The 45,333-nt window shown below is 74.8% G+C and carries 41 protein-coding genes, 1 tRNA gene and 1 pseudogene; 14 read left to right on the top strand and 29 right to left on the bottom strand.

Translation table 11 applies throughout. From position 1 onward, the window contains the following. The 3 genes and pseudogenes from AC1WTP_RS30065 to AC1WTP_RS30055 form a co-directional block, all read left to right on the top strand. Positions 1-90 (top strand): annotated as a pseudogene (locus tag AC1WTP_RS30065) (C39 family peptidase); the annotation flags it as partial. Between the two features lie 273 nt (positions 91-363). Then, entirely contained in the window at positions 364-1,257 is an 894-nt protein-coding gene (locus tag AC1WTP_RS30060) for a DUF1996 domain-containing protein (RefSeq protein ID WP_481652616.1), read from the top strand. A gap of 71 nt (positions 1,258-1,328) precedes the next feature. Further along, positions 1,329-1,952 carry a DUF305 domain-containing protein gene (locus AC1WTP_RS30055; protein ID WP_481652615.1) on the top strand — a complete coding sequence of 208 codons (624 nt, stop codon included), beginning with the start codon at positions 1,329-1,331 and terminating at the stop codon, positions 1,950-1,952. 231 nt (positions 1,953-2,183) lie between these two features. On the opposite strand, the gene AC1WTP_RS30050 is transcribed toward AC1WTP_RS30055, so the two are convergent. The 15 genes from AC1WTP_RS30050 to AC1WTP_RS29980 all read right to left on the bottom strand — a co-directional run bounded on the left by AC1WTP_RS30050 (position 2,184) and on the right by AC1WTP_RS29980 (position 20,191). Continuing rightward, positions 2,184-3,005, bottom strand: a complete 822-nt coding sequence (locus AC1WTP_RS30050) for an HpcH/HpaI aldolase/citrate lyase family protein (protein WP_481652614.1) — start codon at positions 3,003-3,005, stop codon at positions 2,184-2,186. Continuing rightward, positions 3,005-4,216 (bottom strand): CaiB/BaiF CoA transferase family protein, encoded by a 1,212-nt coding sequence (locus AC1WTP_RS30045; protein WP_481652613.1) that lies wholly within the window; start codon positions 4,214-4,216, stop codon positions 3,005-3,007. The genes AC1WTP_RS30050 and AC1WTP_RS30045 overlap by 1 nt, the downstream gene beginning before the upstream one ends. Beyond that, complete coding sequence (locus AC1WTP_RS30040) at positions 4,213-6,366, bottom strand: alpha/beta hydrolase-fold protein (protein ID WP_481652612.1); 2,154 nt, start codon at positions 6,364-6,366, stop codon at positions 4,213-4,215. Before AC1WTP_RS30040 ends, AC1WTP_RS30045 begins: the two co-directional genes overlap by 4 nt. Continuing rightward, positions 6,366-8,321, bottom strand: a complete 1,956-nt coding sequence (locus AC1WTP_RS30035) for an SUMF1/EgtB/PvdO family nonheme iron enzyme (protein WP_481652611.1) — start codon at positions 8,319-8,321, stop codon at positions 6,366-6,368. Before AC1WTP_RS30035 ends, AC1WTP_RS30040 begins: the two co-directional genes overlap by 1 nt. A 114-nt stretch (positions 8,322-8,435) precedes the next feature. Then, positions 8,436-9,374, bottom strand: a complete 939-nt coding sequence (locus AC1WTP_RS30030; protein ID WP_481652610.1) for a ribokinase — start codon at positions 9,372-9,374, stop codon at positions 8,436-8,438. Further along, on the bottom strand, positions 9,371-10,738 hold the full coding sequence (locus AC1WTP_RS30025; RefSeq protein WP_481652609.1) for an ADP-ribosylglycohydrolase family protein: 1,368 nt from the start codon (positions 10,736-10,738) through the stop codon (positions 9,371-9,373). Before AC1WTP_RS30025 ends, AC1WTP_RS30030 begins: the two co-directional genes overlap by 4 nt. Then, positions 10,735-11,913, bottom strand: coding sequence for an ADP-ribosylglycohydrolase family protein (locus AC1WTP_RS30020; RefSeq protein WP_481652608.1), 1,179 nt, complete (start codon positions 11,911-11,913; stop codon positions 10,735-10,737). Before AC1WTP_RS30020 ends, AC1WTP_RS30025 begins: the two co-directional genes overlap by 4 nt. A 2-nt stretch (positions 11,914-11,915) precedes the next feature. Then, positions 11,916-13,208: an ABC transporter substrate-binding protein gene (locus AC1WTP_RS30015; RefSeq protein WP_481652607.1), complete on the bottom strand. Its 1,293-nt coding sequence runs from the start codon at positions 13,206-13,208 to the stop codon at positions 11,916-11,918. A gap of 30 nt (positions 13,209-13,238) precedes the next feature. Beyond that, positions 13,239-14,078 carry a carbohydrate ABC transporter permease gene (locus AC1WTP_RS30010; protein ID WP_447139731.1) on the bottom strand — a complete coding sequence of 280 codons (840 nt, stop codon included), beginning with the start codon at positions 14,076-14,078 and terminating at the stop codon, positions 13,239-13,241. Between the two features lies 1 nt (position 14,079). Further along, the gene (locus AC1WTP_RS30005) at positions 14,080-15,015 is read right to left on the bottom strand and encodes a carbohydrate ABC transporter permease (protein ID WP_481652606.1); all 936 of its coding nucleotides are present in this window, start codon (positions 15,013-15,015) and stop codon (positions 14,080-14,082) included. Next, entirely contained in the window at positions 15,012-16,136 is a 1,125-nt protein-coding gene (locus tag AC1WTP_RS30000) for a LacI family DNA-binding transcriptional regulator (RefSeq protein WP_481652605.1), read from the bottom strand. Before AC1WTP_RS30000 ends, AC1WTP_RS30005 begins: the two co-directional genes overlap by 4 nt. Before the next feature lie 513 nt (positions 16,137-16,649). After that, positions 16,650-16,976, bottom strand: coding sequence for a hypothetical protein (locus AC1WTP_RS29995; RefSeq protein ID WP_481652604.1), 327 nt, complete (start codon positions 16,974-16,976; stop codon positions 16,650-16,652). A 472-nt stretch (positions 16,977-17,448) separates the two neighbouring features. Next, complete coding sequence (locus tag AC1WTP_RS29990; protein WP_481652618.1) at positions 17,449-18,576, bottom strand: snapalysin family zinc-dependent metalloprotease; 1,128 nt, start codon at positions 18,574-18,576, stop codon at positions 17,449-17,451. A 203-nt stretch (positions 18,577-18,779) separates the two neighbouring features. Next, a complete protein-coding gene (locus AC1WTP_RS29985; protein WP_481652603.1) occupies positions 18,780-19,199 on the bottom strand; it encodes an NUDIX domain-containing protein in 420 nt (139 codons plus the stop codon). A gap of 20 nt (positions 19,200-19,219) precedes the next feature. Beyond that, on the bottom strand, positions 19,220-20,191 hold the full coding sequence (locus AC1WTP_RS29980) for an ArsR/SmtB family transcription factor (protein ID WP_481652602.1): 972 nt from the start codon (positions 20,189-20,191) through the stop codon (positions 19,220-19,222). Positions 20,192-20,264: 73 nt separating this feature from the next. Here AC1WTP_RS29980 and AC1WTP_RS29975 point away from each other — a divergent pair, with 73 nt between their 5' ends. The 5 genes from AC1WTP_RS29975 (at position 20,265) to AC1WTP_RS29955 (ending at position 25,454) form a co-directional block, all read left to right on the top strand. Further along, complete coding sequence (locus tag AC1WTP_RS29975) at positions 20,265-21,536, top strand: MFS transporter (RefSeq protein WP_481652601.1); 1,272 nt, start codon at positions 20,265-20,267, stop codon at positions 21,534-21,536. 133 nt (positions 21,537-21,669) lie between these two features. Further along, entirely contained in the window at positions 21,670-22,251 is a 582-nt protein-coding gene (locus AC1WTP_RS29970) for an AMIN-like domain-containing (lipo)protein (protein ID WP_481652600.1), read from the top strand. A 97-nt stretch (positions 22,252-22,348) separates the two neighbouring features. Beyond that, on the top strand, positions 22,349-23,029 hold the full coding sequence (locus AC1WTP_RS29965; RefSeq protein WP_481652599.1) for a response regulator: 681 nt from the start codon (positions 22,349-22,351) through the stop codon (positions 23,027-23,029). A 14-nt stretch (positions 23,030-23,043) separates the two neighbouring features. Then, entirely contained in the window at positions 23,044-24,492 is a 1,449-nt protein-coding gene (locus tag AC1WTP_RS29960) for an ATP-binding protein (protein ID WP_481652598.1), read from the top strand. A 77-nt stretch (positions 24,493-24,569) separates the two neighbouring features. Next, complete coding sequence (locus tag AC1WTP_RS29955; protein ID WP_481652597.1) at positions 24,570-25,454, top strand: Gmad2 immunoglobulin-like domain-containing protein; 885 nt, start codon at positions 24,570-24,572, stop codon at positions 25,452-25,454. Positions 25,455-25,487: 33 nt separating this feature from the next. Here the strand turns inward: AC1WTP_RS29955 and AC1WTP_RS29950 are convergent, their stop codons facing one another. From AC1WTP_RS29950 to AC1WTP_RS29935, 4 genes are all read right to left on the bottom strand, one after another. Beyond that, positions 25,488-25,865: a nuclear transport factor 2 family protein gene (locus tag AC1WTP_RS29950; protein ID WP_481652596.1), complete on the bottom strand. Its 378-nt coding sequence runs from the start codon at positions 25,863-25,865 to the stop codon at positions 25,488-25,490. Positions 25,866-25,966: 101 nt separating this feature from the next. Beyond that, positions 25,967-27,166, bottom strand: coding sequence for an RtcB family protein (locus AC1WTP_RS29945; RefSeq protein WP_481652595.1), 1,200 nt, complete (start codon positions 27,164-27,166; stop codon positions 25,967-25,969). A gap of 152 nt (positions 27,167-27,318) precedes the next feature. After that, positions 27,319-27,392 (bottom strand) — tRNA-Gly (locus AC1WTP_RS29940). A gap of 363 nt (positions 27,393-27,755) precedes the next feature. Next, positions 27,756-29,741, bottom strand: a complete 1,986-nt coding sequence (locus tag AC1WTP_RS29935; protein WP_481652594.1) for a GTP-binding protein — start codon at positions 29,739-29,741, stop codon at positions 27,756-27,758. Between the two features lie 159 nt (positions 29,742-29,900). Between AC1WTP_RS29935 and AC1WTP_RS29930 the strand changes: the two genes are divergently transcribed. Together AC1WTP_RS29930 and AC1WTP_RS29925 are read left to right on the top strand one after the other, a co-directional pair. Then, a complete protein-coding gene (locus AC1WTP_RS29930) occupies positions 29,901-31,124 on the top strand; it encodes a spore photoproduct lyase family protein (protein WP_481652593.1) in 1,224 nt (407 codons plus the stop codon). A 26-nt stretch (positions 31,125-31,150) separates the two neighbouring features. Continuing rightward, positions 31,151-31,945, top strand: coding sequence for an alpha/beta hydrolase (locus AC1WTP_RS29925; protein ID WP_481652592.1), 795 nt, complete (start codon positions 31,151-31,153; stop codon positions 31,943-31,945). A 10-nt stretch (positions 31,946-31,955) separates the two neighbouring features. On the opposite strand, the gene AC1WTP_RS29920 is transcribed toward AC1WTP_RS29925, so the two are convergent. The 4 genes from AC1WTP_RS29920 to AC1WTP_RS29905 all read right to left on the bottom strand — a co-directional run bounded on the left by AC1WTP_RS29920 (position 31,956) and on the right by AC1WTP_RS29905 (position 34,725). Beyond that, the gene (locus AC1WTP_RS29920; RefSeq protein WP_481652591.1) at positions 31,956-32,462 is read right to left on the bottom strand and encodes a DinB family protein; all 507 of its coding nucleotides are present in this window, start codon (positions 32,460-32,462) and stop codon (positions 31,956-31,958) included. Positions 32,463-32,542: 80 nt separating this feature from the next. Further along, positions 32,543-33,370: a M15 family metallopeptidase gene (locus tag AC1WTP_RS29915; protein ID WP_481652590.1), complete on the bottom strand. Its 828-nt coding sequence runs from the start codon at positions 33,368-33,370 to the stop codon at positions 32,543-32,545. 71 nt (positions 33,371-33,441) lie between these two features. Then, positions 33,442-34,452 (bottom strand): acetylxylan esterase, encoded by a 1,011-nt coding sequence (locus tag AC1WTP_RS29910; RefSeq protein WP_481652589.1) that lies wholly within the window; start codon positions 34,450-34,452, stop codon positions 33,442-33,444. A gap of 3 nt (positions 34,453-34,455) precedes the next feature. Then, entirely contained in the window at positions 34,456-34,725 is a 270-nt protein-coding gene (locus AC1WTP_RS29905) for a fibronectin type III-like domain-contianing protein (RefSeq protein WP_481652588.1), read from the bottom strand. Positions 34,726-34,947: 222 nt separating this feature from the next. On the opposite strand from AC1WTP_RS29905, the gene AC1WTP_RS29900 reads away from it, so the two are divergent. Further along, positions 34,948-35,985: a LacI family DNA-binding transcriptional regulator gene (locus AC1WTP_RS29900; protein ID WP_481652587.1), complete on the top strand. Its 1,038-nt coding sequence runs from the start codon at positions 34,948-34,950 to the stop codon at positions 35,983-35,985. A gap of 109 nt (positions 35,986-36,094) precedes the next feature. On the opposite strand, the gene AC1WTP_RS29895 is transcribed toward AC1WTP_RS29900, so the two are convergent. Beyond that, complete coding sequence (locus tag AC1WTP_RS29895) at positions 36,095-36,838, bottom strand: peptidylprolyl isomerase (RefSeq protein ID WP_481652617.1); 744 nt, start codon at positions 36,836-36,838, stop codon at positions 36,095-36,097. 201 nt (positions 36,839-37,039) lie between these two features. Further along, on the bottom strand, positions 37,040-38,278 hold the full coding sequence (locus AC1WTP_RS29890) for a D-alanyl-D-alanine carboxypeptidase family protein (protein WP_481652586.1): 1,239 nt from the start codon (positions 38,276-38,278) through the stop codon (positions 37,040-37,042). Between the two features lie 211 nt (positions 38,279-38,489). Between AC1WTP_RS29890 and AC1WTP_RS29885 the strand changes: the two genes are divergently transcribed. Further along, positions 38,490-39,218 (top strand): class I SAM-dependent methyltransferase, encoded by a 729-nt coding sequence (locus tag AC1WTP_RS29885; protein WP_481652585.1) that lies wholly within the window; start codon positions 38,490-38,492, stop codon positions 39,216-39,218. Positions 39,219-39,279: 61 nt separating this feature from the next. On the opposite strand, the gene AC1WTP_RS29880 is transcribed toward AC1WTP_RS29885, so the two are convergent. Then, positions 39,280-40,005, bottom strand: a complete 726-nt coding sequence (locus AC1WTP_RS29880; RefSeq protein ID WP_481652584.1) for a MerR family transcriptional regulator — start codon at positions 40,003-40,005, stop codon at positions 39,280-39,282. Between the two features lie 175 nt (positions 40,006-40,180). Between AC1WTP_RS29880 and AC1WTP_RS29875 the strand changes: the two genes are divergently transcribed. Continuing rightward, a complete protein-coding gene (locus AC1WTP_RS29875; RefSeq protein ID WP_481652583.1) occupies positions 40,181-42,454 on the top strand; it encodes an ATP-binding cassette domain-containing protein in 2,274 nt (757 codons plus the stop codon). 124 nt (positions 42,455-42,578) lie between these two features. On the opposite strand, the gene AC1WTP_RS29870 is transcribed toward AC1WTP_RS29875, so the two are convergent. The 3 genes from AC1WTP_RS29870 to AC1WTP_RS29860 form a co-directional block, all read right to left on the bottom strand. Then, a complete protein-coding gene (locus AC1WTP_RS29870) occupies positions 42,579-42,818 on the bottom strand; it encodes a hypothetical protein (protein WP_481652582.1) in 240 nt (79 codons plus the stop codon). A gap of 108 nt (positions 42,819-42,926) precedes the next feature. Beyond that, positions 42,927-43,349 carry a protein-tyrosine phosphatase family protein gene (locus AC1WTP_RS29865; protein WP_481652581.1) on the bottom strand — a complete coding sequence of 141 codons (423 nt, stop codon included), beginning with the start codon at positions 43,347-43,349 and terminating at the stop codon, positions 42,927-42,929. Between the two features lie 241 nt (positions 43,350-43,590). Next, positions 43,591-44,142 carry a DUF6194 family protein gene (locus tag AC1WTP_RS29860; RefSeq protein ID WP_481652580.1) on the bottom strand — a complete coding sequence of 184 codons (552 nt, stop codon included), beginning with the start codon at positions 44,140-44,142 and terminating at the stop codon, positions 43,591-43,593. Between the two features lie 112 nt (positions 44,143-44,254). Here AC1WTP_RS29860 and AC1WTP_RS29855 point away from each other — a divergent pair, with 112 nt between their 5' ends. Further along, positions 44,255-45,007, top strand: a complete 753-nt coding sequence (locus AC1WTP_RS29855; RefSeq protein WP_481652579.1) for a TioE family transcriptional regulator — start codon at positions 44,255-44,257, stop codon at positions 45,005-45,007. The last annotated feature ends 326 nt before the right edge of the window (positions 45,008-45,333 follow it).

The raw sequence follows: 45,333 nt of genomic DNA, 5'->3' as shown, positions 1-45,333 counted from the left end.
GCCGACTCGGCCAACCCGGACACCGCCTCCTACCGGATGAGCGTGGACAACCTGGCCGACTGGATCGCCACCCGCGGCTACACCGCCTGACCCACCACCAGAACACACCGTGAAGGGCCGACCCCCACCCCGGGGGGCCGGCCCTTCACCGTCTCCGGGCGGAGTGAGGGGCGGAGCCGTTCTTCCACCCAGCGAAGCACGTATTGACAATTGTCGACCCCCGGGTGACGCTGACGAGAGAGCGCTCTCTCACCCGCCCGGGCACAGCACACCACCACCAGTCCCGCCAGGGATCTCCGATGCCTTTTTCGGCGGCGGCACCGGCAAGGGTCCCTGACCCGTACCCCCGACAGGAGTCACGAGATGGACAGGGCCGCACCCCTCTCCGGTACCCGCCGCCGGTTGCGCCTCGCGACAGCGGTCGGCGCCCTGCTGGCGCTCCTCGGCACGTACGCCGTGCTCACCGCCGCGCGGGCCGACGCCGCACCCGCTCCGTACGTCATCCGGGTGGCGGAGTTCCCCGCCGACTGCCCGTACAGCCACCGGCTGCCCGACGACCCGATCATCTTCCCCGGGCTGCCCGGCGCCTCGCACATGCACAGCTTCTTCGGCAGCACGGTGACCAACGCCCACACCGACCTGGCCGACCTGCTGAACTCGACCACCACCTGCAACCCGCGGGTGGACGTCTCGTCGTACTGGGTCCCGACGCTGTACCGCGACAACGTGCCGGTCGAGCCGACCATCGTCACGTTCTACTACCTCGGCGAAGGCGTCCGGAGCGACATCGTCGCCCGCACCGAGCCGATCCCGCAGGGGCTGCGGATCGTCGCCGGCAACGCCCGGGCCACCGGCCCGAACGACAGCATCGCCCGCTGGTCCTGCCTGCACGCCGGGCACGTACCACCGTCGAAGGACTTCGTCACCTGCCCGGCCGGCACGATGCTGGAGTCGTACCTGGACTTCCCGCAGTGCTGGAACGGTCGCGACCTGGACTCCCCCGACCACAAGAGCCACATGGCGTACCCGGTGAACCAGGCCTGCCCGGCGAGCCACCCGGTGCCGGTGCCGAAGCTGCGCCAGGTGCTGCGGTACCCGGTCAGCGGTGACCCGTCGCGGTTCCGGCTCGCCTCCGGACCGGGCTACACCATGCACGGCGACTTCTTCAACGCGTGGCCGGTGGAGGAGATGGCCCGCCGGGTCCGGGACTGCATCCGTCCGGTGATCAAGTGCGGGGCCGACGGCCGGCCGCTCTGACCGCACGCGATTCGCCCCTGGTGGCAGCGGGCCCGGCGGCACGGGTCCGCTGCCCGGGGAAGGGAGGCCGGATGCGCACCCGGGTGGCCGTGCCGTTCGTCCTGCTCGCCGCGGCGCTGCTCGGCGCGGGCTGCGCCGGCGGCGCCGGACCCGCCCCCGACACCGCGCCGCCGGGCGGCGCCGTACCCGCCGGTGGGGCCCCGTCCCCGATCGGCGAAGCGGGCGCCTTCAACCCGACCGACGTCGCCTGGCTCCAGCTGCACGTGGCGATGACCGAACGGCTGCTACCGGTGCTCGACCTGGTGCCGGCCCGGACCACCGACCCGACCTGGCGACGGCTCGCCGCCCGGGTCGCGGCCGCCCACCGCACCGACCTCGCCCGGTCCCGCCGGCTGCTGGCCGGCTCCGGCGCGCCCGCGACGAACCCGCACGAGGGCCACGACATGCCGGGCATGGTCACCGCCGACGAACTCGCGGCGCTCCGGGCGGCCACCGGCGTGCCCCTGCACCGGCTGCTCGCCCGGCACCTGCGCGCGCACCTGGCACAGGCGGTCCGGCTCGCCGCCGCGGAGCAACATGCCGGCACCCACCCGGCGACCACCGCACACGCCGCCGCGATCACCCGGGAGAGCCGTGCGGAGCTCGCTCGCCTCGACCGGCTCGCCCAGGCGTCCCGAGCCGGCACGGCGCGGTAGCGGCGGCCCGGACGACGACCCCGCACGTCCTTTGCTCTGCTTCAACCGACGCAACGAACCGGGTGGCCAACCGCTGCGTTGGTTGAAGCAGAGCAAAGGGGCCGGGACAGGTTCCTCCGGTCCGGGGCCTGGGCCGGGCCGGCGAGCCGGGCGGGCGCCGGGCTTGACCAGCCGGAGCCTGGCGGGCCCCGGAGGCAGGTCGAGATCGCCGCCGGGGCCGACGGGCCGGGCTCAGGCGGCGTACCGGGCGGCCAGGTCGACCGTGCGGCGGGCCGCCGCCACCATCGCCCGGTCGGCGAACCGACCGTCCGGCAGCACCACGGTCCCGGACTCCCGGGCCTGCGCCTCGGCCACCGCGGCGAGCAGTTCCTCCGCCCGGGCCACCTCCCGCTCCCCCGGCCGGAACGCCTCGGCGATCACCGGGAGCTGGCGCGGGTGGATGGCCGCCCGGCCGAGGAAGCCCAGCCGCCGGCCGGCGGCGCAGGAGGCGGCCAGACCGTCGGGGTCGGCCACGTGCGGGTACACCGACATCGCCGGTGGCGGCAGACCGGCCGCACGGGCCGCCACCACGATCCGGCCACGGGGCCAGGTCAACCCGTCCTCGTCGGTGACGCCCAGGTCGGAGCGGAGATCGGCCTCGCCGAGCCCGATCGAGGCCACCGCGGGATGGGCCTGGGCGATGGCGTACGCGGACTCGACGCCGAGCGCCGACTCGACCAGCGGGTGCAGCGGCACCTCGACCCGGGCCGCGAGCGCGGTCACCGTCGCGGGTGACTCCACCTTGGGCAGCCGCAACCCGGCCAGCCCCGGCCGCCCCGCGACGGCGGCCAGGTCGGCGGCGAGGTCCGGACCGGTCAGCTCGTTGACCCGGACCTGCACCGGCACCGGGTGCGGCTGCGCCAGGAACTCCGCCACCGCCGCCCGGGCGTACGCCTTGCGGCCGGCGGCCACGGCGTCCTCCAGGTCGAGGATCACCGCGTCGGCGCCCGAGGCGACCGCCTTGGCGAACCGGTCCGGCCGGTCGCCCGGTACGTAGAGCCAGGTGAGCAGCATCAGATCACCCCCTGCGCGCGCAGCCGGGCGAGCTCTGCGTCGTCCACACCGAGGGCCCGCAGCACCGCGTCGGTGTCCTGCCCGTGCCGGCGCCCGGCGTGCCGGATCTCCCCCGGCGTGCCGGAGAGCCGGAACGGCACGTTCTGCATCCGCACCTCGCCCAGCTCCTCGTCGGGCACGGTGCGCACGGTGCCCAGCGCCGCGTACTGCGGGTCGGCGAGGATGTCCCGCACGTCGTAGACCGGGGCCACCGCCGCTTCGGCCGCCTCGAACGCGGCCACCACCTCGTCCCGGTCGCGCTCGGCCACCCAGGCGCTCACCGCCGCGTCCAGCTCGTCGGCGTGCGCGGCCCGGCCGCTGCCGGTGGCGAACCACGGCTCGTCGACCAGCTCGGGACGGCCGACCAGGCGCAGCACCCGCTCGGCGATGCTCTGCGCGCTGGTGGAGACCGCGACCCAGCGCCCGTCGGCGCAGCGGTACGTGTTGCGCGGGGCGTTGTTGTTGGACCGGTTGCCCAGCCGGGGCTGGACGTAGCCGAGCTGGTCGTACCAGGTGATCTGCGGGCCGAGCATCGCCATGATCGGCTCGATGATGGCCAGGTCGACCACCTGCCCGGCGCCGGTGAGCTCCCGGCCGCGCAACGCCAGCATGACCGCGTACGCGGCGGCCAGCGCGGTCACCGAGTCGGCCAGCCCGAACGGCGGCAGGGTCGGCGGGCCGTCCGGTTCGCCGGTGGCGGCGGCGAACCCGCTCATCGCCTCGGCCAGGGTGCCGAACCCGGGCCGCCGGGCGTAAGGCCCGACCTGGCCGAAGCCGCTGATCCGGGCGATCACCAGCCGGGGGTTGACCGCGTGCAGCTCGGCCGGGCCGAGGCCCCACCGCTCCAGGGTGCCGGGGCGGAAGTTCTCCACCAGCACGTCGGCGTCGGCGACCAGCCGGCCCAGCAGTTCGGCGCCGCGCGGGTCGCCGAGGTTGAGGGTGACCGTGCGCTTGTTGCGCCCGAGCACCTTCCACCACAGCCCGACGCCGTCCTTCGCCGGGCCGTGCCCGCGCGACGGGTCGGGCTTCGCCGGGTGCTCCACCTTGACCACGTCGGCGCCGAAGTCGCCGAGGAACGCCGCGGCGAGCGGCCCGGCAAAGAGGGTGGCCAGGTCCACCACCTTCACCCCGTCGAGCGGGCCGGGCCGGCCCGGTTCGGCTGCGGCGGTCACGGCGTTCCCTTCGTCGGATCGATGGTGGCGAGGAAGACGTCCCCGTTGCCGAGCGCCCCGCCCGGCAGCGTCCCGGCGGTGCGCCCGCTGACCAGCAGCCGCCCGTCGGCGCCGAGGGCGGCGTAGACGTTCTCCTCACCGAAGGCGTCCGCGGCGTCGTCGCGGGCGGTGCCGTACTGGGCCGCGCCGAGTTGGCGGCCGCGGGAGTCCAGCCGCAGGGTCAGCACGTCCGCGCCGCCGACCGGCACCCCCAGGCTGCTGCCGGTGAAGCCGACCACGGCCACCGCCCCGCCGGGCAGGGCCACCACCTCGGCGCCACCGTCGGCGCCCCGGCCGCCGGTCACCGTCCGCCAGCGCTGTTGGCCGGCCGCGGTGTAGGCCACGGTCAGCACGTCGGAACCACCGGCGGTGGCCTCGCCACCGACCGAACCGGTGGCCACCACCGTGCCGGTGGAGCTGACCGCGAGCCCGCCGAGCAGGTCGTCACCCGCCTCGCCGACCGAGGTCGTCCAGCCGCGGTTGCCGGCCGGGTCGAAGCGCGCCAGCCACCCGTCGGTGCCGCCGAGCGGGGTGGCGCCGGGCAGGCCGGCCGAGGTGCCGCCGGCGACGTACACGCCGTCGGCGTCGACGGCCACCGCGTACGCCTTGTCCTCGCCGGCGCCGCCGAACTGCCGGCTCCAGGCGACCGACCCGTCCGGGGCGATCCGAGCCAGCACCGCGTCCTTGTCCCCGGCCGGAGCCGTCCCGTCGAACGAGCCGCTGGTGTAGCCGGCGACGTAGGCGCCGCCGTCCGGGGCGGCCGCGACGGCGTAGAACCGGTCCGCCTTGGCCGGGTCACCCGCCTGGGTCAGCCAGGACCGCTGCCCGGCCGCGGTCAGCCGGGTCACGAACCCGTCGTCGGCGGGGCTGCCGGGGTGGCGGCCGTCGAGGTCGCCCCGGGTGTAGCCGGCGGCGACCACGCCGCCGTCGGCGAGCGGCACCACCCCGTGGAGCCGGTCGTTGGCCGGGCTGCCGAACTGGGTCGTCCACCGCGCGCCGGCCGTGTCGAGGCGGCTGACGACGGCGTCCAGCCCGCCCGCGTACGGCTGGCCGGCCACCGGCCCGGAGGCCGCGTACCCGATGGTGGTGGCGCCGTCCGGGTGCCCGGCGACGCCGCCGGCCCAGTCGGTGCCCGCGCTGCCGTACGCCGGCCCGGGCAGCCCGGCCGGCGGGGTGACGCTCAGCGTGGGAGCCAGCCGCCGCAGACCGTCCACGAAGGCCGGTCGCCAGTCGGCCCAGTCGTGCCCCCCGTCGAGCACGCGGAACTCGGCGGCCACCCCGTCGGTACGACGCACGGTGTTGTAGAGGGTCGCCGCCTCGTAGTCCAGGTCGTGCACCGCGTCCGCCGGGTCCGGGTTGGCCCACTCGTCGTCGCCGACCGCGATGTACATCCGCACCGGCGACTCGGCCGCCAGGCCGGGCAGCAGCGCCGGGTAGTTCGACCGCTGGTAGACCTCGTCGGAGAAGCGCTGCTCGCCGGAGCCGAAGGCGCCGAACTCGCGCGCCGAGGAGTCGGCCGGCGGCAGCGGACGGTACACCGCCGGGCTGAGCACCAGCGCGTTGGCGAAGAGGTCCTGGTGGGCCAGCGCGTAGCGCAGCGCGCCGGCGCCGCCCATCGAGTAGCCGCCGACCAGCCGGGCGCCCCGGTGGGCCGCGGTGCGGTAGGTGGCGTCGACGTGCGCGACCAGGTCCCGGGTGAGCGCGGTCTCCACCGGCCGGCCCGGGTCGTCCGCGCCGGTGTACCCGGAGTCGACGTACCAGCTGCCGCGGCTGCTCCACGGCGCGTCGGGCAGCACGGCGACCACCGGCGGCACCTCGCCGTCGGCGATCAGCCGGTCCAGGTCGGCCTTGACCCGGGTCCACGCCGCCATGGTGTCGCCCCGGCCGTGCAGCAGGTACAGCACCGGGTAGCGGGTGGCGCCGGACGCGTCGTAGCCGTACGGCAGGTAGACGGTGTAGTCGATGTCGCCGCCCAGCGCCGGCGAGGGCGCCGAGGCGGTGGTCAGCGTGCCCGCGCGGAGCCGCTCCGCGGCGGCCGGCGCCGCGCCGGCCAGCCCGAGCGCGAGGAGTACGGCGGCGACGCCGCCGCCGATCCGCCAGCGTCTGCTCATCAGCTCTGCTCCTGTCCGGTCGGGAGGTCGGCGGCGCAGCGGAAGCCGACCTGGTCGGAGCGGGTCAGCCCGGCGCCGGTCAGCAGCAGCTTCACCGACACGTCCGGCGGCTGCGGGCCGCCGTCGACGTACCAGTCCGAGCCCTCCGCCCGGTATGCGGCCCCGCCCTTGACGATGACGAACCGGGTCCGCCCGTCGGAGTGCTCGCTCTCGGTCAGGTTCCACACCAGCGGCTCCCGGCGGGCCAGCAGCCCCGCCTCGGCGGCCACCTGCCACTCGTCCTCGGTGGGCAGCCGCAGCCCGGCCCACGCCGCGTACGCCCGGGCGTCGGCCAGCTCGACCCCGGTGACCGGGGCGTCGGCCGGCCCCTGCCCGGCGGTGAACCGCTCCGGCCGCACCGGCCGGTAGCCGGTGGCGCGCAGGAAATCGGCGTACTGGCCGTGGGTGACCTCGTGGGTGGCGATGGCGAACCGGCCCAGTGCCACGCTGCGGCGCAGGGTGCCGGTGTGGTGCAGCCGCGGCGGCAGCGGCTTCCACTCGTCGACGTACGGCGTCTCCCCGTACAGCCCGGTCTCCCGCACCCGGTGCCGCACCAGCAGCTCGCGCCGGCCGCCGTCGACGGCGACCATGCCGGCGGGCACCTCGGCGCGCGGCGCCCACGGAACGCGGGCCCGCACCGCGGCGCGGGCCGGGAAGGACGGGTCGCCGGTCGGGGCGGGGTGCGCCGGCACGACGGCGTCGGTGGCGACCACCGCGGCGATCGCGCCGGCGGGCAGCCGGCCGCCCACGGCCACCCGGCCGTCCGGGGCCGGCGTGGCGGTCAGCTCGGCGCCGGTGACCAGGTCGACGAAGCGCCGGCCGGCGCGCGCCTCGGTGACCAGCCAGGGTCCGTCGTGGTCGTCGCCGCGGTTCACCACCGTCCACAGTGGTTCGCCATCGTGCGTCCAGCGGGACGCGTACACCTGGCCGGTGCCGGGGTGGTCGGCGAGCGGGACCCAGTCCTCGGCGCGCAACCACGCGGCGTGGCTGGCCTGCACCCGGCGCATCGCCCGCAGCACCGCCCGGTCGCGGGCGTTCCAGCCGACCCAGACCCCGAAGACGCTCTCCCAGACCAGCACCCCGACCCCGTTGAGCCAGGCGGAGTGCAGCTCGTCGAGGTGGTCGCGGTGCCACCGGCGGGTGTGGTGCAGCACGTGCCGCCGCTCGAACCACTTGGCCCGCAGCACGCCGGGCACCTCGGAGTCGGCGAACCACTGCGCCCAGGACATCGCGTGGTCGGCGATCCGGGCCAGCGGCACCCGGCTCTCCCCCTCCAGCACCATGCCGGGCCGGACGGCGTCCAGCTCGCGGCGCAGCTCGTCCGCGCCCTCCTTGAGGGTGTCCAGGAAGACGCCGTCGACGCCGAGCTTGCCGGCCAGCGCCGCGACCTCCTCGGCGTCGGTGCCGGTCTCCCGCCGGGTGCCGGTGTCCCACGGGTTGTAGTCGACGAACACCCGGACCCCGCGGGCCTGGAAGGCGCGCACCACCTCGGGCAGCTCGGGCACGTCCCGGTACCAGTCGAACTGGTTGCGGTCGTCCAGCCCGATCACCGGGTACGCGTGCCAGAGCACCACGCCGTCGAAGCCGCCGAAGTCCCGGCCGGCCGCGTCGAGGAACGCGTCGACGGTGAAGACCCCGCGCTCGTGGTCGTAGAGCGTCTCGTCCCAGAGCCAGGCCAGGCAGACGCTGAAGCAGTCGAGCGGGATCTCGTCGTAGTGCGCCCCGGTGTAGCCCAGCCGTGCCCGCGCGTCGGCGCGCCAGCGGGTGAGCTGGTCGCGCCAGGCCGGCCAGCGCGCCGGGTCGTCCGGTGCCGCGAAGATCTTCGCCTCGTCCAGCGCGGCCAGGTCGGCGTGCCCACCGAGCGGCACCTCGGTGGGCCGGTCGATCGGGCGCGGCACGTACGGGTTGAAACTCACGGCGTCACCTCGGTTCGCGATTGCGGGGCTCGCAACACCGGCTCACTCCTCACGCTCACGGCGTCACCTCGGTTCGCGATTGCGGGGCTCGCAACACCGGCTCACTCCTCACGCTCACGGCGTCCCCCGGTATGTCGCGGTGTACAGGGCCTCGATGGCGGCCCGCTCGGGCAGCGCGGTCGACGCGCCGGGACGCTGGGCGCAGGCCGCGCCCGCGGCGCACGCCCAGCGCAGGATCGCGGTGACCGTGTCGGCGTCGAGCGCGCCGCCGCGCTCGGCCCACCCGACCGCCAGCGCCGCGGTGAACGCGTCACCGGCCGCGGTGGTGTCCACCGCCTCGATCCGCGGCGGCGGGATCTCCAGGCGCAGGCCGCGCCGGTCGGCGTACGCGGCGCCCCGCGCGCCGAGCGTCAGTACCACCCGCGGCACCAGCTCCAGCAGGGCGTCCAGCAGCACGGGCGGGTCCTCGGCGAAGACGCCGGCGACCACCGCCGCCTCGTGCTCGTTGACCACCAGCACGTCGACCAGGTCGAGCAGCTCCGCCGGCAGCGGCGCGGCGGGCGCGGCGTTGAGCACCACCGTGGTGCCCCCGGCGCGGGCCAGGCCGGCGGCGGTGACCACGGTCGGCAGCGGCACCTCCAGCTGGAGCAGCAGCACGTCCGCCGCGCCGATGGCGGCCCGGTCGGCGGCGTCCAGCTCGGTCAGCGCGGCGTTGGCGCCGGGGGCGACGACGATGAAGTTCTCCGCCGACCAGTCGACGGCGATCAACGCCACCCCGGACGCGCCCGGCACCGCGCGCAAGCCGGTCACCGCCACGCCGGCGTCCACCAGGTTCGCCCGCAGCTGCCGACCGAACTCGTCGTCGCCCACCGCGCCGACGAACGCGCACGCGGCGCCGGCCCGGGCGGCGGCGACCGCCTGGTTGGCCCCCTTGCCGCCGGGCACGGTGCGGAAGTCGTCGCCGAGCACCGTCTCGCCGGGACGCGGCAGCTGGGGCGCGGTGACCACCAGGTCCAGGTTGGCGCTGCCCACCACGACCACCTGGGCGGTCATCGGGCGCCTCCCGGGGTCACGGCCGGGTCGGCCAGCGCGGCGGTACGGGTGGCCAGCTCCGCGAAGCCGATCCCGTCGAAGCCGGCGATGCTGCTGGCCAGCCGCCCGCGCAGCGGGTCGACCCAGCGGCCGGGCAGGCCGGACGCGCCGGTCAGCGCCCCGGTCACCGCGCCGACGGTGGCGCCGGTGGAATCGGTGTCCCAGCCCCCGCTGACCACCGCGCAGATCGATCGCTCCAGGTCCCCCCGCCCGTACGCCAGCGCGGCCGCGACCAGGGCGGCGTTGTTGCGTACGTGCACCCAGTGCAGGTGGCCGTGCCGGGCGTACAGCTCGTCGAGCACGGTCTCCCAGTCGTCGGTGCCGGCGCCCAGCGCCCGCGCCTCGCGCACCGCCGCGGCGAACCGGCTGCGCGGCGGCAGCACCGCCTCGCCGGCGTCGAGCACCTCGTCGACGTTCCCGGCGACCGTCGCGGTGGCCGCCATGGCGGCCACCCAGATCGCCCCGTACACGCCGCCACGGACGTGGCTGACGGTGGCGTCGCGCCAGGCCAGCTCGGCGGCCCGGTCGGGGCGGCCCGGGTTGACCCAGCCGTAGACGTCGGTGCGGATCTGCGCGCCGATCCACTCCCGGAACGGGTTGTGCCGCCGCGCCGACTGCGGCGGGGCCAGCCCGAGCAGCAGGTTGCGGTAGGCCACCCGCTCGGCGGTGAAGACCCGCCCGCCGGGCAGCCAGTCCAGCCACGCCTGGGCCACGTCGGCGCTGGTGAAGTCCCGGCCGTGGGTCTCCAGCACGCGCAGCGCCAGCAGCGCGAAGTTCAGGTCGTCGTCCTCGGGCATGCCGTCGATGTTCTCGGCGAGGCTGGTCGGCGCGCTGCGCCGGTTCCACGGCCAACGGGCGCCCACCTCCGCGGGCAGGCCCCGCGCGGTGAACCAGTCCCGCAGCGGCCACCGGCCGGTCGCGGTGAGGATCTCCCGGATCCCGTGGCGGGGGATCTTCTCCACCGGTTTGCCGAGCAGGCAGCCCACCGCCCGGCCCAGCCAGGCGCCGTGCAGCCGGTCGTACGCCGCCGGTCCGGCCGGCAGCGACCAGGTCGCCGGCCAGCCGGCCCGCACGTCGGCGAGCTCCTCCGGCTCGTCCGCCGAGCCGGCCGGCGGCAGCGCGTCGGCGGCGTCCAGCAGTTCGGTGGCGAGCGCCCGCAGCCGCGGCGGGGCCGGGCTCGCCGAGGCGCCGCTCACCGGCGGGGTGGGATCCCCGCCCGCGGCGACCCACCGCTCGGCGATCGCCGTCACGTCCCGCCCCTCGTCCCGGCTGGCCGCGATCTCGTGCGGCAACACGTCCTCGGGCTGCACCCAGGTGATCCTCACCGGGCCGACTCCCCCGCCGCCTCCCCGGCCCGCTCCTCCGTCCGCGCCAGCCCGCCGAAGCGCTCGGCCCGGCGGGCGAACCGCGCCCGGTCGCGGTCGAACACCTCGGTGGCCACCGCGGCGAGCACCCGCGCCGGCTCGACCAGGTCGGTACGCGAGGCGGTGCCGACCGCCGTCGACCACTCGGCGGGGACCGCCGCCGCGCCGCCCAGCGCGCCGGCGATCGCGCCGGCCATGGTGGCGGTGGAGTCGGCGTCCCGGCCGTAGTTGACCGCGCCGAGCACCGCCCGCCGGTAGTCGCCGCCGGCCACCACCAGCATGCCGAGCGCCACCGGCAGCTCCTCGATGGCGTGCAGCCGGCTGGGCCGGCGGGCCCCGAGACCGGGGTTGCGGTACTCCTCGCCGACCGTGTCGTAGGGGGCCACCGCGGCGCGCAACGGCGCGATGGCGACCCGCCAGTCGTCGTACCCCCGGGCCTCCTTGACCACCGCGTCGATGGCCGCCCGGGTGCCGTCGCGGGCCACGTCGAGCGCGGCGGCGACGACGTCCTCGACGCCCGCCCCGGGGGCCGCGGCGGCGGCGACCGCGGCGGCGAAGACCGCCGCGGCCTCCCGCCCGTAGCTGTGCTGGTGCGCCCCGGCGATCTCCACCGCCTCGGCGTACGCCCCGGCCGGGTCGCCCGCGTTGACGATGCCGACCGGGGCCATGTACATGGCCGCGCCGCAGTTGACGATGTTGCCCACGCCCGCCTCGCGGGGGTCGGCGTGCGCGTGGTGCAGGCGGGTGACCAGCCACCGCTCGGCGGCCGCGAGCCGGTGGAAGGTCACCCCCTCGCGCTCCAGGTCGGGGATGTACACCACCCGCTCGATCAGGTCGGGGACGAGCAGTTCCACCACGTCGTACGCGTCGAGGTGGTCCCGCTTGGCCGCGTACGCCCGCACCAGCGCGTGGGTCATCAACGTGTCGTCGGTGATGTGCCCGTCGCCCTTGTGGTACGGCGCGAGTGGCCGCGCGGTTGCCCAGTCGGCGTGGAACGGGGGCACGATGCCCTCGACCCAGCCGCCGAAGCGGGTGCGGATCTGCTCCGGAAGTGCCGTCTCGGTGGCCCCGCCGAGGGCATCGCCCACGGCGGCGCCGACCAGACATCCGACCGACTTGTCGAGCAAGAGTGACATCGTTACCTCAGAACCTGCTTGCCACCGTCGACCAGCTGCGTGCCGAGCTGATCCAGGGTGATCTTGTTGGCGAAGTACTGCTGCAGGGCCGGCGTGGCGTACTTGGTCTTCCACTCCGGGTAGCCGTCGGCCATCTGGAACGGCGCGACGGTCAGGTCGGCCGCGCTGTCCGCGGCGACGTCCCAGCCCTGCTTGCCGCCGGTCAGCTTGACCAGCTCCTGGTTGGCCTGCTTGCCGGTGGGGACCAGCCAGTCACCCTTGGCCAGCGCGGCCATGTTGGCCGGGTTGAGGAAATACTCCAGGAACTGCGCGGCCTGCTTCTTGCTCTTCGAGTCCTCGGCGATGGACAGCGTCTGCGGGTTCGCCGCCTGCTTGCTGGACAGTCCCTTGACCGGCGGCAGGGTCACCCACTCGAAGCCGGCCGGGGCCTGCTCGACCATCTGCTGGCGCAGCGACACCGAGCCGGGCAGCATGGCGTACTTGCCGCCGAAGAAGCCGGGCAGGGTGTCGGCGCCGCTCATCCCGAGCGCCTCGGGGGACGCCGACTTCGTCGTGTAGATCATGTCGTGGATCCGCTTCGGGACCTCCTTTTCCGCGTCGCCGACCTTGACCTCGGTCCTGCCGCCGTCGGTGTAGAAGAACTTCCCGTCGAAGTTGAGCGCCAGGTTCAGCACCCGGTTGGTCGGCGACTTCAGCGCCCACGCCACGCCGTACTGGCCGGGCTTGGTCAGCTTCTGCGCGTTGGCCTGGAACTCGTCCCAGGTCCAGCCGCCGTCGGCCGGGGGCACCGCGACGCCGGCCGCGTCGAGCAGCTTCTTGTTGGCGATGACGACCTGCGACTCCAGCAGGAACGGCACGCCGGTGACCTTGCCGTCGTAGGTGACGGTGTCCCAGATGCCTTGGTCGATCTGGCCCTTCAGGTCGCCGGAGATGAGGTTGGACAGGTCGGCCAGGTAGCCCTGCTTGCTGAACTCGCCGATCGCGGACGCCTCGTAGTGCACGATGTCCGGCGCGTCGCCGCCCTCGAAGGAGGTGAGCAGCTGGTCGTGCACCGAGTTCCAGTCACCCTGGACGTACTCGACCTGGATGTCCGGGTGCTCGGCGTTCCACTTGGCGACCAGGTCCTTGTTGGCCTGCAGCGACTCCTTCTGCCAGGCGAGGCTGAGGAAGCGCAGCTTCACCGGGCCGGACGTGGCCTCGTCGTCGCCGCCGTCGCCGCACGCGGCGAGCGCGCCGAGGCCGACGACCGCGACCGCGGCGGTCGCGGCGAGTCGACGGAATCTTCTGGGGAGCATGGGGGATACCTCCTCGGTGGTGGGTGGGGGTCAGCCCTTGACCGCGCCGGCGAGCGACCCGGACGAGAGCCGGCGTTGCATGAACGCGAAGAAGACCAGGCTGGGCAGGGTGGCCAGCAGTGAACCGGCGGCCAGCGGGCCCAGCCGGGCAGTGCCCTCGATGCCGACGAACCGGGCCAGCGCCACCGGCAGGGTGGCCAGCTCCGGGGTCTTGATCAGCACCAGGGCGAAGAAGAACTCGTTCCAGGCGGAGATGAACGAGAACAGCGCGGTGGCGACCACGCCGGGGGCGAGCAGCGGGAAGACCACCCGGCGCAGCACCTGGACCCGGCTGGCGCCGTCCACGCTGGCGGCCTCCTCCAGCTCGCGCGGGATGTTGCGGACGAAGCCCTGCAGCATCCACAGCGCGAACGGCAGCGCCCAGACCACGTAGATCAGCACCAGCCCGGCGTGCGTGTTGGCCAGCCCGACCTGCCGCAGCACCAGGAAGATCGGGATGATCAGCAGCACGAACGGGAAGAGCTGGGAGAGCAGCACCCAGCCCAGGGCCGCGGTGCCGAGCTTGGAGCGGAACCGGGCCAGGGCGTACGACGCGGGCAGCGCGACCAGGACGGTGAGCACGGCCGAGGCGAGCGAGACCTGGAGACTGTTCAGGGCCGCCCGGCCCAGCTCCTGCTCGGTGAAGGCCTGCACGAAGTTCTGCACCGTCGGGTTGCCCGGGATCAGCGTCGGGTGCAGCTGCACCAGTTCCCGCGGCGGCTTAAAGGCCGTCGAGACCAGCCAGACCAGCGGGAACCCGAGGAAGATCAGGTAGCCGGTCAGCGCCAGGTACTGCAGCGTCCGCCCGGTACGGCTCGGCCGTCCGATCATGTCAGTTCGCCTCCCTCAGCCGGCGACGCAGGTAGACGGCGAGCAGCGCCACGATGATCACGACCATCACGTTGCCGAGCGCGGCGGCGTAGCCGTAGTTGCCGTAGCGGAACGCCTCCTCGTAGGCGAAGAGCATCGGCAGCATGGTCTTGCCGCCCGGTCCGCCCGCGGTGAGCACGTAGACCAGCCCGAACGAGTTGAAGTTCCAGATGAAGTCCAGCGAGGTGATCGCCACGATCACCGGCGCCAGCGCGGGCAGCGTGACGTGCCGGAACCGGTGCCAGGCGCTGGCCCCGTCCACCGCGGCCGCCTCGTGCAGCTCGCGGGCCACGCCCTGCAGGCCGGCCAGCAGGACCACGGTGGTCTGCGGCATGCCCGCCCAGACGCCCACGAGGATCACCGCGGGCAGGGCGGTGCTGAAGTCGCCGAGCCAGTTGGTCCGCAGCCCGTCCGCGCCCACCCGGTGGAAGAACTCGTTCAGCAGCCCGGCGTCCGGGTGGTAGACCAGCTTCCAGAGGATGCCGACCACCACCGGGGGCATCGCCCAGGGCACCACGGCCAGCACCCGCGCCACGCCCCGGAAGCGCAGCTGCTGGTTCAGCAGCAGCGCCAGGCCGAGGGCGAGCACGAACTGCAGCACGGTCACCCCGAACGCCCAGAGCAGACCGATCTTGAACGAGTTCCAGAACAGCTCGTCGCCGAGCAGCTCCCGGTAGTTCGCCAGCCCGGTGAAGCTGACCTCGACGTTGCGCCCGGCCCTCGCGTCGGTGAAGCCCAGGTACATGCCGCGCAGCAGCGGGAAGACCGACAGCACCAGGATCGGCAGCAGCGACGGGAGCAGCAGCAGGTAGATCATGGTCCGGTCGGAGCGGGAGCGGATGCCCCGGCCGGGCTTTCCGGCCCGTTCGACGTCCGGCCGCTCGGCCAGCGTGGTCACGGGATCACCTCCTCGCTCGCGGCCGCGGGGCTCGCGGACTCACTCCTCGCGGGCACAGCTGGCACCTCTCCGGTGGACGGGCGGGGATTCGGCACCCCGGCCCGGCTGGAGGCACGCACGGCGAGGCTGGGCGGCACCTGCTCGCGCCGGGGCGGCAGCGCCGGGTCGGCGATCCGGGTCAGCAGCAGCTCGGCAGCGCGGCGACCGCGCTCGGCCGAGCCGAGGGAGACGCTGGACAGCTGCGGGAACATCATCTGGGCCAGCTCGGTGTCGTCCATGCCGACCACGGCCACGTCCTCCGGCACCCGGTGCCCGGCGGCCAGCAGCGCGTGCAGCGCGCCGACCGCGATCAGGTCGTTGGCGCAGACCAGCGCGTCCGGGCGGGCCCGCGCGAGCAGCCGCTCGGCGGCGGCGCGGCCGGCCGCGTACTGGAAGTCGCCGACCTCGACCAGACGCTCGTCGAGGCCGATGCCGTGCTCGGCCAGGGCGGCCCGGAAGCCGGCGTCCCGGGCGGCGCCGGGGACGGTGTCCAGCGGGCCGTTGACGAAACCGATCCGGCGCCGACCGGCGGCGAGCAGATGCTCCACCGCCAGCGCGACGCCGCGCCGCGAGTCGGTACGCACATTGTCCACCGGGGCGTCGGCGCCGAGCTGACCAACCACCACCACCGGCACCGGGCTGTCCACCATGGCGGCGAGGTGGTCGTCGGTGACCCGGATCGGCGAGAGGATCATGCCGTCGACATAGCGGTTGGCCAGCCGCCGCAGCAGGGTAGTCTCGTTGTCGATCCGCCCGCCGGTGGCGTGCACCAGCAACTGCCGGCCGGACGCGGCGACCACCGCTTCGATCGCGCGCATCATCGCCACGTACACCGGGTTGCCGATGTCCTCGACCGCGAGCGCGACCAGGCCGGTGCGCTGGGACTGCAGGGAGCGGGCGATGGCGTTGGGCACGTAGCCGACCTCGGCCGCCGCGGCGCGGACCTTGCGGATGGTCTCCGGGCTGCCGCCGACGCCGTTGAGCACCCGGGAGGCGGAGGCGATGGAGACACCGGCGCGGGCGGCCACGGTGTGCACGGTGGGCCGGCCGTCGGTCGACGCCTGTAAACGTTTACGACCCACGACCGCCACCTCCACCTGATTGCTGTAAACGTTTCCGGGAGTTTGCGCCACCCGCGCCGCCAAGGTCAAGGGCTCGTTACGAAAACGTTTCCAACCCGGATCCGCGCCGGCCAGGCGGTACGGATGTCACGCGGACACCCGCCACCGCGCGGCGCGGTGCGGTGCGGCGCGGTGCGGTGCGGCGCGGTGCGGTGCGGTGCCGCGCGCACGTGCTGGCACCTGCGGGTCGTCAGCGCGTCGCGCCCGGCGTGTCGCGGCCCAGGCGGTCACGTCCGCCGGAGCGCGATACCGGAGAGTCATCAAGATGCCGCTGAGTCATCACCCTCGAGACGAACCCACCGGCAGAGGGGATCCGGTCACGACGGTCGTGGCGGCATCGGTTCCGGGAGCGCCGGACATCCGGGACCGGACGCCCGGACGGCCGCCAGACGTGGCCGGTGCCCGAGCTTCGGCCCCGGTGCCGGCAACGGTGGCCGGCTGGCAGCCGCCCGGGCCAGCCGACGGCCCGGAGGGTCAGGAGCCGCGGTTGCGTTCCTGGGCGAGCCGCTCGTCGAGCCGGCCCAACTCGTAGATGGCGTTCAAATTGGTCGGCAGCCGGGTCACGTTGTCGTCGACCGGACCGGGCGCGACGGCCGGCGCCGGGGCGGCCGGGGCGGCGGGGGCGGCGGGCGCGACCTCCGGCCGGCGGCGGCGCAACAGCAGCGCCCCGGACACCGCCAGGGCGCCGATGCCCATGCCGAACACCATCCACTGGAGCCGGTCGTCGTCCCCGGGTGCGGCCGGAGCGGTCAGCGATGACGGGGTGTCGACGACGGCGCTGCGCCCGTCCGGCGCCGGCACCGCGCCCTCCTGGCGCCGGCCCGACCCCTCGCCGGCACGTCCGACGACCGGCGCACCGGGCCCGGCGGAGGTCGAGGTCCCGGCGGCGGCCGACGACGACGGACCGGCTGGAGCGGCTGGAGCGGGAGCCGAGGCCGACGGGCCGGGAGCGCTCGGGGTGGGCGGGGCGCTCGGCGTGGGGGTGCCGTCGCCGCCGCCCAGGAGGTCACCGACGGCCCGCCCAACTCCGCCGAGAAGCCCTCCGACCAGCCCGCCGGAACCCGACGACGACGGTGCGGGCGTCGGCGCGGGCGCCAACGCCAGGGTCAGGGCGAGTGCGGCCACGGCAGGCATGGATCACCTCGGAAGGGGTCGATATGTGAGCACCGTACCGCACACCCCGTGTCGGCCGCGTGACGCCCTACGGCGTCCGCCCTCCGGGCACGGTCCACGGGGGACGCCGCGACGGCGTCCCCCGTGACCGGCGGGCGGATCAGGACGGCAGGCCGCCGACCTGGGTGTTGATCCACGACCGGATGGACGGCAGGTCGCCGTAGATGGACGGACCGGTGGCGCAGACCGAGTTGTTGTTGCCGGACCGGCTGGTCGCGCCGATCAGGTTCCACACCCCGTTGATCCGGCGCACCTGCGGCCCGCCGGAGTCGCCGTAGCAGGCGCCGGAGTTGCCGTTGGTGTTGTTCGTGCAGATCTCGTACGGGCCGTTGATGCCGATGCAGCGGCTGTCCGACACGATCGAGGTGTCCAGCTCGTGCGCCACCGTCGGGGCGCCACCGCAGCCGCGGGTCGGGCAGGTCTGGCCCCAGCCGATGATCCGGGTCGCCGTGCCGACCGCGCCGGAGGTGGTCGGGATGGGCGCCGGGGCGTAGCTGACCGAGTTGGCCAGTTGCAGCAGCTTGACGTCGATCGTGGGGTGGTTGACCGCCCGGGTCACCCCGACCAGGGTCCCGCCGCTGGTGCGGTAGATGCTGCCCACCCGCACCGAGGAGGGGGTCGGGCAGTGCCGGGCGGTGACCGCCCAGTTCGCCTTGATCAGGGTGCCGGTGCAGCCGGAGACGTAGACCATCCACGGGTAGTTCTCGGTGGCCGGGCGGCCGCCGACCACCAGCGGCGTCACGTCGCCGTCGGCGGCCTCGGTCCAGGTGTACGTCCCCGCGACGGTGGCCGCGGCGAGGCCGCCGGCGAAGAGCTGGTTGACCCGGCTGGCCTCGGCTGAGCTGGGGTAGGCGTTGCGGCAGGAGACCGGGGCGCTGCTGCCGGACATCAGGTCGGAGCAGAGGCCGGTGCGCCGGTCGGGCAGGCCGAGGATGTGACCCAGCTCGTGGCTGGCGATGCGGGTGCGGTCGTAGCCCTGGTTGACCGCCGTCCAGCCCATCCAGATCCGGCCGTTGCCCAGGCTGGTGACCTGCGCCCGCGGCCAGCCGCTGTCGACGTAGATGGTGACGTTGCCGGGGGTGCGGGCGACCAGTTGGACGTTGCTGACCCGGCTGTTCCAGATCTGCGCCGCCTGGTCGAAGTTGGTGCGGAACTCGCCGGCGCGGCTCGCGTCGTAGTACACGGTGCGGGCGGCGGCCGACGCGGTCGCGCCGGTGGCCACCTGCATCCCGGCCGCGGCCAGGACGGCTGTCAGCACGGCTCCCGCCGCGCGCAGCAGTTGTCGTCGGAACATCACGTACTCCCCTGAGGTTCACGGCGGCGGCGCCGCCGCATCGATGTACGTGAATGTTAGATCGGTCGCCGTCGATATCCCCCATAACGGCAACGTCATACCGACCGCCGAACCGTCCGGCCAGCCGGCCCGGCGCGTCAGGGCAGCGGATCGGGCAGCATCGCCAGGGTCGCCGGCAGTTGCGAGTGCAGCGGCTCGGGCAGCGCGTCCCGGGTGTACCAGCCCAACCGGTCGAACTTGTGCGGCTCGCCGATCGCCACCGTCACCGGGTCGACCCGGACGGCGAAGACCACCGCCACCCAGTGCGACGGCGGGTCGGCGCGCAGCACGTTGCGGACCCCGAGCAGGGTGGTCGCCCGGGGCGTGGTCGCGTACTCCTCGGTGACCTCCCGGGCGACCGCCGCCTCGAACGTCTCGCCGAACTCCAGCGCGCCCGCGCCGGTGTCCCAGGTACCCGGCTCGTCGCGCGCCCCGGCGGCGCGCCGGGCCAGCAGCAGCCGCCCCGCGCCGTCGTGGCAGACGAACACGCAGGAGACCTTCGGCGTACGCCCGGTCATGGTTCCCCTTCCGTCCGGTGTCACGGCGCGGCGGCGACCAGCGCCTCGCCCGCCGTGGTGCGGGCGTAGAGCACGAAGCGGCCGGCGCGGTGCGCGCCCACCAGACCGGCCGCGCGCAGCGCACCGAGGTGCGTCGACACCGTACCCGGGGTCAGCCCGCACCGGTCGGCCAGTTCGGTGGTGGAGGTCGGCACCGCCAACTCGTGCAGCAGCGCGGCCCGGGTGCGGCCGAGCACCCGGGCCAGCCCGCGACCGTGCGGACCCGGGGCCCGCTCCCAGAGCGTGGCCACCGCGCGGGCCGGGTAGCGCAGCACCGGCTGCCCCGGTGAGCCGAAGTTGGACCAGACCCGGGGACCGCAGAAGACCGACGGGACCAGCAGCAGCCCCCGCCCGTCGAGCCGCACCGCGCCGGAGATGACCAGGTGGTCGACGTGCAGGGTGTCGCCGTCCAGCCGGACGTACGGGTCGAGGTGGTTGAGCAGGCCGTCCATCCCCTCGCTGGCCATCCGCTGCGCGCCGAGCAGCACCTCCCGTTCCAGCAGGGTCCGCATCCGCGGCCAGTACGGCGCCAGCACCGCGTCGGCGTACGCCCGGATCACCTCGGCCAACCGGGCGAGCCCGGCCGGCGGGTCGTCGTACAGGGCGGCCAGCCACGGGGAGCGCGGCCCGGGCATGCCGTCGAGGCTCGCCCGGACGGCGTCCGGAGCGGCGCCGGCGAGGGTGGCCAGTTCCACGTCGAGGGTGGGCTGCGAGGTGGCCGGCGGCGGGCAGACGAAGGTCGGGATGACCACCGTCGGCAGCGGAACGAGGTCGGCGAGGAGCCGCCAGTCCACGCCGGCCAGGCGCGGGCGGACCCGCTCGACCCAGGGCAGGTGCTCGGGAAACAGGTGCGGTTGTTTGAGGATGCGTACGCTGCCGACCGCCTCCCACAGCGGCGACACCGCGAACCGGGTCAGCGCCAGGTCCCGCGCGCCCAGCCCGACCAGCATCATGGCAGCACCCCCGTGGATTCGACGAGCGCCAAATCTATCGCTCCTCGACGGCGCGGCCGGCACCGTGACCGGCATGACCACCGTCTCCACGGCTCCCGGGCCGGCGCAGCGCGACCGCCGCTGGCCCCGCCCGTTCCGGTTGCTCTACACCGCCGCACTCGTCGACGGCATCGGTTTCCACGTCGGCCAACTCGCCGTTCCGGTGCTCGCCGTCTCCCTGCTGGCGGCCAGCCCCGGGCAGGTGGGACTGCTCGGCGCGCTGAGCACCGCCGCGTTCCTGCTGATCGGCCTGCCAGCCGGCGTCTGGGTCGACCGGCTGCCCCGGCGCACGGTGCTGGTCACCGCGGACGTGACCCGGGCCGCGCTGGTGGCGTCCGTGCCGGCGGCGTGGTCGGTCGGCTGGCTGAGCATCGAGCAGCTCTACCTGGTGGTGCTGCTGACCGGCGTCGGCACGGTCTTCGCCGACGTCGCGGCGCAGAGCTACCTGCCGGAGCTGGTCGGCCGGGACCGCCTGGTCGCGGCGAACTCGTTGCTGATGAGTACCGGCGCGACCCTGCAGATCGCCGGCCGGGGGCTCGGCGGGCTGGTCGTGCAGGCACTCACCGCGCCGGTGGCGATCGTGGTGGACGCGGTCACCTTCGCGCTCTCCGCGGCGATCCTCCGGCGGATCCCGGCCAGCGTTCCGCGGGAGCCATCCCGCCGGGCGGCGGGCGGGTTCGGCCGGCAGCTCGGCGCGGGCGTCCGGCACGTGTTCGGCAACCCGCTGCTGCGCCCGCTCGCCGTCTCGACCGCGAGCATCAACCTCACCATGCAGCTGACCACCACGATGCTCCCGGCGGTGTTCCTGCGCGAGCTGGGCCTGGGTGCGGCCGCCCTCGGGCTGTTCCTCGGCGTGGGCGGGGTCGGCGCGTTGCTCGGCGCGCTGACCGCCCGACCGCTGGCCGACCGGATCGGCCAGGGTCGCGCCCTGTGGCTGCCCGGCCTGCTCGTCGCGCCGCTCGGCCTGCTCGTCGCGCTGATCGACACCGGGCCGATGCTGTGGCTGGCCGGGCTCGGCTGGCTCGCGCTGGCCTGGCGGACCGGGGTGGGCAACGTCATCGGCGTGAGCCTGCGGCAGGGCAGCACCCCGGACGCGCTGCTCGGGCGGATGAACGCCACCTTCCGCTTCCTGCTCACCGGGGCGCTCACCGTCGGCGCGGTCGTCGCCGGCCTGCTCGGCCAGTACGCCGACGTGCGCACCTCGCTGGTGGTTGGCGCCATCGCCAACGGCCTGACCTGGCTGCCGGTCTGCTGCGCACCGTTGCGGACGCTGCGCCGGCCGCCGGAGTCCGCCCCGGCGTCCTGACCCGCCAGCTGTTACCCCGGCGTTACGCCACGGCGAAGTCGCTGTGCCGGACCGGCTCGACGGTGGACGGCGAGGCCACCGGCGACGAGGCCGACCGAGGTGGTCCGGAGGCAACGATTCGAGGGGGACGACGATGAGGATCAGGAGTGCGCTCACGGCGCTGGTGGTCGTGCTCGCCGGGCTGGTCGCCGGCGCGGGCACCGGCACCGCGGCGACCACCACCACCGCGGCGGCGACCGGGTCGCCGTACTGCGGGATCACCTGGGGCAGCGGGACGAAGTCGGCCGGCACGCTGAGCACCGCGCCACTGGTCGAGGTGCGCACCGGCCGGCACGACTGCTTCGACCGGGTGGTGTTCGAGTTCGACGGGGCGGTGACCGGCTACACGGTCACCTACGGCGAGACCTGGACCGAGGGCGAGGGGCTGGCGCTGTCGCCGTACACGGCCGGGGACGAGCTGCTGCGGGTCTCCCTCCAGGCCCCGGCGTACGACGACGAGCGGCGGGCCACCGTGCCGTACCGGGTCGGCGAGCACGCGGCGAACGTGCTGCGCTACCGGACCCTGCGGGACGTGGTCTTCGGCGGCAGCTTCGAGGGCTACACCACCTTCGCCGTCGGGGTGCGGGCCCGGCTGCCGTTCCGGGTGTTCGTGCTCGCCGGCCCCGGCACGCACAGCCGGATCGTGCTCGACGTCGCCCACCAGTGGCAGCAGTGACCGACCCGCGCGGTGGAGGGCCCGGCGCCGGCCGGGCCCTCCACATCGTCCGTTGCGGCAGGTCGGCGGCGGGTCGTGGCGGGACTAGTCTCGGATGATGGAGGGCCACGTGCTGGTGGTCGAGGACGATGCCTCCATCCGGGAGGTCACCGCCCTGGGTCTGCGCCGTGCCGGTTTCCGGGTCAGCACCGCCGTCGACGGCCGGGAGGCGCTCGCGGTCTGGCGGGCCCGGCCGGTCGACCTGATCGTGCTCGACGTCATGCTGCCCGGCCTGGACGGCTTCGAGGTGTGCCGGGAGATCCGGCGGACCAGCCAGGTGCCCGTCCTCATGCTGACCGCCCGCACCGACACCATCGACGTGGTGGTCGGCCTGGAGTCCGGCGCCGACGACTACCTGCGCAAGCCGTTCGACCTGCCGGAGCTGGTCGCCCGGGTCCGCTCGGTGCTGCGCCGGGCCACCGCGCCGGTCACCCCGGGCACGTTCACCGTCGGCGGGCTGGAGATCGACCCGGCCAGCTTCGTCGCCCGCAAGGACGGCCGGGACCTGCCGCTGACCGCCACCGAGTTCCGGCTGCTGCTGGAGCTGGCCCGCCGCCCGGGCCAGGTCTTCACCCGGGAGATGCTGCTGGACCGGGTGTGGAACCACAGCTACCTCGGTGACAGCCGGCTGGTCGACGTGGCGGTGCAGCGGCTGCGCGCCAAGGTGGAGGACGACCCGGCCCATCCCCGGCTGGTGCGCACCGTCCGCGGCGCCGGCTACAAGCTCTCCACGGCGTGAGGGAGGAGGCACCGATGGCCGCCGACGCCGTCGCACCGGGCCGCCTGCGACGCCGGCTGATGATCGCGTTCGTGCTGGTCGCCGGGGTCTCCGCCGGGGTGCTCGCCGGCGGGTCCTACCTGCTGCTGCGCCAGGCCCGCTTCGACGGGTCGCTGCACCAGGCCGCCGCCGACGCCCGCTACCAGCTGGTGCTCGCCGGGCAGTTCCTGCCGCTGACCGACCAACGCCGCGCCGACCTGCTGGCCAGCTTCGAGGGCAGCGGCCGGCACGTGGTGCTGGTCGCCGGCGAGCCGCAGCCGTCCAACCCCGGGTACGCGCCGGAGCTGGGCACGCAGCTGCGGGCCACGGTCGCGGCCGGCCAGCTCGGCTACGAACGCTCCGCGCCCGGCGCCCGCCCCCGGCTGCTGGTGGTGGGCGGCCGGATCCCCGGTTCGACCGCCGAGCTGTACGTGGTCACCGTCGAGGACGCCGTGGTGGCCGACCTCGACCAGCTCCGCACCGCGCTGCTGGCCGGCTGGGTGCTGGTGGTGCTGCTCGCCGCCGGGGTCGGGCACAGCCTGGCCCGCCGGACGCTGGAACCGGTGGGTCGGGCCAGCCGGGCCGCCCGGGCCATCACCGAGGGGCTGCTCGCCACCCGGCTGCCGGTACGCGGCCGCGACGAGTTCAGCGCCTGGGCCGCCTCGTTCAACGAGATGGCCGAGGCGCTGGAGTCGAAGATCGACGCGTTGTCCCACGCCCAGGCCCGGGAGCGGCGGTTCACCGCCGACGTCGCGCACGAGCTGCGTACCCCGGTCACCGCCCTGGTGGCCGCGGCGTCGCTGCTGCGCGACCACCTCGACCAACTGCCCGGCGACGCCCGCCGCGCCGCCGAGCTGCTGGTCACCGACGTGGTACGGCTGCGCCGCCTGGTGGAGGACCTGATGGAGATCTCCCGGCTCGACGCCGGCCAGGAGGCGGTGGCCGTCCGCCCGGTCGACGCGCCCGCCCTGCTCGACGCCATCGTCGCCGCCCGCGGCTGGCAGGACCTTGTCACCGTCACCGCCGCACCGGTCGAGCTGCACACCGACCCGCGCCGGCTGGAGCGGGTGCTGGCCAACCTGATCGCCAACGCGGTCGAACACGGCGGCGGCGAGATCCGCGCCGCCGTTCGGCCGGCCGGGCCGCTGGTCGTCTTCGACGTCACCGACCAGGGGCCGGGTATCCCCGCCGAACACCTGCCGCGGCTGTTCGACCGCTTCTACAAGGTCGACCCGGCCCGCTCCGGCCGGGGCAGCGGACTCGGGCTGGCCATCGCCCGGGAGAACGCCCGGCTGCTCGGCGGGCGGCTGCGGGTACGGAGCGAACCCGGCACCGGCACCCGGTTCCGGCTGGAACTGCCCGCCACCCGGCCGGAACCGCCAGACTCCGCGGCAACGGCCGAGGCCCTCCCCCGCCCGGCGCCACAGCCGGACGGTGCCCGATGACCCGCCACCCCGGCCGCCTGCCGACGACCGGCCCACCGTCCAGGTCACCGCGGTGCCGGCACCCGGCCGGACGGTCGGTGACCCGCCGCGCGGCAACGCTGGCCACCGTGCTGATCCTGGCGGCCGGCTGCGCCGACCCCCGCGGTGGCTCACTCGGCCCGGCGCCCACCGCGGCGTCGCCGGCCACCACCGCGCCCACCGCCCCGACGCCGCCCACCCCGGCGGAGACCGGCCCGCCGCCGGCCACGCCGGCGACCCGCACCCCACCGGCGACCACCGGCACCCCGCCGCGCCCGGACACCCTCACCCTCGAGCTGTGGTACGTCCGCGACGGGCGGATCACGCCGACCCGGCGCACCCGGCCGGCGACCGTGACCACCTCCCGGCTGGCCCTGACCGAACTGGCCGCCGGGCCCACCGCGGCGGAGGCAGCCACCGGCATGAGCACCCTGCTCCCGGCCGGCACCGAGGTCACCCGGATCGCCGACGGCGTCGCCACCCTCGGCCCGCTGCCCACCACCTCCCCCGCGTCGGACCGGCGACTGCGCGAGGCACAGGTCGTCTACACCCTCACTCAGTTCGCCACCGTGCGGCGGATCCGGTTCGGCGCCGGCACCCCGGTCGACCGCGGCGACTACGCCGACCTGCTCCCGCCGATCGTGGTGACCAGCCCCACCGTCGGCCAGCGGGTCACCTCCCCGGTCACCGTCACCGGGACCGCCGACGTGTTCGAGGCGACGGTCAGCGTCCGGATCCTCGACGCCGCCGGCCGGGAAATCGCCACCACCTTCACCACCGCCACCTGCGGCACCGGCTGCCGCGGTGACTACCGGGTCGGCCTCCGCTACCGGCTCACCCGGGAACAGCCCGGCACCGTCGAGGTGTACGAGGTCTCCCCCGCCGACGGCTCCCGCAGCAAGCTGGTCGCCGTCCCGGTCACCCTCGCCGCCACCGGCCGCTGACCGCCCCGCTCCTCGGGAGCCGGAGGCGCCCGGTCAGTAGCGTTCCACCAGGTGGGCGCGGCTGGCCGGAAGCTCGTACGACTCGGGCCAGAAGTCGGTGATCCGGGTGATCCGGCCGTCGTCGCCGAGATCGAAGAAGCACAGACCGGGCTGGGTGCCTTCGGCGCCGGTGAACTCGATCCAGCTCACGGCTTGCCGGTGCTCGCCGACGATCCGCCGCACCGTGATGTGCCAGTCGTAGGGGAAACCCTCCACGTTGAACCGGATGTAGGCGTCCCGGCCACGGACCTGCTCCCTGGTCTGCGGGCCGCGGTAGATCACGTCGTCGGCGAGCAGGGCGCCAAAGGCATCCCAGTCCCGGGCCTCCGCGGCGGCCCAGTAGGCCGCGACCACCTCGTGCGCGCTGGTCATGCCGGCAGGGTACTAGGGCGAGGAAATCCCCCGGGGGCCCGCGGTGGCCGTGACCGGGGCGTGCGGACCGGCGCCCGACCCCCCTGGCGCCGGTCCGCGGTTCATCCCTTCACGCAGACCACCTGCTTGAGGTGGGCGACCACCTCGACCAGGTCCTCCTGCTGCGCCATCACCTCGGTGATGTCCTTGTACGCGCCGGGGATCTCGTCGACCACCCCGGCGTCCTTGCGGCACTCCACCCCGGCGGTCTGCGCCGCCAGGTCGGCCGTGCTGAAGGTCCGCTTGGCCTGGGCCCGCGACATCCGCCGCCCGGCCCCGTGCGAGGCCGAGCAGTACGATTCCGGGTTGCCCTTGCCGCGCACGATGTACGACCCGGTGCCCATCGACCCCGGGATGATCCCCAGGTCCCCCCGACCGGCCCGGATCGCGCCCTTGCGGGTCACCAGCACGTCCACCCCGCCGTAGCTCTCCTCCGCCACGTAGTTGTGGTGGCACGAGGTCGGCTCGTCGTAGCCGACCTGCGGGAACTGCTCCCGCACCACCTGGCAGAGCAGGGCGAGCATCATGGCCCGGTTGCGCCGCGCGTACTCCTGCGCCCAGAACAGGTCCCGGCGGTAGGCCGTCATCTCCGGCGTGTCGGCGAGGAAGACCGCGAGGTCCCGGTCGGGCAGATCGGCGTTGTGCGGCAGCCCGCGGGCCACCGAGATGTGCCGCTCGGCCAGCTCCTTGCCGATGTTGCGGGACCCGGAGTGCAGCATCAGCCAGACCCGCCCGGCGTCGGCGCCACCCTGCTCGAGGCAGACCTCGATGAAGTGGTTGCCGCCGCCGAGCGTGCCCAGCTGCCGCTGGGCGCGGGTCTCCAGCTGCGCCACCCGCCGGTCGAGGTCGGCGAACCGCCGCCAGAAGGCGTCCCAGCCGCCCTGCTCCAGGCCGGGGACCCGGCGCGGGTCGACCGCGGTCTCCCGCTGGGCGAACCCGACCGGGATGGTCGCCTCGATGGCCGAGCGCAGCCCGGCCAGGTCGTCGGGCAGGTCGGCCGCGGTGAGCGAGGTACGCACTGCGGACATGCCACAGCCGATGTCCACCCCGACCGCGGCCGGCGAGACGGCCTGCCGCATCGCGATGACCGAGCCGACGGTGGCGCCCTTGCCGAAGTGCACGTCCGGCATGACCGCGACACCCTCGACCCACGGGAGCGCGCCGATGTTGCGCAGCTGCCGCGCGGCCTGCGGCTCGATGCCGTACGGGTCGGTCCAGACCCGGACCGGCGCGCGGGTGCCCGCGAGCGGGGTGAATACCATCGTCGTCTCCTCGTTCGTCGGCTGGTCGCCGCCGTCCTCGGCGGAACCGGGATGATCGTGGACCGCCCGGGAATCGAACCCGGCGGGAGTGGCGTGCAAGGCCTCTCTGCGCCCAGCGCGCAGTCCGTGCCGGGCGTGCTGCCCGGTGGTCGAGCGGTTGGCCGGATTCGAACCGGCGATCTTCACCGTGGCGAGGTGACGCGCTGCCAGACTGCGCTACAACCGCGGGTTGGTACGGGACGCCTGCGCCAACGGCCCGTCCGGGACGGGTCCGCTGCCCGTCCCGCCGTCCGGGGAGACGAAAAAGCCGCCCTTTCCCCGGCGGGGTGGGCGGCTGCGCGTATGCGCCGGCGCTAGTCGCGCCACCACCCCGCTCGCCGGCCCTGCTCGGCTCGGCACAGAACCCGGGCCGGTTCGCCCGCGGGCCGCAGGGCACCGCCACGCGGCGTGAGCCACCTGGCGTTGGTGCGGTTGCGCTGCGACACGGCGTGCTCCAAAGGGGATCCGCTCGGTTGACCTTGCGACGACGACGTTAGCGAGGCCCGGCCGGACACGGCAATCGATATTCCCCGGCCGGCCGGGCCGGTCACTACCCCTCGCCGCGCCCGGCGACCCGGCGGACGACCGCCAGCAGGTACTTCCGGCGGTCCGTCGGGTCGTGGTCCCAGCGTTCCCGCACCGGCGCCGCGCCGCGTACCGGGCGGTGGTGGTCGAAGGCGGACTCCAGCAGCCCCTCGCCGCGGGTCAGCGCCGGCAGCCGCTGCTCCAGCGCGTGCACCCGCCCGGCGGGGATGTCCCCCGTCACCACGTACGCCGCGCCGTCGGCCGTGGTCCGCCGGGGCACCGCGTCCAGCCCGGCCAGCACCGGCAGCACCACGCCGAGCACGTCGGCCGGTACCTCCAGGCGGAACCGGTGCATCGGTTCCGCCACCCGGGTGCCGGCCTGCCGCAGCGCCGCCATCAGCACCAGCGGGGTGAGGTTGCGGAAGTCCCCCGCGGTGCTGGACATGCTCTTGTCGAAGGTGCCGTGCGAATGGCTCTGCCGGGCCCAGTAGCCGGCGTGGGTCATGGTGACCTCGCAGTCGACGACCTGCCACCCGTGCGGGCCCTGGCGCAGCGTCTCGTGCACGGTCTCCTCGACCGCGGCGAAGAACGCCGTGGGCATGGAGCCGAGTTCCACGGCGAGCCGGAACGTGGTCCCGCTGCCGGGTGGCCCGGGCGCGACCCGCAGCCCGACCGTGGCGAGGAAGGGGTTGGGGGGCACGCCGATGAACTCGACCGCCGCGCCGATCCCGACCACCCGTTCCACGTGGACGGTGGTGGTCTCCCAGAAGGTGACCCGCACGCCGTGATCGTCGGCGAGCACGGCCTGGATGACCTCCTTCTGCACCTCGCCGTAGAGCGACACGGAGATCTCCCGCCGGGTCGGGTCCTGCCGGACGTTGATCAGCGGGTCCTGCTCGGCGAGGTGGGTGAGCGCCGCGTGCAGCGCCGCCCGATCGCCGGCCCGCTCCGGCACGACGACGGTCTCCAGGGAGGGCGGGGCGAAGTGCCGGCGCCCGCCCGGCGGCGTCGCGCCGACCGGGTCGCCGACCCGGGCGTGGTCGAGGCCGCGCAGGATGGCGATTCGGCCCGCGCCGACCGCGTCGGCGCGGACCGCGGCTCCCTGGTCGAAGAGTTCGATCCCGGTCACCTTCGCGCGGTCGCCCCCACCCACGGGCACCCGGTCGCGGGCGCGCACCGTCCCGCCGAAGAGCCGCACGTAGGCGAGCTTCTCGCCGGCCGGGCCACGGTCGATCTTGAAGACCGTGCCGGAGACCGGCCCGTCGGTATCACCGCGGGTCGCCGGCAGCAGCTCGGTCAGGCCGGCGATCAGCGCGCCGACGCCGGCGCCGGTCACCGCGGACCCGGCGAGCACCGGGTGGACCAGCGCACGGCGGCTCTGCGCCCCGAGCACCGTCCGCAGTCGCGGACCGGTCACCGCCGTCTCGTCCGCGACGTACGCGGCCAGCAGCGCCTCGTCGTGCGCGGTGAGCACGTCGAGCAGCCGGCCGGTGTGGGCCGGGTCGGCGTCGGCGTACGGGACGAACCGGGCCGCCGGTGTGCCGGGCTGGTCGACGGCGCCCAGCGGCACGACGGCGGCGCAGAGCCGGCCGGCGATGTCCCGCAGCGTGCGGTCGGGGTCGGCGCCGGCCCGGTCGATCTTGTTGAGGAAGATCAGGGTGGGCAGCCGCAGGCGTTGGAGGGTCCGCATCAGCACCCGGGTCTGCGCCTGTACGCCCTCGACGGCGGAGACCACCAGCACGGCGCCGTCGAGCACGCCGAGCGCCCGCTCCACCTCGGCGATGAAGTCCGGGTGGCCGGGCGTGTCGATCAGGTTGACCGTCACGTCGCCGATCACGAACGACACGACCGCGGAGCGGATGGTGATGCCCCGCTGCCGCTCCAGCGGCATCGAGTCGGTACGGGTGGTGCCCTGGTCCACGCTGCCGGGCTCGTCGATCACGCCGACGGCGTGCAGCAGTCGTTCGGTCAGGCTGGTCTTTCCGGCGTCAACATGCGCCAGGATCCCCACGTTCAGCGTCTTGACGCAGCGTCATGTCCTTCGGGTCGAGAACGAATCCGAGCTGGTTGGACATGAACGTCGCGCGCATTCCGGGCACCCCTCTGGTCGTCGGCCGTCGTGGGCAGTGCACCAGCGGACCGGCCGGCCGGGCAACCGATTAACCCGGACGTGCGATCGGCGGGCGAGCGGGTACCCCGCCGGGATGAGGCCGGACACGAGGCGGTGGACGTCGACGAGCCGCTCGCCGTGGACGTACCCCCCGCGCCGCACGACGCCAGCGGGGAGCGGGTGCCGATCCGGCACCTGGCCGGGCTGGCGCCGGTGGCCCGCCCGGCGCGGCGCTGGACGCCCCGGCGGGTGGTCGCCACCCCGGCGGCGCTGGACCAGCCGCACGGACGGCGGATCGTCGACCGGCTGGCGGCGCTGGGCATCGAGGTCGAGCGGCTGCGCGCCAACCGGCTGACCGGGATCCGCGGCGACACCGAGCGGGAGACCTACGCCCGGGCGAAGTCGACCCTGGCGATCGTGGTGAGCCCGCCGTCGCGGCGGAAGCTGCAACCGATCGCGCCGAGCGCGGACTGGCGGTTCGACCTGGCCGAGGGCTGCCCGGCGCACTGCCAGTACTGCTACCTGGCCGGCTCGCTCTCCGGTCCCCCGGTGACCCGGGTCTACGCCGACCTGGACGAGATCCTGACCGGGCTGGCCGGCTACGCCGGGCAGGGGACGGTGACCAGCCGCAACCCGCGGCGGGCCGGGGAGGGCACCACGTTCGAGGCGTCCTGCTACACCGACCCGCTCGCCCTGGAGCACCTGACCGGCAGCTGGCGGCGCGCGGTGGAGCACTTCGCCGGCTGGGACGCCCCGGTCCAGCTGCGCTGGACCACCAAGTACGCCGACGTGGACAGCTTCGTCGGGCTGCCGCACGCCGGCCGCACCCGGGTCCGGTTCAGCGTCAACTGCCGGCCGGTGAGCGAGCGGATGGAGGGCGGCACGGCCCGGGTTCCGGACCGGCTGGCCGCGCTGCGCCGGCTCGCCCTGGACGGCTACCCGGTCGGGCTGACCATCGCCCCGATCATGCCGCTGCCCGACTGGCGGGCGCACTACGGCGAACTGCTCGGCGCGGTCGCGGCGGCGGTCGACGGGGTGCCGGAGCTGGACCTGACCGCCGAACTGATCACGCACCGGTTCACCCCCGGCAGCAAGGAGGTGCTGCTCGGCTGGTACCCGCGCACCAAGCTGGAGATGGACGAGGCGCTGCGCAGCCGCCGGCACGGCCGGTTCGGCGCGGTGAAGTACGTCTACCCGCGCGACACGATGACCGCGCTGCGCTCCTGGTTCGAGCGCGAGCTGGCCGAGCGGCTGCCGGCCTGCCGGATCCTCTACTGGACCTGATCCCCCGTCGGCTACGGTCGATCACCGTGGCCCTGACGCGTGTCGACTTCTACTCCGAGGTGCTCACCCTCAGCACCTCGATGACGGTGATCCTGCCGCAGCGGACCTCGTCGCAGATCGGCATGTCCGGTGGCGCCACCGCCGGCGACCCGCCGGTGCTGTACCTGCTGCACGGCCTGACCGACGACGACACCATCTGGCTGCGCCGCACCTCGATCGAGCGGTACGTCGCCCCGCTCGGCCTCGCGGTGGTGATGCCCCAGGTGTCCCGGAGTTTCTACACCGACGAGGAGCACGGCAACCGGTACTGGACGTTCCTCAGCGCCGAGCTGCCGCAGCTGTGTTCGTCGTTCTTCCGGCTGTCGCAGCGGCGGGAGGACACCTTCGTCGCCGGGCTGTCGATGGGCGGCTACGGCGCGGTGAAGTGGGCGCTGCGCGAGCCGGGCCGGTTCGCCGCGGCGGCCAGCCTCTCCGGCGCGCTGAACGTGGCCGCCCGGCGGCACCACCCGACCAGCCCGGTCGACCCGGCGGTGTGGCACACCGTGTTCGGCGAGCGCCCGGTGACCGGCACCGAGGACGACGCGGTCGCCCTGCTGGACCGGTACGGCGACGGCGGCGCCGAAGCGCCCGCGCTCTACGTCGCCTGCGGCACCGAGGACTTCCTGTACGAGGACAACATCCACTTCGTCGAGACGGCCCGGCGGCGCGGCGTCCCGCTCACCGTGGACTTCTCCCCCGGCACGCACGACTGGGCGTACTGGGACGCGAAGATCCAGGACGTGCTGGCCTGGCTGCCGCTGCCGCAACGCCTTCCGCAGTGACCGGGCGCGGTCAGGCGCCGACGGTGCCGTCGATGCCCTCGCGGAGGAAGTCGGCGTGCCCGTTGTGCCGGGCGTACTCGTGGATCAGGTGCAGCATCACCAGCCGCAGCGACACGGTCTCGTCCCAGCGGGCGCTGTAGGCGGTCACGTCGAGCGACTCCGCCTCCCGCTCGATCCGGCGGGCGTGCTCCACCTCCCGCTGCCAGGCGTCGAACGCCTCGGCGCGGGTGGACCCGGCGGGGTCGTACGCCTCCTGGTAGTCGCCGGAGTCCGACCAGACCAGCGGGACGTCCTCGCCGTTGACGACCCGGCGGAACCAGGCCCGCTCCACCTCGGCCATGTGCCGCACCAGCCCGAGCAGGGACAGCGTCGACGGCGGCATGGACCGCAGCCGCAGCTGCTCGTCTGAGAGCCCGTCGCACTTCATGGCCAGGGTCGCCCGGTGGTAGTCGAGGAAGGCGCGGAGCATGGTGCGCTCGTCCCCGGTGACCGGTGGGCCGATCCGTTCGGTGGTCACGCCGCCTCCCCTCGTCCGGCGGCGACCCCGCCGGTCCAGGCTGATCATGCCCACCGGCGACGGGCCGGCCGCCGTGGGGGTCAGCCGACCGAGGCGCGGGCCACCGGCGCGTCGAAGTAGGTGTCCGGGTGGGGCTCGTCGCGGTAGCGGTAGTGCCACCACTCACGGTCGTAGTTGACGAAGCCGGCGTCGGTCATCAGCCGCTTCAGCAGCCGCCGGTTCTCCCGGGCCGCGCCGGTGACCCGGGAGGCGTCGGTGTGCGCGAGCGGGTCGAAGCAGTCGAACCCGGTGCCCATGTCGATGCTGTTGTCGGCGAACCGCTGGGCCCGGGGCGCGGTGCAGGAGACCAGCGGCTGGCCCGGGACGTACGGCGGCTGGCTGGGCGCCGGTTGGTCGACCAGGGTCACGTCGAGGGTGCTGCCCCGGCTGTGCGCGGTGGGCGCCCCGATGTAGCCCTGGTCGAACAGCGCCGACTTCGCCACCCGCGGGTAGAACTCGCCCTTCATCTGCTGCTCGTCCGGCCGCTTCGCCCAGCCGACGAAGTCGTCGGCGGCCGGCTCGGGGCGGTAGCAGTCGTACACCTTGAGGCTGTGCCCGCCGGCCAGCGCGGCGTCCTGGACCCGGCGCAGCGCCCCCGCCGCCGGCCGGGTGAGCAGGCAGAGCGGCTCCCGGTAGCCGGCGATCGGCCGGCCGACGAAGTTGTGCGCGGTGGCGTACCGGATGTCGGTCAGGATGCGCGGGTCGACGTCGGAGAGCACCACGAAGCCCGGCAGCCGCGCCGCTCCGGTCGTCGCCGGCGGAGCGGTCGTCGCCGGCGGGCTGGTCGCAGCCGGCGGGGTGGTCGTCGCGGCCCGGTCCGGTGCCGGCCGGTCGCAGCCGGCGCCGAGCGCCGCAAGCGCCGCGGCCACCGCGGCCACCACGACCGCCCGCGGCCGCCGTCCGGCCGGCGGCGGCGTCCGGCCGACCCTGCCTGATCCGCTCACACCTCCTGTCTATCAGGCCGCGCGACGACGGGATCCCGGTCCGGCGAGAGGTGCCCGCGCAGGAACAGCAGCGCGGCCTCGTCGTCGTCGATGCCACCGGCCTCGTGGCCGTTGTACCGCCAGACCGACAGCTCCACCGGCCCCCGGTAGGCGTTGACCGCCGCGAAGACGGTCGACGGCGGCACGATGTCGTCCATCAGCGCGACGGAGAAGCGGGCCGGCACGCCGGCCCGGCGGGCGAAGTTGACGCCGTCGACGTAGCCGAGGGTGGCCAGCACCCGTTCCTCCGCCTGCCGGTGGATGGCCAGGTAGTCGCGGATCTCCCGGTAGGGGCGGGCGTCGGTGACCACCACGGCGTGCGGGATGTCGCACAGGAACGGCACACCGGCCACCAGGGCGGCCAGGTCGGGCACCAGGGCGGCGACGGCGAGCGCGACGCCACCGCCCTGGCTGTGCCCGAGCACGGCGACCCGCGCCGGGTCGACCGCCGGCAGGGTCCGGGCGGCGTCGACCGCGCGCACCCCGTCGGTGATCAGCCGGCGGTAGTAGTACGTCCGCGGGTCCTCGATCCCCCGGGTGGTCACCCCGGGCGCCTCCGGGCCGGCGGCGGCGGGATCCGGGGTGTCCCCCCGGCTCCAGCCCGACCCCTGCCCCCGGGTGTCCATCTGCAGGTGCGCGAAGCCGGCCGCCGCCCACAGCAGGTTCTCCAGCGGGTGCCCCCGGCCGCCGCCGTAGCCGGCGTACTGCACCACGGTGGGCAGCGGCCCCCGGGCGTCGCGGGGCAGCCGGAGCCAGGCCCGCACCGGCTGCCCCGCGTAGCCGGGGAAGGTCACGTCGAGGACGTCGACCGTGGCCAGGCCGGTGGTCACCGGCGCGGTCCGCACCGGCCACCCGCAGCCCCGGGCTTCGGCGAGGGTGTCGGCCCAGAACCGGTCGAAGTCCCCCGGCGTCCGCACCTCGCCGCGGTACGCCCGCAGTTGCTCCTCGGGCAGGTCGGTGAAGACCATCGGCTACCGCTGGGCGGCGAGCGGCGCCACGGTGAACCGGGGGTGCAGCCGCCGGGTGTGGTCGACCGCGCGGACCGGGCCACGCAGGGTGACCGCCGCCACCAGCCGGTGGTCGGTGCTGGAGGCGGCGAGCCGCAGCTCCAGGTCACCCGGCTCGACGATGCGCCGCCCGTCGCGTCCGGTGAAGGCGAACAGGTCGGCGGGCACGGTCAGCTCGACCCGGCACGCCGCGCCCGGCTCCAACGGCACCCGGTCCGCCCTTGGTGAGGGCACGTGACATCCTTTCGAAGCTCTGGGGACAGACGCCCGTAGATTCGAGCGGCCGAAAGGGCCCGATAAACTTCCGGAAGATTCCCGCAACTTGAGGGAACGCTAGAGCCGACCTGCCGTGTCGTCAACCCCCGTCCGTGGGGCAAGATGACCGTGGGGCGGACATGCCGTTCCGGGACTTTCGGTGGCGACGCTCGGTCGCGCCGGTCGGTGAAGGAGACGCGGGTGGACGCGGACGACGGACGCAGGGTGACCATCACCGCCATCGCGCGGGAGGCCGGGGTCTCCGTGCCGACCGTGTCACGGGTGCTCAACGGGCGCTCCGACGTCGCCCCGGACACCCGGGAGCGGGTCGAGGAGCTGCTGCGCCACCACGGCTACCGGCGCCGCGGCAGCCGGACGGTGCGCCGCGCCGGCCTGGTCGACCTGGTCTTCAACGACCTCGACAGCCCCTGGGCCGTGGAGATCATCCGAGGGGTGGAGGACGTCGGGCACGGCGCCGGAGTGGGCACGGTCGTCTCCGCGATACACCGCCAGCCCACGGCGGCCCGGCAGTGGCTGCAGAACCTGCGGACCCGGGCCACCGACGGCGTCATCTTCGTGACCTCGCACCTGAGCCCGCCGCTGCACGCGCAACTGCGCCGGCTCAACGTGCCCGTGGTGGTGGTCGACCCGGCCGGCGTGCCGGCCGGCGAGGTGCCGACGATCGGCGCCACCAACTGGGCGGGCGGGATCGCCGCGACCGAACACCTGCTCTCGCTGGGACACCGCCGGATCGGCTTCGTGGCCGGGCCCACCCAGCTGCTGTGCAGCCGCGCCCGGCTGGACGGTTACCGGGCCGCGCTGGAGGCCGCCGGGGTGCCGGTGGACGACCGGCTGGTGCAACCGGGCGACTTCTACCACGCCTCCGGCTTCGCCGCCGGGACGGCGCTGCTCGACCTCGACGAGCCGCCGACGGCCATCTTCGCGGCCAGCGACCAGATGGCGTTCGGCGTCTACGAGGCGGTGCGCCGCCGGGGCCTGCGGGTCGCCGACGACGTCAGCGTGGTCGGCTTCGACGACCTGCCGGAGGCCCGGTGGGCGTCACCGCCGCTGACCACCGTCCGGCAGCCGCTGGTGGAGATGGGCCGGCTGGCCGCCCGCACCGTCCTGCGGTTGGCGCAGGGCGAGGCGATCGACTCCCCCCGGGTGGAACTCGCCACCGACCTGGTGGTGCGGGACAGCTCCGCCGCGCTGCCGGCCCGGTCGACCGGGCGGCCGTGACGGCCACACCTTTCTCGGCCGGCCGGTGGGTCCACTTCCGGTGACGATCCGATAGTTGCGGCCCGTCCGCCGTCCCACCTCGGCGGGACGGCGGACGGGCCGTCGGCGGTCAGCGGTGGTGGTGCCGCACCGCCCGGCAGATCTCCACCGGCAGCGCGGGCGCGCCGTCCACCGGCGCCGGGTCCTCCGCGGTCGGGGCGATGCCGCCGGCCGCGATCCGGTCCAACGTGGCCAGACCGGCGGCGTCGATCGAGCCGAAGATCGTGTAGTTGGGGCGCAGCGCCGAGTCGGACTGGACCAGGAAGAACTGGCTGCCGTTGGTGTCCGGCCCGGCGTTGGCCATGGCCAGGGTGCCGCGGGCGTAGAGCCGCCGCACCCCGGTCGGGTCGGTCGGGGCCGGCGGCAGGTCGGTGGGCAGCTCGTCGAGGTACCGGTAGCCCGGGCCGCCCGAGCCGGTGCCGGACGGGTCGCCGCACTGCAGCACCTTCAACGTCGGGTACGCGGTCAGCCGGTGGCACGAGGTCCGGTCGTAGAAGCGGTGCCGCACCAGGTGCAGGAAGCTCTGCACGGTGCAGGGGGCGGCCGCCTGGTCGAGGGTCAGGCCGATCGGGCCCTGGTTGGTGCGCAGGGTGACCCGGACCGTGCCGCGGTCCGGGGTGCGCCGCGGGTCCGGCGGCAGCGGGACGGGCCGGGCGGCCGGCTCGTCCGGGGTCTCGGTGTACGCGCACGGTCCGGGGGTGGTCCGCGGCCGCTCTCCCCCGGCGGCGACAGCCGGCGCCGCGCCGCCCGGTCCGGTGGCGGGGGCGGCCACGGCGGCGGTGCCGCCGACGCCGACCAGCGCCCCGGCCAGCAGGGCCGCACCGGCGAGGCGGGCCAGCGTGCGGGACGGTCGGCCGGGGATCGCGGTGGCGGACGGGACAGGCTGCGGTTCGCTCGACACGGTGGATCCTCCTGGGACTCGTGGTGCCAGAAAGACCGCAGTCTATGGAGCTGGTTGGCGGTTGTCGATCCGTGACACACCGCCGCGGCCAGGCCTGGGCACCGCCGCCGGTGGTCAGCGGGCGCGGCGGCGGCCCGTCCGGCGGCGCCAGAGCAGCCCGCCCAGCAGCAGCGCTCCGCCCGCGGCGAGCGCGACGCTCCACCACCGACCCGCCGACCCCTGCCCGGCCGGCCCGCTCGCCGCGGCCGGGAGCGGGTCGCCGGTGGCCGGCGGGGCCGGCGACGGCGAGGCGTCCAGCTCACCCGGCTCGACCAGCCGGCCGACCGCCGCGTCGCGGGGCAGCGAGAAGCCCCAGTCGAGCAACGCCGCGCCCTGCTCCCAGCCCCGGGCCGGCCGTGGTTCCGCGCCGAGCAGGGTGGCCACCAGCCGCCGCCCGTCCCGCTGGGCCGCCCCGACGTACGTGTGCCGGGCCAGGTCGGTGAAGCCGGTCTTGCCGCCGAGCGCGCCGGGGTAACGGTAGATCAGCTGGTTCTCGTTCTGGATCTCGAAGCCCTTGGTGCGCTCCGCGGGCTGGGCCGGGATCCGGGTCCGCTCGGTCAGCGCGTACCGGCGGAAGGTGGCGTCGGCGAAGCAGGCCCGGGCGATCAGCGCCAGGTCGTACGCGCTGGTGAACTGGCCCTGGCCGTCCAGGCCGGACGGCGTCACCGCGTGCGTCTGGCGGGCGCCCAGCCGGTGCGCGTACTCGTTCATCGCGCGCACCCCGCCGGCCTGCCCGTCCGCGCCGCCGCCGAGGCGGGCCAGCACGTTGGCCGCCTCGTTGCCGGACTGCAGCAGCAGTCCCAGCCAGACCGTCTCGATCGGGTAGCGACCGCCCGCCACCAGGCCGACCGCGGACGAGCCCGGCTCGATGTCCATGTCCTCCTCGGTGACCGTGACGACCTGCGCCGGGTCGAGCCGGGGCAGCATGGTCGCCGCCAGCAGGAGCTTCTGCACGCTGGCCGGGGTGCCGTACTCGTGCGGCCCGCACCCGCCCAGCACCTGGCCGGTGTCCAGGTCGGCGACCAGCCACGAGGTGGCGGTGACCGCGGGCGGAGCGGCGACCCCGGCCGGGACGACCAGGCCGGCGGTGGCCAGCGCCGGGCCGCCCACCGCCCGATCCTCGGACACCGCCGGCGGCGGCGACGGCCGCGGCGGCCGGGACACCTTCGGCGCCGGCGCCCGCGGGCAGGGCTGCGCCGGCGCGCCGGCCACCGTCACCGGCGCCGGCGGGGCCGCGACGGCCACCGCCGGAGCGACCGCGCCGGCAGGCAGGAGTACGGCGGCCACAGTGGCCGCCAGCAGCCGAAACCTCATGCCCGTCACCCTAACGGGCGAGATCTTTTATCGGCGCCGGTTGCGGAGAGCCCCTGTGCCGGACGGCACCCCGGCCATCCACGACCCGCGTCGGCCGGCCGGGACGTCCGGCGGTCGGTTGGCTCACAAGCCGTTGCCTACCGCGGCCTCCACCGACTAGAACCGGGTGACGATCGCCCGGACCGGCCGGCGACGGTGGCGAGGTGATGGCGTGGCTCTGATCTCCTTCGACGACACCGACGCGGCCGCGTTCGCCGCCACCCGGGAACTGCCCCGCAGCGGACTGGACCGGTGGCGGCACGCGGTGGGGCAGCACCTTCGCCCCCGGCCCGGGATGTCCGTGCTCGACCTGGGCGCCGGCACCGGGGCGTGGGCGGCCGCCTTCACCGACTGGTTCGGCGTCCGCGTGGTGGGAGTGGAACCGGCCGAGGCGATGCGCTCCCGCACCACCCACCGCCCGCTGGTCGCCGGCGACGCGATCGCGCTGCCGGTGCGCGACGCCACGCTCGACGCCGCCTGGCTGTCCACGATGATCCACCACATCCCCGACCTGGACGCGGCGGCCCGGGAGCTGCGCCGCGTGCTCCGCCCGGGCGCGCCGGTGCTGATCCGCTCGCCGTTCCCCGGGCGGCACCAGCGGATCGCCCTGTTCCACTGGTTCCCCGAGGCCGTCCGGGTGCTGGAGCGCTACCCGGATCTGGCCCGGGTGCGCTCGGCGTTCGTGGCGGCCGGGTTCCCGGTGAGCAGCGTCGAACCGGTCGCCCAGACCACCGCCGCCTCACTGGCCCAGTACGCGCAACGCCTGGACCGCCGGGCGCACACCCCGCTCCAGCTGATCAGCGACGACGAGTACCGGGCCGGGGTGGCCCGGTTGCGCGCCGCGGCCCGGGACGACAGCGGCCCGGTCGTCGACCACCTGGACCTGCTCGTCCTGCGCTGAGCCCGGGCGACTGCGCGGCGCCGGCCGCTGGTCGTGCCGGAGGTTGTGCCACCCGGCCGGGTCAGCCGGCCAGTCCCCGGTGGCGCAGGTAGTCGTAGAGCGCCGCCGAGCCACGTAGCCGCCGCAGGCCGCGCCGGTGCAGGTCCTGCTCGCGGCGGGCCAGCTCGGCCCGGACCCGCTGCGGGCTGCCGGTGGTGCGCAGCTCGTCGAGCACCGCGGCGATGATGTCGAACGGGTAGGCGCCCCGGCGCAGCAGCGCGACCACCTGCGCCGCGCGCAGTTCGGCCTCGTCGTACACCCGGTAGCCGGTGCCGCGCTCGCGCACCGGCCGGAGCAGGCCCCGCCACTCCCACAGCCGCAGCTGCGAGGTCCGGACCCCGACCAGGTCGGCGACCACGCCGATGCGGACACCCGGCCGCGGCACCGCCAGGGCGGCGGGCGGGCTGCCCACCACGGTCTCGAACGCGCCGAGCACCCGCCGGATCTCGGCCCGCTCCCGGTCCAGCTCGGCATGCCCGGCGTCGAGCGCCGCCAGCGCCGTCGGCAGGTCACCGCGGTGCACCGCGGCCATGATCTCCCGGGTACGCACCCAGCCGTGCCCCTCGGCCAGCCGCCGGGCCACGTCGAGCGCCCGGGCGTGCGACGCGGTGAAGATCCGGTAGCCGGCCGGGGTGCGCTCGACCGGCGGCAGCACGCCGAGGTCGACGTAGTTGCGCACCTGCTGCACGGAGATGCCGGCGGTGGCGGCGAGGTCGACCGCCCGCAGTCGCCCGTCCCGCCCGTCCACGGGCCCACCCTACCGCTTAAACGTCGTTTGAGACTTTGCCGGCCTTTCCCCCGACCAGCGCGCTGAGTCTCGCGAAAAACCCTCCACTAGCACGTGAATGAGACAATTGAAGGCTGCCAGACCCGTGAAAGCCCGGGCGGGCTCCCGCCTGCCCACGATCTTGTGAAGGGTTCGCATGCCGCAGCCAGCACGCTCCCCCGCCGACAGCCACGACATGATCGAGGTACGCGGGGCCCGGGAGAACAATCTCGCCTCCATCTCGGTCGACATCCCGAAGCGCCGGCTGACCGTCTTCACCGGGGTCTCCGGGTCGGGGAAGTCCTCCCTGGTCTTCGGGACCATCGCCGCCGAGTCGCAGCGCCTGATCAACGAGACCTACAGCGCCTTCCTCCAGTCGTTCATGCCGAGCCTGAGCCGGCCGGACGTCGACTCGCTGCGCAACCTGACCCCGGCCATCGTGGTCGACCAGGAGCGGATGGGCGCCAACTCCCGCTCGACGGTCGGCACCGCGACCGACGCGTACGCGATGTTGCGGATCGTGTTCAGCCGGCTCGGCACCCCGCAGGTGGGCGGGGCCGGGGCGTTCAGCTTCAACCTGGCCGAGGGGATGTGCCCGACCTGCGAGGGCCTCGGCCGGATCTCCGACCTCGACGTGCACGAGATGGTCGACGTCGAGCGCTCGCTCAACGACGGCGCCATCAAGGTGCCCAACTTCGCCGTCGACTCGTGGTACTGGCAGACCATCGTCGGCTCCGGGCTGTTCGACCCGGACGCCAAGCTCCAGGACTACACCCCGCAGCAGTGGGAGGACTTCCTCCACAAGCCCGCCACCAAGATCAACATGGGCAGCAACAACTGGACGTACGAGGGCCTGGCCGTGAAGGTACGCCGGCTCTACCTGTCCAAGGACCGCGAGTCGATGCAGCCGCACATCCGCGCCTTCGTCGACCGGGCGGTCACCTTCACCACCTGCACCGCCTGCCGGGGCACCCGGCTCAACGAGGCGGCGCTCTCCTCCCGGATCGCCGGCCGCAACATCGCCGAGTGCTCGGCCATGCAGATCAGCGACCTGGCCGAGTTCGTCCGTGGCGTCGACGACCCGTCGGTCGCTCCACTGGTCGGCAACCTGCGCGACCTGCTCGACTCGCTGGTCGAGATCGGCCTGGGCTACCTCAGCCTGGACCGCGAGTCCGCCACCCTCTCCGGCGGCGAGGCGCAGCGGGTGAAGATGGTCCGGCACCTCGGCTCCAGCCTTTCCGACGTCACGTACGTCTTCGACGAACCGACCGTGGGCCTGCACCCGCACGACATCGCCCGGATGAACGGTCTGCTGCTGCGACTGCGGGACAAGGGCAACACCGTGCTGGTGGTCGAGCACAAGCCGGAGACCATCGCCATCGCCGACCACGTGGTCGACCTCGGGCCCGGCGCCGGAACGGCCGGTGGCCGGATCTGCTACACCGGGGACGTCGCCGGCCTGCGGCGCTCCGACACCCTCACCGGCCGGCACCTGGACCACCGGGTCCGGCTGCGCGAGCAGGTACGCCGGCCCAGCGGCCAGCTGCCGATCCGCAACGCCGACCTGCACAACCTGCACGACGTCAGCGTGGACATTCCGCTGGGCGTACTGACCGTGGTGACCGGGGTGGCCGGCTCGGGCAAGAGCTCGCTGATCCACGGGTCGCTGCACCGCCGCGCCGGCGTGGTGGTGGTCGACCAGGCGCCGATCCGCGGCTCCCGACGCAGCAACCCGGCCACCTACACCGGGCTGCTCGACCCGATCCGGACCGCGTTCGCCAAGGCCAACGGGGTGAAGGCGGCCCTGTTCAGCGCCAACTCCGAGGGCGCCTGCCCGACCTGCAAGGGGATCGGCCTGGTCTACACCGACCTGGCCATGATGGCCGGCGTGGCCACCGTGTGCGAGCAGTGCGAGGGCAAGCGCTTCACCCCCGAGGTGCTCACCTACCGACTACGCGGAAAGAACATCAGCGAGGTGCTCGCCATGTCGGTCACCGAGGCCCGGGAGTTCTTCCCCACCGGCCAGGCACGGGTGATCCTCGACCGGCTGCTCGACGTCGGGCTCGGCTACCTCAGCCTCGGCCAGCCGCTCACCACCCTCTCCGGAGGAGAGCGGCAACGGCTGAAGCTGGCCATCCACATGGCCGACAAGGCGAGCACCTACGTGCTCGACGAGCCCACCACCGGCCTGCACCTGGCCGATGTCGACCAGCTGCTCGCCCTGCTGGACCGGCTCGTCGACGCCGGCAACACGGTGATCGTCATTGAGCACCACCAGGCCGTGATGGCCCACGCCGACTGGCTGATCGACCTGGGGCCGGGCGCGGGGCACGACGGCGGCCGGATCGTCTTCACCGGCACGCCGGCCGACCTGGTCGCCCACGGCGACACGCTGACCGCCCAACACCTGCGGGAGTACGTCTCGGCGTGAGCCCGACGGCGGCGCGCTGGCCGGCCGACCGTGGGCCCGGAGGTCGCGCTGGCCGGCCGCGGTCCCGGAGGTTTCGCCGCTGGCCGACGTGGTCCCGGTGCCGGGCGCACCGGGACCGCGGTGGTCAGCGTCCGGACGCCGCAGTCGCCGCCGGGCCGGCCGTGGCGTCGAGATCCCGTAGCCAGCCGCGCAGCGGGCGCAGGGCCGCCACGACCGGCGTGAGCAGACCGACGGTGATCAGGAGCGCGTCGAGGAAGAGGACGGCGAGCACACTGAGCACGGCCAGCGACGCGACGGCCCGGGCGACGGACGGCACCCGCCGGGCCGGCCGGCGGTGCACGCCCTGGTAGCGGGGTGGTGCCATGGTGGTTCCTGCCTAGGTTGTCGGACGAGGTACCACTCGTACCCCGGCCGAACCGGGCGAACCCCGTTCATGACCAGCACCACAGACCTGGGCGGTTGACCGGCCGGTTCACCGCGACAGGCGGCGCAGCCAGCGCCGCTGCCAGGGCGTCTCCACCGCCCGCGGGCGGTAGTGCGCGCGTACCCACGGCACCGCCCGCTCGGCCGGCAGCCCGTCGAGGATCGCGAGCGCGGCGATGGCGGTGCCGGTCCGGCCCGTGCCGCCGCGGCAGGCCACCTCGACCCGCTCGCCGTCGTGCGCCCGGCGCAGCGCCTCCCGCAGCGCGTCGAGCGCGTCGGCCCGGTCGACCGGCACCCAGAAGTCGGGCCACCGGATCCACCGGTGCGGCCACCGCGGCGCCGGCCCGGCCGCCAGCAGCAGCGCGAAGTCGGCCGGCGGTACCGGGTCGCCGATGCGCCGCCCGCGCACCGTCACCCCGCTGGGCAGGACGACCACACCCGGCTGCTCCGACCACGCCAGCTCGACACCCATCCCGGCATTGTGCCCTTTCCCGCGCCCCGCCCCGGGCCCCGTTCGCCCTGGGCAGAGTCCGATCTCGCGGAGCCGGCGTAGACAGCGCCGCCCCCGGGCCACGTGGGCTCCGGGGGCGGCGCTGGGGTGTCGGTGTGCAGGTCGCCTCTCGGCGAGTGGCGCGACGCGGCTCCAGCCGGACGGTATTCCGCGAAGGCAGTAGTGGTGAGGCCCGGGGACACTGGTCACACCGACACCCCTCTCAACCTACCGACCGCGGTTCTTGTTCCCGCCGCGACGGCGCTTTCTGGTGTCGGGCGTGCGCCCGGCGGTGCGCGTGGGCGAGCAACCGATCTACCTCCGGCAGGTGCCGGGGGGTGGGGTTGAGGACGCACGCCCACCCGTGCAGGCCGTACGCGGGATGCGGCAGGATCTCGTCCACCTGGGTGAAGTCGATGCCCGCACGGTGGCCGGGGAACCCCGCGGGTGGGTAGCCGAACCGGCGCTGGAACTCCTCCCGGCCGAGTTCGACGTTCAGCCGGAAGACACCCGGCCGGTCGAGCCGGGAGTCCTCGTCGAAGCCGGGCGTGTCGTGGAAGACGATGATGGCGAACGGCCGCCGGCGGTCCGGCCCGACGAAGAAGAACCGGTCGCCCCAGTGCGTCTCGGGTACGCCGGACTCCTCGTCGGCCACCACCTCGGCGACGTCGGGCAGCGCGAGGATCCGCTCGGCCAGCTTCGCCGCCGTCGGGCCGGGCCGCATCCCGGGTCGGTCGGACGGCCAGCTCACCGAGGATCCCTCGCCAGATGTCATGACCTCTACCGTATCCTTGAACCAGCTTTTGAGAGTTGCACGTCATCCAGCGCAGGAGTTCCGGCTGAAGCCTCAAACCGCGGTACACGGCGAGGCGGGGGGTCACCGCCCGGTGGACCTCGCCCGGGAGCACGGCATCTCCACCCAGGCGGTCCGCAACTACGAGCGCGCCCGCGTCATCCCCGTGGCGCACCGGACGCCGAGCGGATACCGCCGGTACTCCGCCCGGCACGCCCGGGCGCTGCGCGCGTACCTCGCGCTCGTTCCGGCGCACGGCTACGCGGCGAGCGGCGAGATCATGCGCGCCGTCAACGGCGGCGACCTGGACACCGCCCTGCGCGTGATCGACCGGAGCCACGCCCAACTGCTGCGGGACCGGGAAACCCTCGACGGCGTCGAGGCGGCCGTCGGCATCCTCACCGAGCCGCCGGCCACGGACCGGCCCGACCGCCCGCTGACGGTCGGCGCCCTCGCCCACCGGCTCGGCGTGACGCCGGCGACCCTGCGAAAATGGGAGCGCGCCGGCATCCTCACCCCGCCGCGCGACCGCGCCACCCGCCACCGCCGGTACGACCCCGGCGACGTCCGGGACGCCGAGCTGGCCCACCTGCTCAGGCGGGGCGGCTACCTGCTGGAGCAGATCGCCGCCGTCATGCACCAGGTCCGCAACGCCAACGGCCCCGAGGCGCTGGCCGGGTCACTGGACGGCTGGCGGGCCCGGCTCGCCGGACGGGGACGCGCCATGCTGGTCGCCGCCGCCCGCCTCGCCGACTACCTGGACAGCCAGGACGACGCCGCCGCCTCCGAGGACACCGACGGCCGGCAACCGCGAGAGGCGACGGCTGGCTGGACCGGGACACCGTGACGGGCACCGACCGACCGACTGCCCGACATGCGCCGCTGGCCGGCACCCGGTGTGGTGCCGGCCAGCGGCGGTGGATGTGCTGCTGGCCGGCACCCGTGTCGTGCCGGCCAGCAGTCCCCCTGTCAGGAATGTCTGTCGGTCAGCTGTTCCAGTGCTGGTCAGCTGTTCCAGTGCGTGGCGACCAGGTCGGCGGCCTGCTGCTCCCACTGGGCGTAGTGGAACGGGTAGGCCGACACCTGCACGGTCTGCGCGGCCTTGGTCAGCGGCATGTCCTGCCACCCGTCGACCTGCTTCAGACCCTTCAGGAACGCCGTCGTCGAGTACTC

Source organism: Micromonospora sp. R311, assembly GCF_056780015.1.
The sequence above is the reverse complement of the archived record's forward strand: the minus strand, read 5'-3'. Positions and strand labels throughout refer to the sequence as shown.

Bases quoted from the DNA above. Each gene is read 5' to 3' on its own strand.
- AC1WTP_RS29990 (WP_481652618.1), bottom strand. From the start codon at position 18,576: ATGCAGGTGGCCACCGGCGCGACCGCGTCGGCCGCCGCCCGCACCGTG.
- AC1WTP_RS30050 (WP_481652614.1), bottom strand. From the start codon at position 3,005: ATGCTGCTCACCTGGCTCTACGTACCGGGCGACCGGCCGGACCGGTTC.
- AC1WTP_RS29875 (WP_481652583.1), top strand. From the start codon at position 40,181: ATGCCGCAGCCAGCACGCTCCCCCGCCGACAGCCACGACATGATCGAG.
- AC1WTP_RS30040 (WP_481652612.1), bottom strand. From the start codon at position 6,366: ATGAGCAGACGCTGGCGGATCGGCGGCGGCGTCGCCGCCGTACTCCTC.
- AC1WTP_RS30060 (WP_481652616.1), top strand. From the start codon at position 364: ATGGACAGGGCCGCACCCCTCTCCGGTACCCGCCGCCGGTTGCGCCTC.
- AC1WTP_RS30015 (WP_481652607.1), bottom strand. From the start codon at position 13,208: ATGCTCCCCAGAAGATTCCGTCGACTCGCCGCGACCGCCGCGGTCGCG.
- AC1WTP_RS29950 (WP_481652596.1), bottom strand. From the start codon at position 25,865: ATGACCAGCGCGCACGAGGTGGTCGCGGCCTACTGGGCCGCCGCGGAG.
- AC1WTP_RS29985 (WP_481652603.1), bottom strand. From the start codon at position 19,199: ATGACCGGGCGTACGCCGAAGGTCTCCTGCGTGTTCGTCTGCCACGAC.
- AC1WTP_RS30030 (WP_481652610.1), bottom strand. From the start codon at position 9,374: ATGACCGCCCAGGTGGTCGTGGTGGGCAGCGCCAACCTGGACCTGGTG.
- AC1WTP_RS30055 (WP_481652615.1), top strand. From the start codon at position 1,329: ATGCGCACCCGGGTGGCCGTGCCGTTCGTCCTGCTCGCCGCGGCGCTG.
- AC1WTP_RS29890 (WP_481652586.1), bottom strand. From the start codon at position 38,278: ATGAGGTTTCGGCTGCTGGCGGCCACTGTGGCCGCCGTACTCCTGCCT.
- AC1WTP_RS29870 (WP_481652582.1), bottom strand. From the start codon at position 42,818: ATGGCACCACCCCGCTACCAGGGCGTGCACCGCCGGCCGGCCCGGCGG.
- AC1WTP_RS29965 (WP_481652599.1), top strand. From the start codon at position 22,349: ATGGAGGGCCACGTGCTGGTGGTCGAGGACGATGCCTCCATCCGGGAG.
- AC1WTP_RS30010 (WP_447139731.1), bottom strand. From the start codon at position 14,078: ATGATCGGACGGCCGAGCCGTACCGGGCGGACGCTGCAGTACCTGGCG.
- AC1WTP_RS29860 (WP_481652580.1), bottom strand. From the start codon at position 44,142: ATGACATCTGGCGAGGGATCCTCGGTGAGCTGGCCGTCCGACCGACCC.
- AC1WTP_RS29975 (WP_481652601.1), top strand. From the start codon at position 20,265: ATGACCACCGTCTCCACGGCTCCCGGGCCGGCGCAGCGCGACCGCCGC.
- AC1WTP_RS29980 (WP_481652602.1), bottom strand. From the start codon at position 20,191: ATGATGCTGGTCGGGCTGGGCGCGCGGGACCTGGCGCTGACCCGGTTC.
- AC1WTP_RS29970 (WP_481652600.1), top strand. From the start codon at position 21,670: ATGAGGATCAGGAGTGCGCTCACGGCGCTGGTGGTCGTGCTCGCCGGG.
- AC1WTP_RS29945 (WP_481652595.1), bottom strand. From the start codon at position 27,166: ATGGTATTCACCCCGCTCGCGGGCACCCGCGCGCCGGTCCGGGTCTGG.
- AC1WTP_RS29910 (WP_481652589.1), bottom strand. From the start codon at position 34,452: ATGGTCTTCACCGACCTGCCCGAGGAGCAACTGCGGGCGTACCGCGGC.
- AC1WTP_RS29865 (WP_481652581.1), bottom strand. From the start codon at position 43,349: ATGGGTGTCGAGCTGGCGTGGTCGGAGCAGCCGGGTGTGGTCGTCCTG.
- AC1WTP_RS30020 (WP_481652608.1), bottom strand. From the start codon at position 11,913: ATGTCACTCTTGCTCGACAAGTCGGTCGGATGTCTGGTCGGCGCCGCC.
- AC1WTP_RS29960 (WP_481652598.1), top strand. From the start codon at position 23,044: ATGGCCGCCGACGCCGTCGCACCGGGCCGCCTGCGACGCCGGCTGATG.